Origin of the sequence: Isoptericola sp. BMS4, assembly GCF_011634835.1 — a bacterium.
In the GTDB taxonomy this organism is placed as follows: domain Bacteria; phylum Actinomycetota; class Actinomycetes; order Actinomycetales; family Cellulomonadaceae; genus Isoptericola.
Genome location: NZ_SIRP01000001.1, coordinates 3,381,360 through 3,429,765, shown reverse-complemented (window position 1 = coordinate 3,429,765; position 48,406 = coordinate 3,381,360). Strand labels below are relative to the sequence as shown.

39 protein-coding genes (1 of these 39 running past the window's edge) are annotated in these 48,406 nt (G+C 72.5%); 23 read left to right on the top strand and 16 right to left on the bottom strand.

Annotation, left to right across the window (positions count from 1 at the left end; genetic code table 11):
* Positions 1 to 63: 63 nt before the first annotated feature.
* Both nucS and EYB28_RS15465 read left to right on the top strand, forming a co-directional pair.
* Complete coding sequence (gene nucS, locus EYB28_RS15470) at positions 64 to 759, top strand: endonuclease NucS (RefSeq protein WP_166849648.1); 696 nt, start codon at positions 64 to 66, stop codon at positions 757 to 759.
* A 62-nt stretch (positions 760 to 821) separates the two neighbouring features.
* A complete protein-coding gene (locus tag EYB28_RS15465) occupies positions 822 to 2,114 on the top strand; it encodes an amidohydrolase family protein (protein ID WP_166849646.1) in 1,293 nt (430 codons plus the stop codon).
* Positions 2,115 to 2,205: 91 nt separating this feature from the next.
* On the opposite strand, the gene EYB28_RS15460 is transcribed toward EYB28_RS15465, so the two are convergent.
* The 7 genes from EYB28_RS15460 to EYB28_RS15430 all read right to left on the bottom strand — a co-directional run bounded on the left by EYB28_RS15460 (position 2,206) and on the right by EYB28_RS15430 (position 11,127).
* Positions 2,206 to 3,654: a sulfatase gene (locus EYB28_RS15460; protein ID WP_166849644.1), complete on the bottom strand. Its 1,449-nt coding sequence runs from the start codon at positions 3,652 to 3,654 to the stop codon at positions 2,206 to 2,208.
* Positions 3,651 to 5,702 (bottom strand): beta-galactosidase, encoded by a 2,052-nt coding sequence (locus EYB28_RS15455; RefSeq protein WP_166849643.1) that lies wholly within the window; start codon positions 5,700 to 5,702, stop codon positions 3,651 to 3,653. Before EYB28_RS15455 ends, EYB28_RS15460 begins: the two co-directional genes overlap by 4 nt.
* Positions 5,703 to 5,745: 43 nt before the next feature.
* Positions 5,746 to 6,666, bottom strand: a complete 921-nt coding sequence (locus EYB28_RS15450; protein ID WP_166849641.1) for an aldo/keto reductase — start codon at positions 6,664 to 6,666, stop codon at positions 5,746 to 5,748.
* Positions 6,663 to 7,562, bottom strand: a complete 900-nt coding sequence (locus EYB28_RS15445) for a carbohydrate ABC transporter permease (protein ID WP_166849639.1) — start codon at positions 7,560 to 7,562, stop codon at positions 6,663 to 6,665. The genes EYB28_RS15450 and EYB28_RS15445 overlap by 4 nt, the downstream gene beginning before the upstream one ends.
* Positions 7,559 to 8,491 (bottom strand): carbohydrate ABC transporter permease, encoded by a 933-nt coding sequence (locus tag EYB28_RS15440; protein ID WP_166849637.1) that lies wholly within the window; start codon positions 8,489 to 8,491, stop codon positions 7,559 to 7,561. Before EYB28_RS15440 ends, EYB28_RS15445 begins: the two co-directional genes overlap by 4 nt.
* A 58-nt stretch (positions 8,492 to 8,549) precedes the next feature.
* A complete protein-coding gene (locus EYB28_RS15435) occupies positions 8,550 to 9,854 on the bottom strand; it encodes an ABC transporter substrate-binding protein (RefSeq protein ID WP_166849635.1) in 1,305 nt (434 codons plus the stop codon).
* A 232-nt stretch (positions 9,855 to 10,086) separates the two neighbouring features.
* Entirely contained in the window at positions 10,087 to 11,127 is a 1,041-nt protein-coding gene (locus EYB28_RS15430; protein WP_166849633.1) for a LacI family DNA-binding transcriptional regulator, read from the bottom strand.
* 261 nt (positions 11,128 to 11,388) lie between these two features.
* On the opposite strand from EYB28_RS15430, the gene EYB28_RS15425 reads away from it, so the two are divergent.
* The 11 genes from EYB28_RS15425 (at position 11,389) to nrdF (ending at position 25,751) form a co-directional block, all read left to right on the top strand.
* Complete coding sequence (locus EYB28_RS15425; protein WP_166849631.1) at positions 11,389 to 12,441, top strand: LacI family DNA-binding transcriptional regulator; 1,053 nt, start codon at positions 11,389 to 11,391, stop codon at positions 12,439 to 12,441.
* A 119-nt stretch (positions 12,442 to 12,560) separates the two neighbouring features.
* Entirely contained in the window at positions 12,561 to 13,892 is a 1,332-nt protein-coding gene (locus EYB28_RS15420) for an ABC transporter substrate-binding protein (RefSeq protein ID WP_166849629.1), read from the top strand.
* Between the two features lie 76 nt (positions 13,893 to 13,968).
* Positions 13,969 to 14,916, top strand: a complete 948-nt coding sequence (locus EYB28_RS15415; RefSeq protein ID WP_205710940.1) for a carbohydrate ABC transporter permease — start codon at positions 13,969 to 13,971, stop codon at positions 14,914 to 14,916.
* Positions 14,916 to 15,824 (top strand): carbohydrate ABC transporter permease, encoded by a 909-nt coding sequence (locus EYB28_RS15410; protein ID WP_166849626.1) that lies wholly within the window; start codon positions 14,916 to 14,918, stop codon positions 15,822 to 15,824. The genes EYB28_RS15415 and EYB28_RS15410 overlap by 1 nt, the downstream gene beginning before the upstream one ends.
* Positions 15,825 to 15,885: 61 nt before the next feature.
* Positions 15,886 to 18,177 carry an alpha-xylosidase gene (gene yicI / locus EYB28_RS15405; protein ID WP_166849623.1) on the top strand — a complete coding sequence of 764 codons (2,292 nt, stop codon included), beginning with the start codon at positions 15,886 to 15,888 and terminating at the stop codon, positions 18,175 to 18,177.
* Between the two features lie 65 nt (positions 18,178 to 18,242).
* Positions 18,243 to 19,706: a GH1 family beta-glucosidase gene (locus tag EYB28_RS15400; RefSeq protein ID WP_166849620.1), complete on the top strand. Its 1,464-nt coding sequence runs from the start codon at positions 18,243 to 18,245 to the stop codon at positions 19,704 to 19,706.
* 19 nt (positions 19,707 to 19,725) lie between these two features.
* Positions 19,726 to 21,165 carry a serine hydrolase gene (locus EYB28_RS15395; RefSeq protein WP_166849617.1) on the top strand — a complete coding sequence of 480 codons (1,440 nt, stop codon included), beginning with the start codon at positions 19,726 to 19,728 and terminating at the stop codon, positions 21,163 to 21,165.
* Positions 21,166 to 21,758: 593 nt separating this feature from the next.
* Positions 21,759 to 22,001, top strand: coding sequence for a glutaredoxin-like protein NrdH (gene nrdH, locus EYB28_RS15390; RefSeq protein ID WP_166849614.1), 243 nt, complete (start codon positions 21,759 to 21,761; stop codon positions 21,999 to 22,001).
* A gap of 140 nt (positions 22,002 to 22,141) precedes the next feature.
* Positions 22,142 to 22,573: a class Ib ribonucleoside-diphosphate reductase assembly flavoprotein NrdI gene (gene nrdI, locus EYB28_RS15385; protein ID WP_166849611.1), complete on the top strand. Its 432-nt coding sequence runs from the start codon at positions 22,142 to 22,144 to the stop codon at positions 22,571 to 22,573.
* The gene (gene nrdE, locus EYB28_RS15380; RefSeq protein ID WP_370459489.1) at positions 22,570 to 24,738 is read left to right on the top strand and encodes a class 1b ribonucleoside-diphosphate reductase subunit alpha; all 2,169 of its coding nucleotides are present in this window, start codon (positions 22,570 to 22,572) and stop codon (positions 24,736 to 24,738) included. The genes nrdI and nrdE overlap by 4 nt, the downstream gene beginning before the upstream one ends.
* A gap of 32 nt (positions 24,739 to 24,770) precedes the next feature.
* Positions 24,771 to 25,751 carry a class 1b ribonucleoside-diphosphate reductase subunit beta gene (gene nrdF / locus EYB28_RS15375; RefSeq protein WP_166849607.1) on the top strand — a complete coding sequence of 327 codons (981 nt, stop codon included), beginning with the start codon at positions 24,771 to 24,773 and terminating at the stop codon, positions 25,749 to 25,751.
* An 88-nt stretch (positions 25,752 to 25,839) separates the two neighbouring features.
* Here the strand turns inward: nrdF and EYB28_RS15370 are convergent, their stop codons facing one another.
* The 5 genes from EYB28_RS15370 to EYB28_RS15350 all read right to left on the bottom strand — a co-directional run bounded on the left by EYB28_RS15370 (position 25,840) and on the right by EYB28_RS15350 (position 31,240).
* Positions 25,840 to 26,298, bottom strand: a complete 459-nt coding sequence (locus EYB28_RS15370) for a methylglyoxal synthase (protein ID WP_166849604.1) — start codon at positions 26,296 to 26,298, stop codon at positions 25,840 to 25,842.
* Between the two features lie 118 nt (positions 26,299 to 26,416).
* The gene (locus EYB28_RS15365; RefSeq protein WP_166849601.1) at positions 26,417 to 27,928 is read right to left on the bottom strand and encodes an alpha-N-arabinofuranosidase; all 1,512 of its coding nucleotides are present in this window, start codon (positions 27,926 to 27,928) and stop codon (positions 26,417 to 26,419) included.
* Between the two features lie 110 nt (positions 27,929 to 28,038).
* Entirely contained in the window at positions 28,039 to 29,400 is a 1,362-nt protein-coding gene (locus EYB28_RS15360; RefSeq protein ID WP_166849598.1) for an ABC transporter substrate-binding protein, read from the bottom strand.
* 50 nt (positions 29,401 to 29,450) lie between these two features.
* Positions 29,451 to 30,344 carry a carbohydrate ABC transporter permease gene (locus tag EYB28_RS15355; protein ID WP_166849595.1) on the bottom strand — a complete coding sequence of 298 codons (894 nt, stop codon included), beginning with the start codon at positions 30,342 to 30,344 and terminating at the stop codon, positions 29,451 to 29,453.
* Complete coding sequence (locus EYB28_RS15350) at positions 30,341 to 31,240, bottom strand: carbohydrate ABC transporter permease (RefSeq protein ID WP_166849592.1); 900 nt, start codon at positions 31,238 to 31,240, stop codon at positions 30,341 to 30,343. Before EYB28_RS15350 ends, EYB28_RS15355 begins: the two co-directional genes overlap by 4 nt.
* Before the next feature lie 283 nt (positions 31,241 to 31,523).
* Here EYB28_RS15350 and EYB28_RS15345 point away from each other — a divergent pair, with 283 nt between their 5' ends.
* The 4 genes from EYB28_RS15345 to EYB28_RS15330 all read left to right on the top strand — a co-directional run bounded on the left by EYB28_RS15345 (position 31,524) and on the right by EYB28_RS15330 (position 37,373).
* On the top strand, positions 31,524 to 32,951 hold the full coding sequence (locus EYB28_RS15345; protein WP_205710939.1) for an alpha/beta hydrolase-fold protein: 1,428 nt from the start codon (positions 31,524 to 31,526) through the stop codon (positions 32,949 to 32,951).
* 59 nt (positions 32,952 to 33,010) lie between these two features.
* Positions 33,011 to 35,248 carry an esterase family protein gene (locus tag EYB28_RS15340; protein ID WP_166849586.1) on the top strand — a complete coding sequence of 746 codons (2,238 nt, stop codon included), beginning with the start codon at positions 33,011 to 33,013 and terminating at the stop codon, positions 35,246 to 35,248.
* Between the two features lie 73 nt (positions 35,249 to 35,321).
* Positions 35,322 to 36,362 carry a LacI family DNA-binding transcriptional regulator gene (locus EYB28_RS15335; RefSeq protein ID WP_240930584.1) on the top strand — a complete coding sequence of 347 codons (1,041 nt, stop codon included), beginning with the start codon at positions 35,322 to 35,324 and terminating at the stop codon, positions 36,360 to 36,362.
* Between the two features lie 66 nt (positions 36,363 to 36,428).
* Positions 36,429 to 37,373, top strand: coding sequence for an alpha/beta fold hydrolase (locus tag EYB28_RS15330; protein ID WP_205710938.1), 945 nt, complete (start codon positions 36,429 to 36,431; stop codon positions 37,371 to 37,373).
* Positions 37,374 to 37,391: 18 nt separating this feature from the next.
* Here the strand turns inward: EYB28_RS15330 and EYB28_RS15325 are convergent, their stop codons facing one another.
* Together EYB28_RS15325 and EYB28_RS15320 are read right to left on the bottom strand one after the other, a co-directional pair.
* Entirely contained in the window at positions 37,392 to 37,910 is a 519-nt protein-coding gene (locus tag EYB28_RS15325) for a phosphoribosyltransferase (protein WP_166849584.1), read from the bottom strand.
* 111 nt (positions 37,911 to 38,021) lie between these two features.
* On the bottom strand, positions 38,022 to 38,993 hold the full coding sequence (locus EYB28_RS15320; protein WP_166849581.1) for an FKBP-type peptidyl-prolyl cis-trans isomerase: 972 nt from the start codon (positions 38,991 to 38,993) through the stop codon (positions 38,022 to 38,024).
* Positions 38,994 to 39,146: 153 nt separating this feature from the next.
* Between EYB28_RS15320 and EYB28_RS15315 the strand changes: the two genes are divergently transcribed.
* The 3 genes from EYB28_RS15315 to EYB28_RS15305 all read left to right on the top strand — a co-directional run bounded on the left by EYB28_RS15315 (position 39,147) and on the right by EYB28_RS15305 (position 41,179).
* A complete protein-coding gene (locus EYB28_RS15315) occupies positions 39,147 to 39,446 on the top strand; it encodes a hypothetical protein (RefSeq protein WP_166849578.1) in 300 nt (99 codons plus the stop codon).
* Between the two features lie 65 nt (positions 39,447 to 39,511).
* A complete protein-coding gene (locus EYB28_RS15310) occupies positions 39,512 to 40,282 on the top strand; it encodes an alpha/beta hydrolase (RefSeq protein WP_166849575.1) in 771 nt (256 codons plus the stop codon).
* Positions 40,283 to 40,327: 45 nt separating this feature from the next.
* Positions 40,328 to 41,179 (top strand): alpha/beta fold hydrolase, encoded by an 852-nt coding sequence (locus EYB28_RS15305; protein ID WP_166849573.1) that lies wholly within the window; start codon positions 40,328 to 40,330, stop codon positions 41,177 to 41,179.
* 37 nt (positions 41,180 to 41,216) lie between these two features.
* Here EYB28_RS15305 and EYB28_RS15300 read toward each other — a convergent pair whose 3' ends face one another.
* Complete coding sequence (locus tag EYB28_RS15300; RefSeq protein WP_240930583.1) at positions 41,217 to 42,686, bottom strand: hypothetical protein; 1,470 nt, start codon at positions 42,684 to 42,686, stop codon at positions 41,217 to 41,219.
* 297 nt (positions 42,687 to 42,983) lie between these two features.
* Between EYB28_RS15300 and EYB28_RS15295 the strand changes: the two genes are divergently transcribed.
* Genes EYB28_RS15295 through EYB28_RS15285 form a run of 3 tightly spaced genes read left to right on the top strand, consistent with a single transcriptional unit; the run spans position 42,984 to position 46,370 of the window.
* A complete protein-coding gene (locus EYB28_RS15295) occupies positions 42,984 to 44,369 on the top strand; it encodes a hypothetical protein (protein WP_166849571.1) in 1,386 nt (461 codons plus the stop codon).
* A complete protein-coding gene (locus EYB28_RS15290) occupies positions 44,366 to 45,394 on the top strand; it encodes a hypothetical protein (RefSeq protein WP_166849569.1) in 1,029 nt (342 codons plus the stop codon). Before EYB28_RS15295 ends, EYB28_RS15290 begins: the two co-directional genes overlap by 4 nt.
* Positions 45,395 to 45,419: 25 nt before the next feature.
* Positions 45,420 to 46,370 carry a tetratricopeptide repeat protein gene (locus EYB28_RS15285; protein ID WP_166849567.1) on the top strand — a complete coding sequence of 317 codons (951 nt, stop codon included), beginning with the start codon at positions 45,420 to 45,422 and terminating at the stop codon, positions 46,368 to 46,370.
* A gap of 20 nt (positions 46,371 to 46,390) precedes the next feature.
* Here the strand turns inward: EYB28_RS15285 and glgB are convergent, their stop codons facing one another.
* A protein-coding gene (glgB, locus tag EYB28_RS15280) for a 1,4-alpha-glucan branching protein GlgB (RefSeq protein ID WP_166849565.1) crosses the window boundary here: on the bottom strand, positions 46,391 to 48,406 show its 3' portion. It continues 246 nt past the right edge of the window; the window shows 2,016 of its 2,262 coding nt (coding positions 247-2,262); its start codon lies off the right edge, out of view; it ends in the stop codon at positions 46,391 to 46,393.

Genomic DNA, 48,406 nt, shown 5'->3' with positions numbered 1-48,406 from the left:
GGACGACAGAAAGTACTGTGTGACGCGCTCGTCGTCCTGTCATCACGATCTCGAAGGGGGACCGTGCGTCTCGTCGTCGCCCGTTGCTCGGCCCGGTACACCGGCCGGCTCACCGCCCACCTGCCCCTGGCCACGCGGCTGGTCGTCGTCAAGGCTGACGGGAGCGTGCTCCTCCATTCCGACGGGGGCTCGTACAAGCCGCTGAACTGGATGAGCCCGCCGTGCGCGACGGCGGTGCGCGAGCCGGAGCCGGAGGCCGTCGAACGCGGCGTGACCGAGGTCTGGACGGTGCAGCACCAGAAGTCCGACGACCGGTTGGAGATCGAGCTGCACGAGGTGCACCACGACTCCGAGCACGACCTGGGTGTCGACCCGGGCCTGGTCAAGGACGGCGTGGAGGCGCACCTGCAGGAGCTGCTGGCGGCTCAGATCGAGCTGCTGGGTGCGGGGCACTCGCTGGTGCGCCGCGAGTACATGACGGCGATCGGGCCGGTGGACATCCTGGCCCGGGACGCCGACGGCGGCTCGGTGGCGGTGGAGATCAAGCGCCGTGGCGACATCGACGGCGTCGAGCAGCTCACCCGGTACCTCGACCTGCTGAACCGGGACCCGCTGCTGGCCCCGGTGCGGGGGGTGTTCGCAGCACAGGAGATCAAGCCGCAGGCGCGGGTGCTGGCGACCGACAGGGGGATCGGCTGCCTGCTCCTGGACTACGACGCGATGCGCGGCGTCGACGACGTGGACTCGCGGCTCTTCTGACGCCTGGCCCCGGCGACATATTTGGCAGCACTTCTTCCTTATCCGTCCTGAGGTGCGGCATCATGGCCTCCATGAGCTCTCCCACCCAGGCCGTGGCCGACCACACCGCCGAGCACGTGGCCCTGCGCGGGCGCGTCGTCACCCCGCAGGCCGTCGAGGAGGACGGCGTGGTGGTCGTCGCCGAGGGGCGGATCGTGTGGGTCGGCCCCGCCGAGGCGGCCACGGCCGCGTCGCGGCCCGAGGTGGCCAAGGCCGCGCGCCGCGCCGTGGTGCCCGAGCCGGGGACCACCGTGCTCCCGGGCCTGGTCGACGTGCACAACCACGGTGGCGGCGGTGCCGGCTTCCCCGACGCGCGGCACGCGGACGAGGCGATGGTCGCGGTGCGCGAGCACCGTCGCCACGGCACGACCTCGCTGCTGGCCTCGCTCGTGACCGCGGACCGGGACACGCTGCTCGCGCGCGCCGAGCTGCTCGCCGGGCTGGCCGACGCGGGCGAGATCGTCGGCATCCACGCCGAGGGCCCGTTCCTCTCCCACGCCCGTCGCGGCGCGCAGAGCCCGGACGACCTCGTGGCGGGCGACGCCGGCCTGGTGCGCGACCTGGCGGCCGCGGCCCGTGGGCACCTGCGGACCATGACCGTCGCTCCCGAGGTGGACGGGGTCACCGGGCCCGGCGGGGCGGCGGAGGCGCTCGTCGAGGCCGGGGTCGTCCCGTCGCTCGGGCACACCGAGGCCACCACGGACCAGGCGGAGCTCCTGCTGGCGCAGGTCGCGGCGCAGCTGCGCGGCGTGGCGGAGGACGGGGGACCGGACCGCCGCGCGACGGTGACGCACCTGTTCAACGGCATGAGCCCGCTGCACCACCGGGCCCCGGGCCCGGTCGCGGCGTGCCTGGCCGCCGCCGCGCGGGGCGACGCCGTGGTCGAGCTGATCGCCGACGACGTCCACCTCGACCCCGCGACGGTGCGCACGGTCATGCAGGCCGTGGGCGCGGAGAACGTCGCGCTGGTCACCGACGCGATGGCGGCGGCGGGCATGGCCGACGGCTCGTACGACCTCGGCCCGATGGCGGTCACGGTACGCGACGGCGTCGCGCGGCTCACCGACCCCGAGGACCCGGACGGCGGGTCGATCGCCGGGGGGACCGCGCACCTGATCGACGTGGTGCGGACGGCCGTCGCGGCCGGCGTGCCGCTCGTGGACGCGGTGCGCTCCGCGTCGTGGGTGCCGGCCCGCGCGCTCGGCCTCGAGGACGTCGGGGCCCTGGCCGCCGGTCGCCGGGCCGACGTGCTCGTGACCGACGGCGACCTGCGGGTCCGCCGCGTGCTGCGCGCCGGGACCGACGTGCGGCTCTGACCCTCGCCGAGCAGGCGGTTGATGGCGGTCTCACGGGCCGCACCGGCCGCATATCGTGATCAACCGCCTGCTCGGCCGGTCGAGGACCTGGTCAGGACGTCCCGGGGGCGACGACCTCCGCCACCCGGCGCCCGTGCCGCTCCGCGAGGTCCGCACGGCCCACCTCGTGCAGCCATGCCTCGTGCCTCGCCCACAGGCGCCGGACGTCGTCGGGGCGCTCGGCGGCGAGGTCCACGTGCTCGCCGACGTCGGAGCGCAGGTCGTGCAGCTCCACCCCGTCGCCGGGGTCGACGTGCTCGACCGTGCGCACGCCCACCGCGTCGGGGTGGTCGCCGTGGGTGACTCGCAGCTTGAGGTCGCCCTCGCGGACCGCCGTGGAGTACCCGCACTCCCAGTGCAGCGCCTCGTGGCCGGCCGCCGTCTCGCCCCGCCAGAGCGCGGACTGGTCGACGCCGTCGATGTCGGTGAGCGCGGACACGTCGTACCCGGCGGCCGCCAGGAGCGTGGGGTAGAGGTCCATCGAGCTCACGAGCCCGTCCCGCGTCGTGCCGCCGGACCAGCCCCCTCCCGGCCAGCGCACGAGGAACGGGACCCGGACGCCGCCCTCGGCGAGCGTGTACTTGGTGCCGCTCAGCGGCGCGTTGCTGCCGTAGTTGCAGGTGGAACCGCCGTTGTCCGTGAGGTACACGACGATCGTTTCCTCGGCCCTCCCGGTGGCGTCCAGCAGGTCGAGGAGCCGCCCGACCTCGGCGTCCATGAGCTCGAGCTGGGCCAGGTAGTACTCGCGGCCGTGCTCCAGGTGCGGCGAGATCGCGCCGTCGTACCAGTCGGCGTACGCCTGGCCGCCCGGCTCGTCCCAGTCGGCGTGGGTCGGCAGCCCGCGCCGCTCGAGCTCGTCCGCGGGGAGCTGCCAGCAGAAGTTGTGTACGGCGTTGAAGGCCACCATGGCGAAGAACGGGCGGTCGGCGCCGTCGACGAACTCGCGGGCGCGCCGTCCCAGCTCGGCCGTGAGGAAGCCCTCGAGCTCGACCTCCTCGCCGTTGTGGAACATGGGCTGCACCGCCATGCGCCAGCTGCCCTCGGGCCCGTACTCGTCCACGGCCCGGCGGGTGTGCGTCGTGTAGTGCAGGCGGCCCTGCTGGCGGCCGGCCAGCCCGTAGTAGGACTCGTCGAAGCCGTGCTCCGGTGGACAGGCACGGTCCCCGGGCTCCTCGGGGCCGTAGTGCACCTTGCCGAAGTACCCGGTGGTGTACCCGAGGTCGCGGAAGCGCTCGGCGAGCGTCGTGCGGTCCTCGTCGAAGCGGGTGTCGCCGAACCAGGTCGAGCCCCAGCGGGCCGGGTACGCGCCGGAGATGAGGGCGTTGCGCGAGGGGTTGCAGATCGGGGCGGCCACGTACGCATCGGTGCACGAGACGCCCTCCGCCGCGAGCCGGTCGAGCGCCGGCGTCCGGACGGCGGGGTCGTGGCCGAGCGCGCCGCGGTCGGCGTACCCGTGGTCGTCGGACAGCACGAGCAGGACGTTCGGGCGGGGCGTGGTCACGAGACCTCCGGGGTCGAGGAGTGGTCGGGCGTCACGGACCAGGTGGCGCCGGGCCCCTCTCGGACGACGGCGACACCGCCCGTCGGCAGCACGATACCGGCGTCGGTCGGGGTGTCGGTGACGAGGTCGTGGCCGGGCCCGGTCACGCGCACGGGACGATCGCCGTGGTGCAGCAGGAACAGGTAGTCCCCTCCCGCCGCGCGGCGACGGACCGCCTCGACGCCGGTACCGACGGCCTCGGGGACGACGGCCCTCACGCCGTGCGCGTCGAGGAGGCCGGCGACGAACCGGTCGAGCGAGTGCTGCGCCAGCCGCGTCGACACGTAGGTGGCCGACCCGTCTCCCGACCGGTGGCGCGTCACGGCGGGCATGCCCGCGAGGTCGCCGTCTGTGTACGTGGCGAGCGGCTCCGCGCCGCGCAGCCGCACCCGCTCGGACCACTGGTCGGCGTCGGAGCCGTCGCTGAGGGCGAGCGACTCGTCCTGGGCCAGGGGCAGGATCTCCGTCACCCGGATGCCGAGCAGGTCGCGCAGGCGGCCCGGGTACCCGCCCGTGACCACGCGCTGGTGCTCGTCGGCGACCCCGGTGAACCGGCCCACCACGAGGTGGCCGCCGGCGCGGACGTAGGCGGTGAGCCACGACACCGTGGCGTCGTCGACCGCCATGAGGCTGGGGACGAAGAGCAGGCGGTAACGGCCGGCGTCGGCGCCGGGGCGGACGAAGTCCACCGGGACGCCCGCCCGCCACAGCGCGCGGTGCGTCGCCCGGACCTCGGTCGCGTAGTCGAGCCCGTCGTGGGGCAGGTGGGGAGTCTGCAGCACCCACCAGCCGTTCGCGTCCCACAGGACGGCGACCTCGGCCTCGACGACCGGTCCGGCGGCCGGAGGCCGGGCCACCTCGTCGATCCTGTCGAGCAGCTCGCCCAGCGCGACGATGCCGTCGAACTGCTCGGTGTCGGGCCCGGCGTGCGGCACCATGCCGCTGTGCCAGGTCTCCGACCCTCCGGCGGACGCCCGCCACTGGAAGAACAGCGCCCCCTGCGAGCCGCGGGCCACGTAGCCGAGCGAGTGGCGGATCATCCGGTCCGAGGCCTTGGCGAAGTGCCGCTGTCCCACGCGGATGCCGCTCGCGCTCTGCTCCATGAGCAGCCACGGCCCTCCGGCCCACGACCGGGTGAGGTCCGAGGCGTAGGCCACGTGCGCCTCGCCGTCGGGCCCGGTGGTGTCGAGGTAGTGGTCCACGGAGACGACGTCGAGCCGGTCGCTCCAGGACCACTGCTCGAGGTGGTTCCAGGTGGGCAGCATGAAGTTGGTCGTGACCGGCGCCGTGGACCCCGCGGCGCGGATCTCGGCCTTCTGCTCGGCGAACGCCGCGAGCATCTCGTCGGAGCAGAAGCGGGCGAAGTCGACGCCGTGGGCGGGGTTCGTGAGGTACTGGGTGGTCCGCGGCGGGACGACCTCGTCCCAGTCGGCGTAGTGCTGCGACCAGAACGATGTGGTCCACGCGTCGTTGAGCGTGGCGAGGGTCTCGTAGCGGGCGCGCAGCCACCGACGGAACGCGGCCTCGGCGTGCGGGCCGTGGTCGATCGTCCCGTACTCGTTGTGCACGTGCCATCCCCGCAGCCGCGGATGGGCGCCGTAGCGGTCGGCGAGGTAGCGCGCGACCCGGCGCGCGGCCTCCCGGTAGGCGGGTGCGCTGATCGCGTAGGTGTCGCGCGAGCCGTGCGTCAACCGGGTCCCGTCGGCGCGGACCGGCATGGCGTCGGGGTGGGCGCGGGTGAACCACGGTGGGGGAGACGCGGTCGGGGTGGCCAGGAAGAAGCCGATGCCCGCGTCGTCGAGCATCGCGACCACGTCGTCGAGCCAGCCGGGATCGAACTCGCCCTCGCGCGGTTCGAGCAGGGCCCACGAGAAGACACCGATGGTGACCGTGTCGACGTGGGCACGTCGCATCAGCTCCACGTCCTCGGCCCACACCTCGCGCGGCCACTGCTCAGGGTTGTAGTCGCCGCCGAACAGCAGGCGGGCGGGGGCGTACGGGGCAGGCATGGGATGTCCTCGGGTCGGTGGGGCAGCGGGGGCGGTGGAGGGGTCAGCGGCCGTGCGGGCCGACCCAGTGGGAGGGGCCGGGCCGTGCGGCGTCGAGCGCGGCCCAGACGTCGGGGACGTCGTCGGCGGCCCAGCCCAGGACCTGCCGCAGCTGTGTGGTGGACGACGCGCCGACCACGGTGGCGGAGACACGCGGGTCCCGGGTGCTCGACCGGAGCGCGAGGGCGCCGACCGGGACGCCGGCCTCGCGGGCGATCGCGCGGATGCGCAGGACGGCGTCGTGCTGGACGGCGTCGACCTCCCGGTAGTGGTACCGGCGCACCGGGCCGTCGTCGGTGGCGAGCGCGGCACCCCCGAAGGGCGCGGCGTTGAGCACGCCGACGCCGCGCTCCGCGCAGTCGTCGAGCAGGGGTTCCGCGGACCGGTCCAGCAGCGTGAACCGGTTGTGGGTGACCACGGCCTCGACCTCCCCGGTGCGGACGAACCGCCGCAGGAGGGCGACGGGCCCGCCGGCCACTCCCACGTGCCCGATCACGCCCTGCTCACGCAGGTCGAGAAGAGCCCGCCACGGGCCGTCGGGCGTGGTGGCCTCGTCGAACGTGATCCGCTCGGGGTCGTGCAGGTGCACGAGCGGCAGCCGGTCCACGCCGAGCCGATCCAGCGACTCGGCGACCGACGCCCGGACGCGCGCGCCGGTGAAGCCGCCGCCCGGTGCCGGGTCCGCCTTGGTGAAGACCTGGACGGGTGCGTCGAGGCCGGGCAGCACGGTCCCGATGCGGGCCTCGGCCTGCCCGTACTCGTTGCTCGTGTCCCAGGTGTGCCACCCGGCGGCGGCCGCGGCACGCAGCACCTCGTGCGCGTCCTCGGCGCCGACGCGACGGCCGAGCGCTGACGTCCCCAGGACGACCGGGGGCACGCGCAGGCCGGTCGTGCCGAGCCTCGTCCTCGCGTCCGGCACGGTCATCCCTTCAGACCCCCGCTGATGAGGTCGAGGCGCCAGTAGCGCTGCAGCACGAGCATCATCGCGACCAGCGGCACGATCGCGACGGCGGCGCCGATGATCGCCAGGCTGTAGAGCGACGGGGTGCCCGAGCCCTTGGACAGCAGCGTGTACAGGCCGACGGTCAGCGGGTACATCCGCTCGTCCGACAGCATGATGAAGGGCAGCAGGAAGTTGTTCCAGATGCTGACGAACTGCAGCAGGAACACCGTGACCATTCCGGGGACCATCATGGGCAGGGCGACCGAGGTGAAGACGCGCGCGTCGTTCGCGCCGTCGATCCGCGCGGCCTCCATCGTGTCGGTCGGGACGGCGGAGCCCGCGTAGACGCGCGCCAGGAAGATGCCGAACGGCGAGATGAGGCACGGCAGCAGCACGGACCAGTAGGTGCCCGCCAGACCGATCGTGGACATCAGCAGGTACTGCGGCACGGCCAGGGTGATGCCCGGCAGCAGCACGCCGCCGAGGATGGCGTAGAACGCGGCCTTGCGCCCGGGGAAGTCGTACTTGGCCAGGGCGTAGCCCGCCATCGTGGACACCAGGGTGCACGCCACGGCGCCGACGCCCGCGAAGATCACGCTGTTCCACACCCAGCGCAGGTACTGCCCGTCGCCGTAGGCGAACAGGTCGCCGAGGTTCTCCAGCAGGCCCGTGCCCGGCACGAACGTGAAGGTGGAGAACAGCTCCGAGCTCGACTTGGTCGAGGCCACGAGGACCCAGGCGACGGGCACCAGGCAGTACAGCGCACCGAGCAGGAGCGCGACCGTCGGCAGCATCGCGGTGCGCCGGGACGCGGGGCGTGGCCGGCCGGTGGCCAGCCTGCGCTGCCGGACGGGACGGGGGGCGGTGGCGGTGCTCATGAGACCTCTCCGAACGAGCGCTTCTGGGTCACGCGCAGCAGCACGACCGAGACGACCAGGGTGCCCAGCGCGAGGGCGACCGACGCGGCGGCGGCGAGCGACAGGTCGTCCCGGGTGAACGCGTCGCGGTAGATGGTCATGAGGGGGACCCACGTCTGCGAGATCGCGCTGGTCATCGGCCGCAGGGTGGTGGGCTCGCCGTAGACCTGCAGGGTGCCGATGAGGGCGAACAGCCCGGTCAGCACGAGAGCCGGCCCGACCAGCGGGATCTTGACCCGGTACGCGATGTCCCACTCGTTCGCGCCGTCGAGCCGCGCCGCCTCGTACACCTCGGCGGGGATCCCGCGCAGCGACGTGTACAGGATGATCATGTTGAAGCCGACGCCGCTCCAGATCGCGATGTTCGCGACGGACGGGTAGAGCATCGCGCCGTGGAGCACGTCGGGCGCACCGATCCCGAGCCGGGCGGCGACCCAGCTCCCGGGACTGGTGGACGGCAGGTAGAGGAAGCCCCACAGCAGGGTGGCCACGACCCCCGGCACCGCGTAGGGCACGAAGATCGCCGTGCGTGAGAAGCGTGCCCCGGCCACGCGGGGCAGATCGAGCAGCAGGGCGAACGTGAGGGCGAGACCGAGCGTGAGCGGGACGGCGATGATCCCGTAGATCGCGAGCCGGCCGAAGCCGGCGAGGAACTCGGGGTCGGTGAACGCCGTGGCGTAGTTGTCCAGCCCGACCCAGGTCTCCGAGCGCACGCCGAACGGGCCGCCGCCCGAGACGCGCATGCCCCGGAAGCTCAGGTAGAGGGCGTAGCAGACGGGGATCGCGAGGAACGTGACGAACAGCAGCGCCGCCGGCAGCAGGAAGAGCCAGGGCGCCACCCAGCGCCGGCGCGTGCGGCGGGCGGGTCGGGTGTCGAGAGCGGTGGCCATGCGGGGACTCCTTCGGGAGCCGGGTGCCGGCGGAGCTGGTCCGCCGGCACCCGGGCGGTCACTTCTGCGTGACGTCGAAGCCGGACTTCTCCATGTCGGCCACGACCTCGTCCTCGGTCCGGGTGAGGGCGTCACGGAACGGGGTCCCGTTCGTCACGGCCTTGGACATCGCGTCCTGGAAGGCGCTCGAGGCGACGTTGACGTCGGGCCCCCAGCTGATCTCCGGGATGGTGTCCTGCGTGATCCGGGCCGCGATCTCCCAGTAGTCCTCCTGCTCCGGCATGAGGAGCGGAGGATCGCTCTCGAGGGTGAGCTCCTGCCCGGACAGGGACGCGGGGTACTGGCCCTGCTCGATCTGCGCCGCGGCGGCCTCGTCGCTCGTGCCCATCCAGCGGGCGAACTCCGCGGCAGCCTCGGGGTGCTCGGCGGACGTGGTGACCACCACGGCCGACCCGCCCTGGAAGCCGACCGACGAGTCTCCTTCGGTCCACTGCGGCAGAGGGGCCATCGCCCAGTCCCCGGCGCTCTCCTCGGCGACGCCGTAGAGCACGCCCGCGGCCCACAGCCCGGCCGGCCAGGACAGGATGTCACCCTTGTTGAGCTGGGCGTTCCACTCGGGGGTGAGCAGCGGCTCGGCGAGGACCAGGTCGCGGTCGACGAGGTCCTCCCAGTAGTCGGCGACGGCGACCGAGGCCTCGTCGTCGAAGTCGACGGTCCAGGCGTCTCCGTCGACGGACCACCACTCCGAGCCCGCCTGCTGGGCGTATCCGGCGAAGCCGCCGAACTCGGCGGGGGCGTACGTCGTGAGGTAGGCGTCGGGGTCGGCCTCGTGGACCTTCTCGGCGGCGTCGGCGAACTCCTCCCACGTGGTGGGTACCTCGATGCCGAGCTCGTCGAACCGCTTCTTGTTGTAGGTGAGGGCCTGGGGGCCCGCGTCCTGGGGGACGCCGTAGGTGGCCCCGTCGAACGTCACCTGGTTCCAGACGCCGGGGGCGAACTCGCTGTCGAGCCCGTCCACGTGCTCGCTGATGTCCGTCGCGACGCCGGCGACGATCATGGCCGGCAGGGTGTTGTACTCGACGATCGCCACGTCCGGTGCGTTCTCGGCACGCGTCGCGGTGACGAGCTTCGCCGACGAGTCGGTGCCGCCGCCGGCGTCGGTCCGCTTGACCTGGACGTCCGGGTGGGCGGCGTTCCACGCGTCCACCATCGGCTGCTGGGCGGTGCCCCACGCCCAGTAGTCGAGCGTGATCGGGCCCTCGTCGGTGGCCCCGGCCCCGGCGTCGTCGCCGCCGGAGGAGCAGGCTGCCAGGGTGAGCGCGACGGCGGCCACGCTCGCCGCGGTTCGGACTGGATGACGCATGGTCACATCTCCCTCGACGTGTCACGGGAAGCGCCGACACCGACATTGGCGAAGCGCTTCGATATTGGTGTGATCATTGCCGCACGAGTATGGCCGTGTCAAACACCGAGCTCTCGGGGGATACGGCGGAGGCTGCGCCGGTGCGGCCGCGACGGTGGCGCCGTTGTCAGCTTCGGACGTCGAAGCGTTTCCGCGCGGGGTGGCCCACCCGCGCTCGCCGGGCCGATGGCGCCTAGGAGGTCGCGCGGGCCGGGGGCGCGGAGGAGCTGCCTCGGTCCGTCAGCGCGGCGCGCACGAGGCGGGTCTCGGGCTCGAGCTCGCCGCGCAGCGTCGCGACCGCCATCTCCGCGGCCGTGGCCCCGATCTGCTGTGCGGGGATGTCGATCGAGGTGAGCACGACCGACTGCTGCTCGGCGATGTGCGGCGGGCACACCGCGAGCACGGAGAGGTCCTCGGGCACGCGCAGCGACCGCTCGCGCAGCAGGTCCATGACGGTGGGCAGGGCCGCCTCGTTGTGCACCACGAGGGCGGTGGCGGGCGTGTCGCCGTCGAGCGCCCGGGACACCGCCGCGGCGACGGCGTCGCGGCGGGCGCTGGTGTGCGTGAGGACCAGGTCGACGCCGGAGGCGTCGGACTGCGCCCGCAGCCCGTGCAGCATGCGGTCGGCGTACGAGGTGTGCCGCTCGAGGACCACCTGGGGCGGGCCGATCAGGGCGACTCGGCGGTGCCCGAGGCCGGCGAGGTGACGGACCGCGAGGCGCCCGGCGCCGTCGAAGTCGAAGTCGACGCAGCTGAAGCCCTGCGGGTCCACCGGCATGCCGATGAGGATGGCGGGGGTGCGGGAGCGGGCGATGGCGGGCAGCCGCGCGTCCTCGGTCTCGACGTCCATGACGACGAGGGCGTCCGCGGACGAGCCGCCCGCCACGCGCGCCAGGGCCGTGGGGTCGTCGTCGGTGAGCAGGAGGACGTCGTAGCCGAGCGAACGGGCCCGTGGCACCACCCCGGCGACGAACTGCATGATCACGTTGACGTCGACGTCGCCGCGCAGGGACGTGTCCGCGTCGAGGCGCAGCGGGACGACGAGCGCGAGGACGTCGGTGCGCGACGACGCGAGCGCCCGGGCGCCGGCGTGCGGATGGTAGTCGAGCTCGGCGATGGCCTGCTCCACGCGGGCGCGGGTGGCCGCCGAGATGGCTCGCTTGCCCGAGATCACGTAGGAGACGGTCGACGTCGCGACGCCCGCCCGCCTGGCGACGTCCTCGATCGTGGCCACGGCGGAACCTCCGGTCGCTGGGGTGGTGGCGGGCGCCCGTGCGGGATCGCCGTGCGACGGCATCCTACTGCCACGATCAGGCGCCCCACGGCCGGGCCCGGCGCGGGCGTCCGTGACGTCGAGGTGACGGTGGACGAGTTGTGCCCGCGCCCTTGACACGGGTGGCGGGCCGCCTGCATGGTCATTGTCGAAGCGCTTCGTCGAAGCGCTTCGGTGACGACGGGGCGACCCCGACGACGCACGGCACAGGGAGGTGGCGGCATGGCGACGATGCAGGACGTGGCGAGGCTCGCCGGGGTGTCCCTCAGCACGGTCTCGTACGCGCTGTCCGGGCACCGGACCGTCTCCGCCGCCACGCGCGAGCGCATCGTGTCGGCGATGGAGGAGCTCGGGTACCAGCCGAACGCCATGGCCCGCGGGCTCGCGTCGCGCCGCAGCCGGGTGCTGGCGCTCGTGTACCCGGCGGCCGAGCGCGGTCTCGGGGGGACGGTGGCGGAGTTCGTCTCCGCCGCGGCCGAGGCGGCGCGCGAGAAGGGCCACCACCTGGTGCTGTGGCCGTTCCGCACCGACCAGGCGGACGAGGTCCGCGACCTGGTGCTCCAGGGCATGGCCGACGGCGTGCTCGTCATGGAGGTCACGCTCGACGACCCGCGCGTGACCACGCTGCGCGACGCGGGGGTGCCGTTCACGATGATCGGCCGCACCCGCGACGTCGCCGGGCTGCCGAGCGTGGACGTCGACTTCGAGCGCACCACCCGGGAGGCGGTCGACCACCTCGTCGGGCTCGGCCACCGGCACCTCGCGTTCGTCAACCACTCCGAGGCGACGGCGGCGGAGGGGTACGCCCCGACGTTCCGGGCCGAGGAGGGGTTCGCCGCGGCCGTGCGCGCGCACGGACTGGAGCCGGTCGTGCGCCGGGTCGACGAGTCCCCGCAGGCCGGCCGGGAAGCGGCGGCGGAGCTGCTCGACCGCTCCCCGCGGCCCACGGCCGTGGTCACGATGAACGAGATCGCGACCTTCGGCGTCGTCGCCGAGCTGCAGCAGCGCGGCATCGGCGTCCCGGACGAGATGTCCGTCCTCGCGATCGTCACGTCCCCCGGCGTCGCGGACATGAGCAACCCGCCGCTCACGACGATGCACTCCCCGGGGGCCGACCTCGGCCGGCTCGCCGTGGCGACGCTGCTGTCGCAGGTCGCGGGCGACCCGCCGCCGGCCGCCGCGACCCTCATCCCCTGCACCCTCGAGCCCGGCCGGAGCGTCGGGCCCGCACCCGGGGCCCCGCCGGCGCCTGCCGGCGCCGAGCCCCACCCCTGAACCGACGTCCGGGCGAGCACGAACCCGCTCGCCGGCAACCGCACACCAGAACCGTCCGGGCGCGAGCGCCCGGGTGCTCCGGCGCGTCCGAGCGCCGGGCCGACGAAGGAGGAACCGCGATGACGCGAACCCGCAAGGCATCGATGATCGCCGCGCTGGCGGCCCTGCCGCTGGCGCTGACCGCCTGCGTCGGCGGAGGCGGTACCGGCGGTGGCGGCGGCGCGGCCGCCGAGGGTGGTGACACCGACGACCAGACCCTGACGATCTGGCACTACGAGAACGACGACTCCGCCATGGGGCAGGCCTGGGCGAAGGCGATCGAGGTCTTCGAGGCCGAGCACCCCGACGTCACGGTCGAGGTGGAGAAGCAGACGTTCGAGCAGATCCAGAAGAACGCCAAGATCGTGCTCACCGGCGACGACGTGCCCGACGTCATGGAGTACAACAAGGGCAACGCGACGGCCGGTCAGCTGGCGGCACAGGGCCTGATCGCCCCGCTGACCGACGCGGCGGAGCGCAACGGCTGGGCCGACGAGCTCCCCGGGTCGCTCGCGACGACGGCGACCTACGACGAGAACGGCCTCATGGGGTCCGGCGAGTGGTACGGCGTCCCCAACTACGGCGAGTTCGTCGGCGTCTACTACAACCAGGCGATGTTCGACGACCTCGGCCTCGAGGTCCCGACGACGCTCGACGAGCTCGAGACCGTCATGCAGGCCTTCGCCGACGAGGGGATCACGCCGCTCGCGGAGGCGGGCGCCGAGTACCCGATGGGGCAGCTCTGGTACGAGCTGGTCCTCGCGAACGCGGACCGTGACTTCGTGGACCGGTACCAGCTCTTCGACGGCGACGTCGACTTCCACGGGCCGGAGATGACCGCGGCGACGGAGCAGCTCGACGCGTGGATCAAGGAGGGCTACGTCGCGTCCGACTCGGCCGGCCTCACCGCCGAGGACATGGGCGTGGGGTTCATCAAGGGCGACTACCCGATGATGGTCTCGGGCTCGTGGTGGTTCGGGCGCGTCGTCGCCGAGATGAAGGACGACTGGGGCCAGTTCAACTTCCCCGGCAACGACCTGCACGTCGGGTCGTCCGGGAACCTGTGGGTCGTCCCGACCAACGCCGACTCGCCGTCGCTCGCGGAGGAGTTCATCGACACGACGCTGCGCCCCGAGGTGCAGGACGTCCTGGCGCAGTCCGGCGGCCTGCCGGTCGCGGGCGACGCCTCGACGATCGAGGACGCCAAGACCAAGGAGCTCACCGAGAACTTCCAGGAGATCCTCGACGCCGACGGGCTGGCCTTCTACCCGGACTGGCCCGTGCCCGGCTACTACGACGTGGTCGTGAGCGAGCTGCAGTCCCTGATCAACCAGTCGAAGTCGCCCGACGAGGTGCTCGACGGGCTCGAGTCCGCCTACGTCGACGGCAAGTCCGACCTGCTCGGCGAATGAACCTGCCGTCCCCGAGGCGGGGCCGCCCCGCGGGGCGGCCCCGCCCGGGCCGCAGCCCCCACCAAGGAGCCGCACGATGAGCGCACCCCCGACACCCCGCGTCCGACGCCGTCGGGCCACGTCCCGCGCCGCATGGCCGGCCTACCTGCCGTACCTGGTCCCCGGCGCCGCCCTGTTCGTCGTCGTCATCGGGTACCCGTTGGTGACGAACGTGTACATCAGCCTGTTCTCGTGGCGGGGTGGCCTCGCCCCGCTCGAGTGGGTCGGGCTCGCCAACTACGCCGAGCTGTGGCACGACACCGACTTCTGGACGTCGTTCCAGAACTCCGTCGCGATGATCGTCGCGATGGTGGTGGTGCCGACCGTGATCGGCCTGCTGCTCGCGGCGGTGCTGTTCGACTACCTCGGACGCCGGTTCGGCGGACGGGTCGCCTCGGTCCTGCGCGCCACGTTCTACCTGCCGCAGATCCTGCCGGTCGCCGTCGCCGGCGTCCTGTGGAACTGGATCCTCAACGCCCGGACGGGCGCACTGAACGAGATCCTGCGCGGCCTCGGCGTCAGCGACCCGCCCAACTGGCTCGGCGACCCGGCGTTCGCGCTGCCGAGCGTCATGCTCGTCCTCATCTGGGTGCAGATCGGCTACCCGGTCGTGATCTTCATGGCCGCGCTGCAGCGGGTGGACCCCGAGCTGTACGAGGCCGCGGAGCTCGACGGCGCCGGGTGGTGGCGGCGGTTCCGCGCGATCACGATCCCGCAGATCCGGCCCGAGACGTTCGTCGTCACGCTGACCTGCACGGTCGCGGCGCTCAAGGTGTTCGGGCCGATCTACGTGCTGACCCGCGGCGGGCCCGAGAGCTCCACCCTGGTGCCGAGCTACTACTCGTACCTCAACTTCTTCGACAAGTCCCGGGTCGGGTACGGCGCCGCCGTCGCGACCGTGCTGACCGTCGTCATCATCGCCGTCGCCGTGGTGATGCTCGCACTGCAGCGGCGCGCGGAGCGCCGCGAGGAGGTGGGCCGCTGATGTCCACGACGCTCGAGAACCTGCCCACCACCGCGCCCCGGGCGCCCGGGCCGACTGCCCGGCGCCCGCGACCCGGCGGCCGCCACCGTCGCGGCGCCGCGCGTTGGGTCGTGCTCGGCGGCGCCGTGCTGGCCGCGCTCGTGGTGCTCGCGCCGATGATCATCATGGCGCTCAACGCGGTGAAGTCTCCCGCCGACTACGCGCAGCACGGCCCGCTGAGCATCCCCACGTCGCTCTACGTCGACGGCGTGGTGAACTTCTGGACCCGCGTCGACTTCCCGACGAAGCTCTGGAACTCGTTCTTCATCTCCGCCGTCGTCGCGGTCGCCGGGTGCCTGCTGTCCCTGCTCAACGCGTACGCGATCGGGGTGGGCCGCATCCGGGGCCGGATGTGGATCGTGCTGCTCTTCCTGCTGGCGAACATGCTTCCCCAGGAGGCCCTGATCTACCCCCTGTTCGACATGGCGCGCCAGGTCGGGCTGACCAACTCCCAGTGGTCGGTCATCATCATCTTCACCGTGATCCAGTCGGCGTTCGGCACCTACCTGCTCGCCTCGGTGCTGGGGACGTTCCCGCCGGCGCTGCTCGAGGCGGCGGCGCTCGACGGCGCCGGGCGCTGGCGCATCCTGTGGCAGGTCGTCTTCCCCATCGTGCGGCCCACGCTGATGGTGCTCGTGATCTTCTTCTTCATCTGGACCTGGAACGAGTTCTTCATTCCCCTGGTGATGCTCACGACGAACGACACGCAGACCATCCCGATCGCGCTGGCGTCCCTGCAGGGCGACCGGATGATGGACGCGCCGACGACGAACGCCGGAGCGCTGGTCTCCCTGATCCCCGCGCTGCTGTTCTTCCTGCTCTTCCAGCGCACCCTGACCCGCGGCGTGACCGCCGGCGCCGTGAAGTGACCCCGCCCGGCGCGCGCCTGGCCCACGCCCCGACCCCGCCCCCGACCCACGAGGTAACCCCATGAAGTTCACCGACGGCTACTGGCTGTCCCGCCCGGGCCTCCACCCGCTGTACGCGACGGAGGTCGACGACGTCCGCGTCGACGAGGCCGCCGGCACGATGACGGTCTACGCGCCCACTGCGCGCATCCGTCGCCGCGGCGACACGCTCAACCGGCCGATGCTCACCGTCACGTACTCCTCGCCGGCGCCCGGCGTCGTCCGGGTGCGGGTCGAGCACCTGGCGGGCGCGGCCGCCCGGGGGCCGGAGTTCCGCGTGACGGGCGAGGACGGGTTCCGGCCCGTCGTGAAGGTCGACGAGTCGGCCGGCGTCCTGGAGACGGGCGGGCTGACGGTCCGTGTGCACCGCGGCGACGGGTGGCGCGTCGACGTCGAGCAGGGCGGGGAGATCCTGACGTCGAGCCTGCCGAAGTCGGTCGCGGCCGTCTCGTCGGACGACGGCGGGCACTGGGTGCACGAGCAGCTCGCCCTGGAGCCCGGCGAGCGCGTGTACGGGCTGGGGGAGCGGTTCGGGCCCTTCGCCAAGAACGGGCAGTCGGTCGACATCTGGAACGCCGACGGCGGCACGTCCAGCGAGCAGGCGTACAAGAACGTGCCCTTCTACCTCACGAGCAAGGGGTACGGCGTGTTCGTCGCCCACCCCGACCGGGTGTCCCTCGAGGTGGCGTCGGAGGTCAACACCCGGGTCCAGCTCTCCGTCGAGGGGCAGGCGCTCGAGTACTACCTGATCGCGGGGCCCACGGGCAAGGACGTGCTGCGCCGCTACACGGCGCTCACCGGGCGCCCGCCGCGCGTCCCGGACTGGTCGTACGGCCTGTGGCTGTCGACGTCGTTCACCACGGACTACGACGAGGCCACGGTCACGAGCTTCGTCGACGGGATGGCCGAGCGAGACCTGCCGCTCAGCGTCTTCCACTTCGACTGCTTCTGGATGCGCGAGTACCAGTGGTGCGACTTCGAGTGGGACCCGCGCGTCTTCCCGGACCCCGAGGGCATGCTCGCCCGGCTGCACGAGCGCGGCCTCAAGGTCAGCGCGTGGATCAACCCGTACATCGCCCAACGCTCGCCGCTGTTCGCCGAGGGTGCCGCGCAGGGCTACCTGCTGCGCACCACCGACGGCGGCGTGTGGCAGTGGGACCTGTGGCAGGCCGGCATGGGCCTGGTCGACTTCACGAACCCCGAGGCCACCGCGTGGTACCTCGGACACCTGGAGCGCCTGCTGGACCAGGGAGTGGACTGCTTCAAGACCGACTTCGGCGAGCGCGTGCCCACCGAGGGCGTCGTCTGGCACGACGGGTCGGACCCGGCGAAGATGCACAACTACTACGCCCAGCTCTACAACGAGGCCGTCTTCGGGCTGCTGGAGCGCCGTCGCGGCGAGGGCGAGGCGGTCGTGTTCGCCCGGGCGGCCACCACGGGCGGACAGCGGATGCCCGTGCACTGGGGCGGCGACTGCGACTCGACGTACGCCGCGATGGCCGAGTCGCTGCGCGGCGGGCTCTCGCTGGGCATGTCGGGCTTCGGGTACTGGAGCCACGACATCGGCGGCTTCGAGGGCACCCCCGACGCGGGGCTGTTCAAGCGGTGGCTCGCGTTCGGCCTCCTGTCGAGCCACTCGCGCCTGCACGGGTCCGGCTCGTACCGGGTGCCGTGGGCGTTCGACGACGAGGCCGTCGACGTCGCCCGCCGGTTCACCCACCTCAAGCTGTCGCTGATGCCGTACCTCGGCGCCGCCGCCGAGCAGGCGACCGGCGCGGGCACGCCGATCATGCGCCCGATGGTTCTCGAGTTCCCCCACGACCGGGGCACGTTCGACGTCGACACGCAGTACATGCTCGGCGACGCGCTGCTGGTCGCACCGGTGTTCCGCGCCGACGGCCGGGTGAGCTACTACGTGCCCGAGGGCACCTGGACCCGCCTCGTCACGGCCGGCGACGGCCGCGACCTGCCCACGACCGTCACCGGTCCGCGCTGGGTCACCGAGACCCACGGCTTCGACAGCCTGCCGGTCCTCGTGCGCCCGGGGACCGTGCTCCCCGTCGGCGCGCGGACGGACCGGCCCGACCACGCCTGGGCCGACGGCGTCGAGCTGCGGCTGGTCGAGCTCCCCGACGGCTACGACGCGGTCACCACCGTGCCCGGCGGCACCGGCGCCCCCGCCACGTTCCGGGTGCGGCGCGACGGCGACACCGTCACCGTGGTCTCGGACGACGCGCCGGGCGGCTGGTCGGTGCGTGCGGGCGGGCGGGTCGGCCACGGCGACGGGGCCGCCGCCGTCACCCTCACGCTCTGACCGCGGCGCGACGACCCGCACCACCCTCCGCACATACCACGACACCGACGACGAGGACGAGAACCGTGACCACTGCCGAGACCGCCGGATCCCCGGCGACGGGCCGCACCTTCCCGGACGACTTCCTGTGGGGCACCGCGACCGCCGCCTACCAGATCGAGGGCGCCGCGACCGAGGGCGGCCGCGGCCCGTCGATCTGGGACACCTACTCCCACACGCCCGGCCGCACCCGCGACGGCGACACCGGCGACGTCGCCTGCGACCACTACCACCGGTGGCGCGAGGACGTGGACCACCTGGAGCGCCTGGGTGTCGACGCCTACCGCCTGTCGATCTCCTGGCCGCGCGTCCAGCCCGGCGGCCGGGGGCCGCTCAACGCCGAGGGCGTCGCCTTCTACCGCGACCTGATCGACACCCTGCGCGAGCGCGGCATCCGCCCGGTCGTCACGCTCTACCACTGGGACCTGCCGCAGGAGCTGGAGGACGCCGGCGGCTGGGCCAACCGGGCCACCGCGGAGGCGTTCGGCGAGTACGCGCGGGCCATGGCCACCGAGCTGGGAGAGCGCGTCGAGGTCTGGACGACGCTCAACGAGCCGTGGTGCTCCGCCTACCTCGGCTACGCCTCGGGCGTGCACGCGCCCGGCCGCACCGAGCCCGCGGCGGCGCTCGCGGCCGTGCACCACCTCAACCTCGCGCACGGGCTCGCCGCCGCGGCGATCCGCGACGTGCTGCCCGGGGCGCAGGTGTCCATCACGTTGAACCTGCACGTCATCCGCCCCGACGACGCGAGCTCGGAGGCGGACGCCGACGCCGTGCGCCGGATCGACGCCCTCGCCAACCGGGCGTTCCTCGGCCCGCTGCTCGACGGCGCCTACCCGGCCGACCTGCTCGCCGACACCGCGTCCGTCACCGACTGGTCGTTCGTGCGCGACGGCGACACCGCGCTGATCGCCCAGCCGCTCGACCTGCTCGGCATCAACTACTACTCGACCGTGCGGGTGCGCCGGTACGCGGGGACCGGGGAGCGGTCGGAGAACGACGGCCACGGGAGCTCCGCGCACAGCGCGTGGGTCGCCGCGGGCGACGTCGAGTTCGTCACCCAGCCCGGCCCGTACACGGCCATGGGGTGGAACATCGAGCCCGCGGGCCTGACCGAGCTCCTGCTGCGGATCCACACCGAGCACCCGGGCCTGCCCATGGCGGTCACGGAGAACGGCGCCGCGTTCGACGACGAGGTGGTGACCGACGCCGACGGGCGCCGGCGGGTCCACGACGAGCGGCGCGTGGCCTACCTGCACGACCACGTCGCCGCCGTCGGCGACGCCCTCGACGCCGGTGCGGACGTGCGGGGCTACTTCGCCTGGTCGCTCATGGACAACTTCGAGTGGGGGTACGGCTACTCCAAGCGGTTCGGCATCCTGCACGTCGACTACCCGACCGGCGAGCGCACCTGGAAGGACTCCGCGTACTGGTTCGCCAGGCTCGCCTCCTCGCGCACTTTGCCGCCGGTCACAGCTTCCACTCCCTGACCCTCGGTAGCGTTCCGGCATGAGTGCCGTCCCGCCGTCCGATGCCCGGCCCTTCGACCTGTCGCACGCCGGCGTGCCGCCCGCCGACCGGCTCGGCGCGGCGCTCTCCGCGCGCCGGCGGGAGTGTCGGGTACCGGCTCTGTCGGCGGCGGTGGCGCACGGTGGGCGCGTGGTGTGGGCCGACGCGGCGGGTGCGGCGCGGCTCGGAGCCGGCGGGGAGCCGGCCGTACCTGCCACGACGGACACCGCGTTCCGGATCGGGTCGATCACCAAGCCCCTGACCGCCGTGGCCGTGCTGCGCCTCGTCGTCGCGGGGCGCCTCGGGCTGGGCGATGCCGTCGGCCGGCACCTGCCCGACGCGCCGGCACCGGACGCCACCGTCGCGCAGCTCCTCACGCACACCGCGGGCCTGCCCGCCGAGCCACCGGGCCCGTGGTGGGAGCGCGGCGGCGCCGGCACGTGGGACGAGCTGGTGGCGTCGGGCGTGGCTCCCGTCGCGGAGCCCGGCGAGCGGTTCCACTACTCGAACGTCGGCTACGCCGTCCTGGGCCGGCTCGTGGCCACGGTGCACGGGCGGGACTGGGACGCCGTCGTGCGCGACGAGGTGACCGGCCCGCTCGGCATGGACCGCACCGGGCGCACGCCCGCCGGCCCGGCCGCGACCGGGTACGCCGTGCACCCGCACGCGGACGCCGTCCTGCCCGAGCCGGTCGCGCGATACGGGGCTATGGGGCCGGCGGGGGAGGCGTGGTCGACGCCCGGCGACCTGGCCGTCCTCGGGTCGTGGCTCGTCGGGGCGGGTGCCTGGGCGGCCGACGACGCGGTGCTGCCGCTCGCGTGGCGGCGCCGGATGACGGCGCCACGTGTCGTCGTCGACGAGCCGGGGTCGCCGTTCACCGCCGCCTGGGGCCTGGGCGTGTCCGTGCACCATCCCGCGGCGGGGCGGCGCACCGCCGGGCACGGCGGCTCGGTGCCGGGGTTCACCGCGACCCTCCGGGCGGACCCGGCGTCGACCCACGTCGTCGCCGTCTGCGGCAGCTCGACGGCCGGGTTCGGCGACGCGGGCTTCCTCACGGAGCTGCTGCCGCCGTCCCCGCCCGCCGGCCCGGCATCGCCCGACGCGGCGGCGGGCGACGCCGACCTCACCGGGGCCTGGTACTGGGGACCGGTGCCCTTCGTCGTGTCCCTGGTCCCCGGCGGTCGGCTGGAGCTGCGTGCGGCCGACGGCGACGGGCGGCGCACCGTCTTCGCCCCCGCGCCGGGGGAGCCCGGCGCGTGGGTCGGGGTCGAGGGCGGCTACTGGTGGGCGGAGCGGCTGCGCCCCGTGCGGTCGGACGGCGGCTCCCCGGTGGCGCTCGACGTCGGCACCTTCCACCTGACCCGGACGCCGTACGACCCGGGCACGGAGGTCCCCGGCGGGCTGGACGCGGCCGGCTGGCGGCCGTGGGCGCCGGCCTGACGCGACCGGCCCCGGCGTCACCGGCTCGGCGTGCCCGGCCGGTGTGGGACACGCCCGCGGGCGCGACACGCCGACCGATCGAGAAATGTTCGGACGAGGACTCGCCAGGTATGTCCGGAATGCTGGGTGCCGGACGGCGGGCGATGCGCGAGCCGGGGGCGGACCGCCGTCGGCGTGTCGCGCCGGCCCCGTCCGCGCACACCCTGTGGACGCGCCTCGTGCACCGCCTGTGGACATCGGCGGCCAGCCGCGGAACGGTGCGGCAGCGGCATCCGGGGCGCCTGCACAGGGGTGTGGACCGAGGGCGTGTCAGGGGGTCGTGGGACGCTTGAGGAAGCGGTCGGAAGCATCGGCCGGAACGAAACGACACGCGTGTCAACCACAACATGTCGGTGCCGCGCGAGCCGCGACCACTAGGTGTAGTGTTTGGAGCACGCGGAGCCCACAGGCCTCCGCACAAAGCACATCGGCGTAGTTCCACGAGTGTCGTCCCAGGTCTCGGCCTCGCAGGCCCACCGCCCGGACCGCCTCACGAGAGCACGCGCAGACGCCAGGACGCCCCCGCGGGGGGAGCGGAGAAGGGGAGTAACGACATGAGCATCACGGTCTACAGCAAGCCGGCCTGCGTGCAGTGCGACGCGACCTACCGCGCTCTCGACCGCAAGGGCGTCGAGTACACGGTGGTCGACATCACGCAGGACGCCGAGGCGCTCGAGATGGTCCGTGGGCTCGGGTACCTGCAGGCGCCCGTCGTCGTCGCCGGCGACACGCACTGGTCGGGCTTCCGGCCGGACCAGATCAGCGCGGTCGCGGCGCAGCAGGCCGTCTCCGCCTGACGTCACGGGCCGCGCGGTGCGCGGCCCGCGCCACCCCGCACGGCCGGCGCCCCGGGAACCGACACCCGACCCGGGGCGCCGCGCACCTCCGGCGACGCAGTGCGCGGCCGGCCAGCCAGCAGTACCCGGGGGAGGGGAACATGGGCTCTCTCGTCTACTTCTCCAGCGTGTCGGAGAACACCCACCGCTTCGTCCAGCGCCTCGGCCTCGACGAGCTGGGCATCCCCACGCACCGGATCCCGCTGCGCAAGTCCGACGGGTTCCTGACCGTGACCGAGCCGTACGTGCTCATGGTCCCCACCTACGGCGGGGGCAACGAGGGCGGCGCGGTCCCACGCCGGGTGCGCGAGTTCCTCAACGACCCGCACAACCGGTCGCTCGTCCGCGGCGTCATCGCCGCGGGCAACACCAACTTCGGCGCTGCCTACTGCATCGCCGGCGACATCATCTCCGCGAAGTGCCAGGTGCCGTACCTGTACGCCTTCGAACTCCTGGGGACGGCTGAGGACGCCCGCCGCGTCCGTGACGGATTGGGACGATTTTGGCAACGACAGTCACTGATCTCGGCGTGAGCGCGACGGAGCAGGCCGCGGCCGCGGGGGCGACCGAGGTCCCCCTGGCCACGGCACAGCTCGACTACCACGCGCTCAACGCGATGCTGAACCTCTACGGCCCGGACGGGAAGATCCAGTTCGGCAAGGACCGTGAGGCCACCCGCGAGTACTTCCGCCAGCACGTCGAGCCGAACACGATCCACTTCGACACGCTGGACGAGAAGCTCGACCACCTCGTCGAGAACGAGTACTACGACCCCGAGGTCCTCGGAAAGTACTCGCGCGCCTTCGTCAAGGAGCTCTTCCAGCGGGCGTACGCCGCGGACTTCGAGTTCAGCTCGTTCCTGGGCGCGTTCAAGTACTACACCTCGTACACGCTCAAGACGTTCGACGGCAAGAAGTACCTCGAGCGCTTCGAGGACCGCGTGTCGATGGTCGCCCTCGGCCTGGCCGACGGCGACGAGCAGACGGCGCGCGACATCGTCGACGAGGTGATCTCGGGCCGGTTCCAGCCCGCCACCCCGACCTTCCTCAACGTCGGCAAGGCGCAGCGCGGCGAGCCCGTGTCCTGCTTCCTGCTGAGAATTGAAGACAACATGGAGTCGATCGCGCGCAGCATCAACTCCGCGCTGCAGCTCTCCAAGCGTGGCGGCGGCGTCGCGCTGCTCCTGAGCAACATTCGCGAGCACGGCGCGCCCATCAAGCACATCCAGAACCAGTCGTCCGGCGTCATCCCCGTGATGAAGCTGCTCGAGGACTCGTTCTCGTACGCCAACCAGCTCGGGGCGCGCCAGGGCGCCGGCGCGGTGTACCTGCACGCGCACCACCCCGACATCATGCGGTTCCTCGACACCAAGCGGGAGAACGCGGACGAGAAGATCCGCATCAAGACCCTCTCGCTGGGCGTGGTCATCCCGGACGTCACGTTCGAGCTGGCCAAGAAGAACGAGGACATGCACCTGTTCAGCCCGTACGACGTCGAGCGCGTCTACGGCAAGCCGTTCGCGGACGTCTCCATCTCGGAGAAGTACGACGAGCTCGTCGCGGACGACCGCATCACGAAGACGACGATCAAGGCGCGCGACTTCTTCCAGACGATCGCGGAGCTGCAGTTCGAGTCCGGCTACCCGTACGTGATGTTCGAGGACACGGTGAACCGGGCGAACCCGATCGCCGGCCGGATCACGCACTCCAACCTGTGCTCCGAGATCCTGCAGGTCTCCACGCCGTCGACGTTCCACGAGGACCTGTCCTACGACCACGTCGGCCGCGACATCTCCTGCAACCTCGGCTCGCTGAACATCGCGCACACCATGGACTCGCCGCACTTCGGCAAGACCATCGAGACCGCGATCCGCGCGCTGACCGCCGTGTCGGACCAGACGAGCATCGAGTCCGTCCCGTCCGTCAAGCGCGCCAACGAGGCCGGGCACGCCATCGGCCTCGGCCAGATGAACCTGCACGGCTACCTCGCCCGGGAGCGCATCTACTACGGCTCCGACGAGGGTGTCGACTTCACGAACATGTACTTCTACACGGTCGCCTACCACGCGATCGCGGCCTCCAACCGGCTCGCGATCGAGCGCGGCCGGGCGTTCGGCGGCTTCGAGGACTCGAAGTACGCCAGCGGCGAGTACTTCGACAAGTACACCGACGGTGTGTGGGAGCCCGCGACCGAGCGTGTCGCGCGGCTGTTCGCCGACGCCGGGGTGCGCATCCCGACCCAGGACGACTGGCGTGCGCTCAAGGCCTCCGTCATGGAGCACGGCATCTACAACCAGAACCTGCAGGCCGTGCCGCCGACCGGTTCGATCAGCTACATCAACCACTCGACGTCGTCGATCCACCCCGTGGCGGCCAAGATCGAGATCCGCAAGGAGGGCAAGATCGGCCGGGTCTACTACCCGGCGCCCTTCATGACGAACGACAACCTGGACTACTACCAGGACGCGTACGAGATCGGCTACGAGAAGATCATCGACACCTACGCCGCCGCCACGCAGCACGTGGACCAGGGCCTGTCGCTGACGCTGTTCTTCCCCGACACCGTGACCACGCGCGACGTCAACAAGGCGCAGATCTACGCCTGGCGCAAGGGGATCAAGACGCTGTACTACATCCGCCTCCGCCAGATGGCCCTCGAGGGCACTGAGGTGGAGAACTGCGTCAGCTGCATGCTTTGAGCAACTATCTGGATCTTGGGGAAGAGAACACCATGGCACCGACGGGAACGCTGAAGCTCATCGATCGCGTCACGGCGATCAACTGGAACCGCCTGGAGGACGAGAAGGACCTCGAGGTCTGGGACCGCCTGGTCGGCAACTTCTGGCTGCCGGAGAAGGTGCCGGTGTCGAACGACATCCAGTCGTGGCACACCCTGAGCGAGGACGAGCGGCTCATGACGACCCGCGTGTTCACCGGGCTGACGCTGCTGGACACCATCCAGGGCACCGTGGGCGCCGTCTCGCTCATCCCGGACGCGCTGACGCCGCACGAGGAGGCGGTGTACACGAACATCGCGTTCATGGAGTCGGTCCACGCCAAGAGCTACTCGTCGATCTTCTCCACGCTCATCTCCACCAAGGAGATCGACGACGCCTTCGCCTGGTCCGAGCAGAACGCGAACCTGCAGCGCAAGGCCGAGATCGTGCTCGAGTACTACCGGGGCGACGACCCGCTCAAGCGCAAGGTCGCCTCGACCATGCTGGAGTCGTTCCTGTTCTACTCGGGCTTCTACGCGCCGATGTACTGGGCGAGCCGCGCCAAGCTCACCAACACGGCCGACCTCATCCGCCTCATCATCCGCGACGAGGCCGTGCACGGGTACTACATCGGCTACAAGTACCAGAAGGGGCTGGCCAAGCTCACCCAGGCCGAGCAGGACGAGCTCAAGGCGTACACGTTCGACCTGCTCTTCGAGCTGTACGAGAACGAGGTCGAGTACACCGAGTCGCTCTACGGCGCGCTCGGGCTCACCGAGGACGTCAAGAAGTTCCTGCGGTACAACGCCAACAAGGCCCTGATGAACCTGGGCTACGAGGGCCTGTTCCCGAAGGACGAGACCGACGTGAACCCGGCGATCCTCGCCGCCCTGTCGCCGAACGCCGACGAGAACCACGACTTCTTCTCCGGCTCCGGCTCCTCGTACGTCATCGGCAAGGCCGTGGCGACCGAGGACGACGACTGGGACTTCTGAGCACCGTCCCGGCCCTGCGCTCCCGCGGCTGACGAGAGGCCCGGACCCGCAGCAGGCGGGTCCGGGCCTCGTCGTGTGCGGACGGGGGTCAAGCCAAGAGCTCGGCCGTCCGGCCCCAGTCGCGGGGCGCGAGGTCGGGCCGGCGGTGCTCGTAGTCGCCCGCCAGCAGCGGGGACGAGATGATCATGTCGGCGGTGGAGACGTTGCAGGCCATCGGGAGGTTCCAGACGGCGCCGATCCGCAGCAGGGCCTTGACGTCCGGGTCGTGCGGCTGCGCCTCGAGCGGATCCCAGAGGAAGATCAGCAGATCGAGGCCGCCCTCGGCGATGCGCGCGCCGATCTGCTGGTCCCCGCCGACCGGGCCGGAGAGGAACCGGTGCACCGGGAGCCCGAGCTCGTACTCGAGCATCGTGCCGGTGGTGCCGGTCGCGTAGAGGTGGTGCTGGGCGAGGGTGCCACGGTTGTAGTCGGCCCAGCGCAGCAGCTCGACCTTCATGTTGTCGTGGGCTACCAGGGCGATATGACGTTGCTTGGCTGCCGGGTGCATGCGCGACCTCCGTCGACGTGGGCAGGAACCGTCACCCGCCTCGTCGCAAGCGTCGTGTCGTCCAGTATCGGTGTGGACCTCTCCGCCGGGCAAGGGCGTCGGCTCGTGCGGTAGGTCGTCACGCGCGCGTGAGACGCATGACCGACCATGACACGGGCGGCAGGTCCGCATGCGCCCGGTCGTCGGCCACCTTGGCCGAGGCGTTGGTGCGCGGGACCACCGAGGTGTCGTCGTCGACCGTCGCCGACCACGTGTGGTCGGGGTTGGCCAGGGTGAGCGCCTCGACGAGCCGCATGCCGGGGAACCCGCGCAGGTCGACGTCGAGGGCCACCTCGTCCGTCACCGAGCGGTTGGTCGCGAAGACCACGACGTCTCCGGTCTCGGCGTCGTGGGTGGCGACCGCATCGAGAGCCGCGACGTCGCCGAACTTCGCCGTGTCGTGCACGGGTGAGTCGACCGCGACGCGCAGCACCTCGCCCCGAGCGAACCGGGAGGTGAGGGCGAAGGGGTGAAAGATCGTCTGCTTCCAGATGCGTCCGCCGGGCTCGGTCATGATCGGCGCGATGACGTTGACGAGCTGGGCCAGCGAGGCGGCGTGCACCCGGTCGGTGTGCCGCAGCAGCGAGACGAGCAGGTTGCCGACGACGACGGCGTCGGCCACGTTGTACCGGTCCTCGAGCAGGACCGGGGCGACGGGCCAGTCGTCCCCCGACGGGGGCCGGGACTCGGCGCGCTGCTGGTACCAGACGTTCCACTCGTCGAACGAGACGTGGATCCGCTTGGTGTGCTTCCCGGCGGCGCGCACGGCGTCCGCCGTCGCGGCGACGGACTCGATGAAGCGGTCCATGTCGACCGCCGACGCGAGGAACGACGAGAGATCGCCGTCCTCCTCGTAGTAGTAGGCGTGCGCGGAGACGTGGTCGACGTGCTCGTACGCCTCCGTGAGGACGGTGTGCTCCCACGCGCCGAACGTCGGCATCCGGGAGTTCGAGGAGCCGCACACGACGAGCTCGACGTCCGGGTCGACCATCCGCATGGCGCGGGCCGTCTCGGCGGCGAGGCGGCCGTACTCGTGCGCGGTCTTGTGCCCGATCTGCCACGGCCCGTCCATCTCGTTGCCGAGGCACCACATCGTCACGCGGTACGGCTCCGGCGCACCGTTGGCCCGTCGCCGCTCGCTCATCTCGGTACCGCCGGGCACGTTGCAGTACTCGAGCAGGTCCAGAGCCTCCGCCACGCCGCGGGTGCCGAGGTTGACGGCCATCATCGGCTCCACGCCGGCCCGCGCGGCCCAGCGCATGAACTCGTCCACCCCCACCTGGTTCGGCTCGGTGGAGTGCCAGGCCAGGTCGAGGCGACGCGGGCGCTGCTCGGCCGGCCCGATCCCGTCCTCCCAGCGGTAGCCGGACACGAAGTTCCCGCCCGGGTAGCGCACGGTCGACACGCCCAGCTCGCGGGTCAGCTCGAGCACGTCGCCGCGGAACCCGTCGGAGTCGGCCGTGGGATGCCCGGGGTCGTGGATCCCCGTGTAGACGCACCGGCCGAGGTGCTCGACGAACGACCCGAAGGTGCGGCGGCGGACGGGGCCGACGACGAACGCCGGGTCGACGGTGACGGTGGCGGACAGCATGGGTGATCGTGCTCCTTGGTGCTCGGGGCGGAGGTGCGGTCGCGTCCGGGCGGGGCGGTCGCTCTCGCGACCGGTCTCGCCCCGCCCGGACGCCAGGTGGAGCCGGTGGGCTACTGGCCCAGCTCGTTCTGCAGGTCGTCCTGGGCCTGGTCGAGCGCGTCCTGCGCGGGCGTGCCGTTCTCGTAGACCTCGTTCAGGGTCACGGTCCGGAACCAGTTGTCGACCGTGGGCAGGTTCTCGTTGGAGAACGACTCGAAGTGCCCGATCCCGCCCTGCACCGAGTTCAGCACGTCGAACAGGTTCGTCTGGAAGTACTCGTTGAACTTGTTGTCGGGGTTGTGCGTGACCGACTCGTCCTCCCACACCGACATGTTCACCGGGTCGAAGCCGAGCACCTCCCACACCGCGACGTTGGCGTCGAGGGAGAGCTTGGCGTAGGCGAGGAAGTCGGTGGCCAGCTCCTCGTGCTCCGAGCCCACCGGGACGGCGGTACCCGTGCCGCCGCCGCCGATCGTGAGGGTGTCCGAGCCCTCGATCTGGGGAGCGGGGGCGATGGCGACCTTGCCGGCCAGGTCGGGCATGTAGTCGACGAAGCGCGAGGTGTACCAGGCCGGGTACACGATCGCGGCGTAGTCGCCGTTGTTGATGGCGCCGTAGCCCTCCTCGCTGTCCGGGCTGCCGCCGGGGATGGTGGCGAGTGCGCCGGTCTCCTGCATGTCCTGGAACATCTGCATCGCCTCGACGACCTCGGGGCTGTTCACGGCGACGTCGCCGAGGCCGTCGTCGTCGAAGAGCTGCCCGCCCAGCTGGGCGATCGCCAGCGGCTCGGTGAAGAACACACCGGTGCTCGAGACGCTGAAGGCCTTGCCGGTCGCCTCGTGGTAGGCGGTGCCGGCCTCGGCGAAGTCGTCCCACGTCGTGATCGTCGTGTAGTCGATCCCGGCGTCCTCGAGGAGCTCGGTGTTGTAGAAGGCGGTGAAGGCGCCGACGTGCGTGGGGTAGCCGTAGATCTTGCCGTTGCGGCTGTAGAGGTCGAGCCGGGCCTGCACGATGTCGTCGACGTAGGGCTGCGCGGCCTCGGTGAGGTCGACGAGCGGCGGGTTGTCGCCCTTGACGAAGTTGGAGAACTTGTTGACCTCGATGTCGGCCAGGTCCGGCAGGCCCTGACCGGAGTTCACGGCGAGCAGGAGCTTGTCGTGCATGTCCTGGTACGGGTAGACGGTCACGTTGAGGTCGATCGCCCTGTCGGGATTCTCCTCGTTCCACTTGACCGCCATGTCGTCGTACACGTCGGCGTGGAGCTCGGCGAACACCCACATGTCGAGTGGCGTGGCGCCCTCGGGGGCCTCGGCCCCCTCGATGACCTCGCCGTCCGACTCGCCGTCGCCACCGCTGCTGCTGCCGCACGCGGCCAGGGCGCTGACGGCGAGTCCCGTCGCCAGCGCGGTCGCCAGGGTCCTTCGGAAGTGCATCGTCGTACTCCTATCTGGGTCACCGGATGGTTGATCGTGCGGGGTGCGGGTCAGCCCTTCACCGCGCCGGCGGTCATGCCGTCGATGAAGAACCTCTGGAAGGCCAGGAACAGGAGGAGGATCGGGATCAGGGAGAAGAACGACCCGACGATCAGCAGCTCGTAGTTGTTGCCGTAGGGCGTGAGCAGCGTGTTCAGGCCGATGGGGAGCACGAACTTCTCGGGGGAGCGCAGCACGAGCAGCGGCCACAGGAAGTTGTTCCAGATGAGCATCGAGTTGAGGATCGCCATCGCCGCGAAGGCGGGCTTGGCGATCGGGACCACGAGCTTGAAGAAGATCCCGAACTCGGTCACCCCGTCGACGCGGCCGGCCTCGAGGATCTCCTTCGGTACGCCCAGGAAGTACTGGCGGAAGAAGAAGATCGTCACGGCCTGTGCCAGGAACGGCACCACCACGGCCCAATACTGGTCCGCCGCCCCGACGTTGTTCACCTGGACGTAGAGCGGGAGCATGAGCATCTCGAACGGGACGGTCATCAGGATGAGCACGAGGATGAACCCGAGGTTCTTGCCCCGGAACTCGTACATCGCGAACCCGTAGGCGACGAACGAGCTGATCAGGAGGGTGCCGGCCACCTGGACGACGGTGATGACCAGGCTGTTGGCGAACCACTGGAAGTACAGCCCGGAGTCCGTGAAGAGCATGACGTAGTTGTCCAGGCTCAGCTCGGAGACGTCGACCGAGAGGGAGATCCCGTTGCGGATGATCTCGTTCCCGTCCTGGAACGTCCCGACGAAGATCGCGGCGAGCGGCACCAGGGCGATCATCGCGATCACGAGGAGAAGGACGCCCTGGGCGCGGGCGGCGGCGCGGCGCGTCGTGCGGGGGCGTGCGTCGAGGGTCGGCTCGGAGACCGGCGGCGGCGTCGTTCTCTGCAGTGTCATCGCGCCGACTCCTTCTTGAAGGTTCCCGTGGCGGTGAGCTGGGTGAGGTTGATGGCCAGGACCAGCACGAGGAGCACGACCCCGACGGCGGAGGCGAACCCGAGGTCGTTCTCCTGGATGCCCTTGCGGTAGAGGTAGCCGACGATCGTGAGGCCCTGGTTGTTCGGCGAGTTGTTGCCGGCGTAGAGCATGAAGCTCTCGAGGAACATGGCCAGCCCGCCGTACACGCTGATGGTGGTGACGTAGACGATGGTCGGCTTGAGGCCGGGCAGCGTGACGTGCAGGAACTGCTGCACCTTGCCCGCCCCGTCGAGCGACGCCGCCTCGTAGTAGTCGTTCGGGATGGCCTGGATGCCGGCGAGGAAGTACATCGTGTTGACGCCGGCCCACCGCCACAGGGCGAGCAGGAGCAGCGCGAACAGACCCGTGAGGTCCTCGCGCAGCCAGCGCACCGGGCCGAACCCGAAGAAGGCGACCACCTGGTTCATCAGGCCCGACTCGGTCTCGGAGAACATCAGCCGGAACACGATGCCGGCGACGACGACCGACGTCAGCGCCGGGACGAACAGTGACGCCTTGAAGAAGCCTTTGATCCGGCTGCTTCCGATCCTCGAGTTGATGATCGCGGCGAGCACCATCGGGATCGGGACGAGCAGGAGAAGCGTCAGCACCATGTAGCGGATGCTGTTGGCCAGGGCCGTCCAGAAGACCTGATCGCGCCACAGCCGCTCGTAGTTGTCGAGCCCGATGAACGTCGACTGGCCGTACAGGACCTCCTGGAAGCTCATGACCACCGAGCGGCCGACCGGCACCAGCCAGAAGACCAGCAGGGTGAGCAGGAACGGCAGGATGAAGAAGTACGGCGCGAGGCGCTGGGAGTAGAGAACACTCTTCATGTGACGGCGATCCTCCTCGATCGTCGACGGCTCCGCCGTGGAGCTCTTTCTCGCGGTACTCCACAACGTCGGTGTGTACCGGTAAAGTACGGGGCGCCGGTCAGGGTGTCAACGGCCGGCTCACGGGCAGCCGACCGGGTTGCTCGCCGCCGTTCGAGGAGGAACAGCGCAGATGATCCGACAAAGGAGTCGATGGGCAGGAACACGCGGAACGGGGGCACGAGGCCGCCCCCGGGGCGCCCGGCCGCAGGCACTGGTCGCGGCCTGGGCGCTGGCGTCGTCGGTGGCGTTCGGCGCCACGGTCCCGGCGGCGCACGCCGACGAGGTGGACCTCACCCCCGGGCCCACGATCGTCGAGGACCCCGCGTCACCGACCGGCTACACGGGGCACTTCGTCTACCACGACCCCGAGGCGACCAGCGTGCGTTTCGTCGCCGACATCATGCTGCGGGACTGGGAGGACCCCGCCGACCCGACGGTCTACGCCCCGGACGAGTACCGGCCCGGCCTGATGCGTGGGGGCGGCGCCTACGACGCCCAGATGACCGAGGTCGGGGACGGCTACTGGACCATCGACGTGCCGCTCGCCGCCGGGACCAACCAGTACTGGTTCTACGTCGACGACGACACGAGCCACTGGGTGACCGACCCCGCGAACCCGCCCCTGTACGCCCCGGACGGGCTCACGGGCACCGCACGTCGTGCCTTCAACAAGGTCAACGTGCCGTACGACCCGGTCAAGCAGGACTACGCGCCCCTCGCGGCGCGCGAGATCGAGAACCCGAGGCCCGACGTGCCCCACGGCACGTGGAGCTACGTCCCGTTCCAGGTGGACGACACCACGCGCACCATGGGCGTGTATCTGCCCCCGGGCTACGACCCGGACCGCGCCGAGCCGTACAAGTCGATCTACATGCAGCACGGCGGCGGTCAGGACCAGTCGGACTGGATGAACATCGGCAGCGTGCCGGTGATCATGGACAACCTGATCGCCGACGGTCTCACCGAGCCCGCGGTCGTGGTGACCGCCAACGTCGACTACCTCGGCGGCATCGGCTCGGGCTCGCCCAACCTGCGCGACGTCGTCCTGCCGTTCGTGGAGAGCACCTACAACGTCTCGACGAGGGCGTCCGACCGGGCGTTCGCCGGCCTGTCCATGGGCAGCATCGTCACGCAGGACATCATCGACCACGATCCCACCCTGTTCGGCTACTACGGGCCGTGGAGCGGAGGCGTGCGGGTCGACGACACGACGCCGGACCTCGCAGCGCCGTACATCCTCTACGGCGGCGGCGCCTGGGACTTCGGGCTGCCCGACCCGGACGCGGTGGACGCGCTCGACCGAGCGGTCGTCGAGAACGTCGTCGTCGCCGGTGCGCACGACTTCAACGCCTGGAACCAGCTGTTCACCGTCTTCGCCCGCGACTACCTGTGGAAGCCGCAGGCGTTCCTCGCCGACGAGCTCGACGACCTCACCCGGGGCGTCGCCGGGTCCGGCCTCAACCAGGGCAACAGCAAGGCCCTCACGCTCAAGCTCGATCGGGCGTTCGACCTCCTCGACGAGGACCCGGCCGGCGCGCTCGAGACGCTCGAGGCGTTCACGGCACAGGTGGACGGGCTGGCACGCGCCGGGAAGCTGACCGACGAGCAGGCCGCGGGACTGGCCGCGACCGCCGAGAAGGTCGTCGCGAACCTGAGGTTCGCGCCATGACCGGCGAGCGGAGCCGCCGGAGTACGGACGACGAACGCACGAGAGGAAGGTCGATGACGATGACATCTCGGATGGACCCGACCGGGCGGCAGGCCCGGGGAAGGCGAGCGCTCGCGGGCTTCGCGGCGACCGCGCTCGGAGCCGGAGCACTGGTCGCTGCCGCACAGCCGGCGGCGGGTGCGGTGAGCGCGGACCCGTGGGTGGGTGAGCTGCCCGGCAACCCGATCTCGGACGTGTACCGCTTCACGGTTCCGGTGGACGCCGTCACCGACGCGACCGGCATCGAGGACGGCGTCGTCGCCGTCCAGGGCAACTTCGGGCCCGGCGGAGCATGGACCGATCTCACCATGGGGACCGACGGGCCGAACCTGACCGCCACGTACGGGCCGCTCGAGCCCGGGCTGTACTACTACCAGTACGCCGCGCGCCCCGGCTGGGACGAGGACGCGGTCGCGTTCCGCAACCCCGACGCCCCGCAGGAGGTGACGTCGAAGCCGACGTACAGCACGCTGTTCGTGCCCGGACCGGGAGCCGAGTGGCTCGCGGACGTGGACGGCGGCGGTGCCCTCGAGACGCTCGAGTACGGCGCCGGCCCGGCGCGCGGCGGCGAGGCGCTCGTCTGGACACCACCCGGGTACGACGAGGACCGTGCGGAGCCGTACCCCGTGCTCTACCTGCTGCAGGACGAGGAGCAGGGCTACCGCGAGTGGGCCGAGCTGGGCCGGGTCGCGCAGATCATGGACAACCTCACCCTCGACGAGGACGCCGAGCCGATGGTCGTCGTCATGGCCGACGGGGAGGACCCCGGACCCGCGGGAATCACCAAGGGGCTGCTTCCCGCCGTCGAGCGCGCGCTCCACGTGTCGCGCGACGGTGCGGGTCGGGCGATCGCCGGCATCGGCCGGGGCGCGGAGCAGGCGATCGCGGCGCTGGTCGACCGGCCCCGCGAGTTCGCCGGCCTCGGCTCGTTCTCGGGCGGCTCCGACGCCCGGTTCACGCCCGGCAAGGTCAGGCAGATCAACGCCACGACCGACGTCGTCCGCCTGTACGCCGGCAACGTCACCGACCCGGGCTACGACGACACCGTCGCGCTGGCCGGCGCGCTGACGGACGCGGGCGTGGACTTCCAGTCCGACGGGTCCGACCCCGAGACCGGCGGCACGTGGGACACGTGGCAGAAGAACCTGCACGACTTCGCGCAGCGCCTCTTCCGTGACGTCGACGACGACGGCCCGAGCGAGGGTCACCTGCCGTTCGAGGAGCGCGAGCTGCCCGCCCCCGGCACGACGCCCACCCCGTGGATCGACCCCCACGGTGTGGTCACGTTCGAGCTCGGCCCCGAGTTCGCCGACGCGAGCACCGTGCGGGTGTGGGGGAACTTCGGACCGTCCGGAAGCTGGCCTCGGACGCCGATGGTCCAGCAGGACGACGGGTCGTGGCGCCTCTCGCTGGCCCTGGACGGCGGCTCCTACTACTACAAGTTCGTCGTCGACGGGGTCGACCACAAGGACGCCGGCAACCCCACGACCGTGTTCTCCGAACCGACGTGGAGCACGTTCGCGGTCGGGGGCGACACCCTCCGCGGCCGGTACACGGCGCCGGTGCCGGAGAACGCCCGGGGCGAGGTCGCCGTCATGGACTACCCGAGCACCGCGGGCGGCGGCGAGGAGCGCTCGGCCTACGTGTGGACGCCGCCGGACTACGACCCCGAGCGCGCCGAGGCCTACCCGGTGCTCTACCTGCAGCACGGAGGCGGGCAGACCTGGACCGACTGGGTCGAGGTCGGCTACATCGACCGCATCCTCGACAACCACTACCGGCGCGGCACCATCGCGCCGATGGTCGTCGTCATGGCGAACGGGAACGGCGTGGACTTCCCCACGGAGATCACGACGCGTATCGCACCGGCCGCCGAGGACCAGTACCACGTCAGCTCCGAGGCCGACCGGCGGGCGCTCGCCGGTCTCTCGATGGGCTCGGGCCACACCCTGAGCACGCTGTGGGCCCACCCGGGCGAGTTCGGCTACATCGCCGCCATGTCGACGTTCGGCACCGTCCCGGACGACGCGGACGTCGAGGCGATCAACGCGGGCACGAGGCTGCTGCGCATCTACACGGGCGACGTGCAGGACTTCACCTACGCCCCGACGATGCAGCTCGTCGCGTCCATGGAGGAGCGGGGCGTGGACCACGAGTTCGCCCCGGTCATCCCCGGCCCGCACAGCTGGGACGTCTGGCAGAAGTCGGTGATCGACCTCCTGCCCCGACTGTTCACGGACGGCGCCGACGCGTCGTGACGTCGAGCGACCGTGCCGTGCGGCCGGCGGGTCCGACCCGCCGACCGCACGGCCGGGCCCCGGGGGAGGCATCATGGGCGTCGTGGTGACGATGAGCGACGTGGCCCGTGAGGCCGGCGTGTCGAAGATGACGGTGTCGAACGTCGTCAACGGGAGGGCAGGAGCGAGCAGGGAGACGCGTGCCCGCGTGCTCGCCGCCGTGCAGCGCCTCGGCTACGTGGTCAACACGACGGCCCGCCACTTCCGGGCCGGGCGCAGCGGGGCGATCGGGCTGCTCGTCCCGCACCTCGACGGCCCGTACTACGCGCACCTGACCGCGCGGCTCGACACCCTCGCGAGATCGCGCGGGTACCACGTGATCGTCGAGCGCACGGGCGCCAGCCGGGAGGGTGAGCTCGCCGCCCTGGAGCCCGAACGGGTCCGGCCCTACGACGGGCTGGTCTTCAGCCCCGTGCAGCTCGAACCCGCCGACGTGACGGCGGCCGGCGTCGGTGTCCCGACCGTCCTGCTGGGGGAGCGGCGCCTCGCGGGCGCGTTCGACCACGTCATGATGGACAACATCGGCGGCGCGGAGCTCGCGACCGCCCACCTGATCGAGGGCGGCGCCCGCCGGATCGCGCTGGTCGGCGGGCGCCAGGACCGGGGCGTCGACGACATGGCCACGCTGCGGACCCGCGGCTACCGGCAGGCGCACGCGCGGGCCGGCGTCGCCGTCGACGAGCGGCTGGTGGTCGACGCCGACTCGTTCACCACGCGCGACGGGTACGAGGTGCTCATGCGGCTGCACGGCCAGGGCGTCCCGTTCGACGGGGTGTTCGTCCTGACCGACGCCGCCGCCATGGGGGTCCTGCGTGCGCTCGCGGACCTCGGCCGGCGGGTCCCGGAGGACGTGCAGGTCGTCGGCTTCGACAACGACCTCGAGGGCGAGTACCTGGTGCCCCGGCTGACCACGATCGACCCCGACAACGACTCCATGGCGGTGCACATCATGGAGCTGCTGCTGGAGCGGGTCGAGAAGCAGGCGTCGGGACGAGGCGAGGCGGTCGAGCTGGTGATGACGGCACGTCTCGTCGCCCGGGAGTCGACGCGCTCCCCGGCTGCCCCTCCGTCGTGAGGACGGCGCCGGGTGAAGGTCTGCGCACCCACGGCGGGACCGCCGGGGCGGGCGATACGCTGAGCCATGGCCGCGGCCGGCGCAGGGCGTGCGGACCCGTTCCCTGACGGCGCGGGGCTGCCGGACCTGCCCGGGGTACGGCACGAGCTCGTGCGGATCGAGGGCGGCCCGGCCGGCGAGCTCGGCCTCCACGTGGTCAGGGCCGAGGACGGCCCGGGGGCCCGAGCGGTCGTGCTCCTGCACGGCTTCCCGCAGCACTGGTGGCAGTGGCGGCACGTCATCCCCCCGTTCGCGCTCGAACGCCCCGTGGTGGTCCTCGATCTGCGGGGTTTCGGCTGGTCCGGCACGCCGGGCGGGCCGCAGAGGACCGACGACCACGCCCGCGACGTGCTGAGGGTGCTCGACACGCTCGGCCTCGGGCGCGTGCACCTGGTTGCGCACGACTGGGGCGCGATCGTCGGTTTCCGTCTCGCGCTGGAGCACCCCGGGCGGGTCGCGAGCCTGCTGAGCCTCACCGTCCCGCACCCCTGGCTGCGGTTCCACCCGCGGCTGCTCCTGCTGCTGCGCCACGCCTGGTTCCAGCCGCTGGTCGCGACGCCCGGTCTGGGGCCGCGCCTCCTGGGCGGCGGCCGCCAGCGAGTGGTCCGGCACCTGTTCGAGGGGTTCACGGCGCACGAGGGCGCGATCGGCCCGGACGACGTCGAGACCTACCTCGAGCGCCTGCGTGAGCCGGCCCGTGCCCGGGCCGGCTCGGCGCTCTACCGGCAGCTGATCCTGCCGGAGCTCGTGGGCATGCTCCGGGGGCGCTACGCGGACGCACGCCTCGCCGTCCCCACCGTCTCGCTCCTGGGGGAGCGGGACCTCGTCGCTGACGAGCGGTTCTTCGACGACGGCGGCCGGGCGCGCGACCTCACCGTCGAGGTCGTCCCCGGCGCCGGGCACTTCCTGCCGGAGGAGTGCCCCGATGTCGTGCTGGACCGTGCCCGGGCGCTGCACGCCAGGACGGCCTGACGAGTCCGGCCCGCGGGCTCACGCGTCGGCGGAGGGCGCTCCCGTCACGGGCGGCTCCGCCGACCAGGGGAACGTGATCCACAGGTCGGTGTCGCACCACGAGTAGTCGGGGCGGACGATCGAGCGCGGCTTCGTGTACAGCACGGCGGAGCGGGCGTCGGCGCCCTGCTCGGCGAGCATCCGCATCACGAGGTCGAGCGTGCGGCCCGAGTCGGCGACGTCGTCGACGACCAGCACCTTCGAGCCCGGCAGCTCCGAGGTGTCCATGAGCGGCGGCAGCACGCGCGGGTCGTCGAGCGTCCTGCCGATGTCCGTGTAGAACTCCACGTTGAGCGTGCCCACGCCCTTGGTGCCCAGCGCGTACGCCATGGCGCCGCCCGGGACCAGGCCGCCGCGCGCGACGGCGACGACGACGTCGGGCACGAACCCGCTCGAGACGACCCGCTCGGCCAGCGCGCGGATCGCGACCGGGAACCGGGCCCAGGTGAGGACCTCGCGCTCGGGCGGCACGGACGACGGGGCAGGCTCTGCGCTCATGGCACCCGACCCTACGCGCGACGGCGGGCCCCCGGAGACCGGGGGCCCGCCGTCGACGGTGTCCGACCTGGGCGGACGGCGTGCGGCGTGCCGCACGTCACCCGCACGTCGTCACTCGGCGTCGAGGATGTCCACGACGAAGACGAGGGGCGAGTCGGGCTCGATGCTGCTGCCCTGGGGCGGGTTGGACCCGTAGGCCTGCTCGGCCGGGATCACGAGCAGCACCTGGCTGCCGACCGTCTGGCCGGACAGCCCGTTCGTCCAGCCCTTGATGACCTGCTGCAGCGAGAACGAGGCCGGCGTCCCGCGCTCCCACGAAGAGTCGAACACGGTGCCGTCGAGCGTCCACCCGGTGTACTGCGCAGTGACAGTCTGGTCCTTCGTGACCTTCGGCCCGTCGCCCTTGATGAGGGTCTGCGCCACGAGCTTCTTCGGGGCCTCGTAGCCCTCGGGGATCTCGACCGACGGCTCGCCGGAGTCGTCGAGGGTCACCGCGGGCAGGCCTTCGGCCGGCTCGACGGCCTCGCCCTCGGCGCGCGTCGGGACGTCCTCGACCCCCGTCACCTCGACGAGGTTCACGACCGTCTGCGTGGAGCCGTCCTGCGCGGGGCCCGAGTTGGCGACGAGCACGCGCGACCCGACCTTCTGCCCGGTGAGAGGCTCGGTGAGCAGCGAGTACTGGGCGTCGCCCATGATGAACGACTCGGGGGCGGCGCTGTCCCAGGTGGAGCCGAGCTTCGTGGCGTCCCCGTCGTAGGCGACGTAGTCGATGGTGACCTTGGCGCCCTCGGTGACCGGGTCCCCGTCGCCCTCGTCCACGACGCGCGACGTCGGGGCGGACAGCTGCAGGCCCTTGTCGAACGACAGCTTCGGCTCCTTGCCGGCCTTGCCCTTCACCGTCACGGCATCGACGGCGGCGATGTCCTCCTCGGTCGGCTGCGGCATCTCGGTGGCGGCCGCCGAGGGGGACGCGGACGGGGAGGCCGAGGGCGCGTCGCCGGGCTCGTCCTGGCCGCAGGCGGTGAGTGTCAGGGCGGCGGTCAGCGCGAGCGCGGCGGCGCCGGCGGACGTGCGGAGCTTCACGAGGGGTCCTTCTGTCGGCGGGGCGAACCGGGCCACTGTAGCGGCCTCACCTGACCGCTCCCTGACCGGTCCATCCGTGGTCCGGCGCGGGCCGGCCGGCGCGCCGTCGAACGGGCCACGGGGCGGCCGGTCCCAGAGGTGACAATGGGACGTATGCCCTCGCGTCGCCCGTCCCGCAAGCGCCCTTGGGGTGCGCAGCACCAGCCGCTCGACATGGACCGCGCTCTCGGCGGCGTGCGGCACGAGAGCGCGGCCGACGGCGAGTGGACGGTGCGCCGGCTGCGCGGCGGCGACAAGGTGTACGTGTGCCCCGCCTGCCGGCAGGACATCCTCCCGGGCACGCCCCACGTCGTCGCCTGGCAGCGCGACGCCGTCGGGGGAGAGGCCGCGGGCCTCGAGGACCGGCGGCACTGGCACTCCTCCTGCTGGGAGCGCCGCGGCCGGCTGCGCTGAGGCGTGCGCCGACCGGCCGGACGGTGCCGGGCGCCCCATGCACGGTGGTCCTAGGCTGGGTGGTGATGAACGACAGCTCCGCCGGCACCGCCACCGGCCACCAGATCCGCTCGCTGACCGTGCTCCCCGCCCGGCGCGAGGACGTCGAGCTGCACACCGCGGACGGGCTCACGCTCGTCGGGGAGCTCGCCCTGCCCGCCGACCGTGAGCCGGCCGCGACGCTGCTGACCTTCCACCCCCTGCCGACCCACGGCGGGTACATGGACTCGCACGTCTACCGGAAGGCCGCCTGGCGGCTCCCCGCGCTGGCCGACCTGGCCGTGCTCCGCTTCAACACGCGCGGCACGTCGTCCCCGCGCGGCACGTCCGAGGGCGAGTTCGACGGCGGCGAGGCGGAGCGCTTCGACGTCGCCGCGGCGATCGAGCTGGCGGAGTTCCGCGAGCTGCCCCGGCCGTGGCTCGTCGGCTGGTCGTTCGGCACGGAGCTGATCCTCAAGCACGGCACCGACCCGGGCGTCGAGGGCGCGATCCTGCTCTCCCCGCCGCTGCACCGCGCGACCGACGCGGACCTGGACCGCTGGGCCGAGTTCGGCAAGCCGCTCGTCGTGCTCGTCCCGGAGCTGGACGACTACCTGCGCCCCGACGAGGCGCGCGAGCGGTTCGCCCGCGTGCCGCAGGCGGAGGTGATCGGCGTCGACGGCGCCAAGCACCTGTGGGTGGGCGAGCCGTCGGTGCGGCGGGTGCTCGACGAGATCGCCGGGCACGTGCTGCCGGGCCACCCGCCGCTGCCCACCCGCTACGACGGCGACGTGCTCCAGGCGCCCGTCGCCACCTGACGGACCCGACCGGGCCCTGCCACGGCGAACAGTGAGGAGTCGACGATGACCACGACCCCAGCAGCGCTGGCGACCTACCCGCTGCACGACGGCGGCGGCACCCCGCTCGTCCTGCTGCACGCGTTCCCGCTGGACCATCGCATGTGGGCGGCCGCCGCCCGGGCGCTGCCGCCCGGCGTGCGGGCCATCGGCGTGGACCTGCCCGGCCAGGGCCACTCCGAGCTCTCCGGGATGCGGGCACGGCTCGAGGACGTGGCCGACGCCGTGTACGGCACGCTGCGCGACCAGGGCGAGGGCAACGGCGTCGTGGTGGGGCTGTCCATGGGCGGCTACGTCGCCCTGGCGCTGGCCGAGCGGCACCCGGGGTTCGTCGTGGGGCTGGGGCTGGTCGACACCAAGTCGACCGCGGACACCGACCAGGCGCGCGCGAACCGGCTGCGCGTCGCCGACGCGGTCACCGGCTCGCAGACCATCGACCCCGTCCTGTCGATGCCGTCCACGCTGCTCGGGCCGACGAGCGCCGCGGAGCGCCGCGAGCTCTTCCCGCAGCTCGAGGCGTGGATCCGTGCCCAGTCCCCGACGGGGGTGGCCTGGGCCCAGCGCGCGATGGCGGCCCGCCCGGACCGCACGGAGGTGCTGCGGTCGTTCCGGGGCCCGGTGGCGGTCGTCGTCGGCGCGGAGGACACGGTCACCACCCCGGACGACGCCCGGCACATGGCGGAGGCGGCCAAGGACGCGGCGCTGACGGTCGTCCCCCGCGTGGGGCACCTGAGTGCGGTCGAGGACCCGTCGTCCGTGGCCGCCGCGCTCGGGCTGCTGCACCGGAGGGTCGCCGAGCAGGCGGCGCCGCCGCGCTGGCCGTGGCAGGAGGGATACACGAGCACCGCCCGTCCGTGACGGGCGGTGCTCGGTCGGTCCCTGTGCCGGTGCGTCGTCAGGCGTTCGACGGCGCGGGGGCCTCGTCCTTCGCGGCCTGCTCGGCCCGGTCGGCGCCGTCGGCCTGCTCGGCCCGGTCGGCGTCGTCGGCCTGCTCGTCCGCGTCGGCGGAGTCGGCCGAGTCGTCCACGGCGGGCGCGGGCTTCTTCGCGGCCGACTTCTTCGCGGTCGGCTTGGCCGGCTCGGGTGCGGCGACCTGCTGGACCGGGATCGGCGTCTCCTCCGCGGGCTGACCCTGCGGCCGGTTGACGCTCTCGGTGTTGAGGAGCCCGCGCAGCTCGTCCAGGTAGGAGTTCACCGAGTCGTGCCGCCGCGTCAGGTCCTCGAGCTGGCGCTGCGCGGAGGTGCGCTGGTGCTCCGCCTCCACCTGGGCGTCGGACACGGTCTGGTCGGCGAACTCGCGGGCCTCGGCGATGATGCCGTCCGCCGCGCGGCGGGCGTCCGCCACGAGCTGCTTGACGTACGCGTCGGACTCGCTGCGGACCTTCTCGGCCTGCTCGAGCGCGTGGGCGACGCGCTTCTCGGCCTCCGCCGCGTGCTCCTCGGCGGAGCGCACGAGCTGGTCCGTCTCCTGGCGCGCCTTCTCGTGCCGCTCGGCGGCCTCGTGCTCGACCTGCTCGCGCCGCTGCGAGATCTCGAGCTCGGCGTCGGCCAGCGCGGAGCGGGCCTGCTCGCGGAGCTGCTCGAGCTCCACGGTGACGGCGTCCGCCGACTCGGCCGCCTGGTGCTTCGCCTCGGCGACGATGCGGGCGGCCTCCCGGCGCGTGCGCTCGAGCAGCTCGGTGGACTCGGTCTCGGCCTCCTCGCGCATCGCGGCCGACTCGGCCGACGCCTGCGCGCGCATCTGGGCCGTGTCGCGCTCGGTGCTGACGCGCAGCTCGGTCGTCTCGCGCTCCGCGGTGGAGCGCAGCACGCCGATCTCACGCTCCAGCGTGGCGCGTCGCTCGCTCTCCTCCGTGGCGAGGGTGCTCGTGATGAGGGCGGCCTCGCGCTCGGCGGAGCCGACCATCTCCTCGGCGCGGCGCTGGGCGGCCAGCAGGGTGCCCTCGGCCTCGGCGGAGCTGGTGGTGCGGATCTCCTCCGCCTCGCGCCGGGCGTTGCCGAGCAGCTCGGACGCCTCGGACTCGGCGCGCGAGCGCACCTGGCCGGCGGAGAGCTTGGCCCGCGCCATGATGTCCGCGGCCTGCTGGTTCGCCTGGGTGAGGACCTCGGCGGACTGCTCCTCGGCGGACCGCAGCAGGTGCTCGACGCGGGCGCCGAGGCCGGCGTAGGACGGCTTCTCGTTCTCGCGGAGCTGGTGCTGCAGCTCGACGACCTCGGACGACAGCTGCATGGCGCGCGCGTCGGTCGCCTCGACGTTGCGGCGGGCCTCCTCCAGCGCCTGCTCGAGTCGGGAGACGTGGCTCTCGACCTGGGCGCGGTCGTAGCCGCGCATGGTGATCGGGAAGAGCGTGCGCTCGTCGGACACGTGCAGACCTCCGTGAGTGGTGGGTGCCAGGGTGGGACCGGCCCCCGTCAGGATAGTGTCGTGCCCCCCGGAACCGATACCCGGAGCATTCTTCCCTATATCGGACGAATAGTGCAGCCCTCTGCGGGGGCCGATTCGCTCTGACCTGGGCGATGTGGCCGGACGTCGTCCTCCCGGCGTGGCGGTCGTACGCGACTCGTGAAGGGTTCGTGAACCGGGGCGCTCGCCCGGGCTCTCGTGGACGGGCCGCCCCGGCGCGTCCCTATGCTGGACTGTCCTCGTCGAAAGGGAAGCTCGGTGCTGCAACGCATTCTGGGCGGCGTCCTGGTCCTCCTCGGACTGGTCTCCGTCGCGCTCGGAGTCGCCTCCGCCACGGTCTGGCGCGACTCCGACACGGTGGTCGCCACGGCTCGGCCCGCCGGTGACGGCACGATGGTCGTCACCGACCCCGGAGTCCTGGGTCTGGTGAGCGACGACGTGACCGTGACGGCCTCGGTGCCCGACGGGCAGAAGGTCACGCTCGTCGTCGGACGCGACGTCGACGTCGACGGTTGGGTGGGCCAGGAGCCCTCCTCGCGCGTGACGGGGCTGAGCGACTGGGAGACCCTCGCGGTGGAGCAGGGCGCGCCGGAGCCCGAGGGCGAGGGCGACGAGCCCGCGGAGCCCGTGAAGCCCAGCGGCGCCGACCCGGCGGGCTCGGACATGTGGGTCGCCGAGGCGTCGGACTCCGGCGGCGTCACGCTGCGCTGGAGCGACCGCCCCGGCCGCTGGACGCTGCTCGCGGCCGGCGTCGGCGACGAGGCGCAGGCCCCCTCGCTGACGTTCACCTGGCCGCGCGCCGTCACCACGCCGTACCTGTGGCCCGCCGTCGGCGCGGGTGCTGCGCTCGTGCTCGTCGGCCTCGTGCTGCTCGTGCTCGGGTTCCGCAAGCCGCGCCGCCGTCGCCGCGCCGCCGCGCGCGCCGCGGGCGGGGACGAGACGACCACCACGGCCGCCGAGCCCGAGGGCACGGCCGACTCCTCCGAGACCGGCACCGCGACGCTCTTCGGCCCCGTGCGCGGCCGAGGCACCGCCGACGCCGGTCCCGCCGCGCCGCCCTGGACGCCGCCCGAGGCTCCGGGCGGCGACCGGGACGCCGGGCCGGCCGACGCGCAGGGCCCCGGGCCGGCCTCGGGGCAGGACGCGCCCGAGGACGGCGCCGAGCTCCCGGTCGCGGGGCCCGCCGTGGTCCCGGGCGACGAGAGCCGGACCGCGGAGGTCCCCGTGGCGGGCCGCCTGCTGCGCCGCTCGCGTCGCCGTGCGGCTCCGGTCGCGCCTCCCGCCGGCACCGACGCCGTGGCCGTCCCCACTCCCGCCCCTCCGACACCCGAGGACCGGCCCGCCACCGGCTCCGTGCCGAGGATGACGCGGCGCGAGCTGCGCGCCCAGGAGGAGGCCCGCCGTGCCGCCGAGCAGGGTGGCGTCTCGCGCATGCTGCGCGCCATGACCGGGTCCATCCCGGTCGTGCGCCAGCACGGTGCGCCCGAGGGCAGCAAGGACGACGCCGCAGGGCCCGACCTGTCCACGCCCGCGGGCCGGGCCGCCGCCTGGCGCGCCACCTGGGGCTTCGGCCAGACGGCCGACCGGACCGGGAGCTCCGGCGACCGGCCGGGGCACGACTCGACCGACGGGGAGAACCGATGAACCGCCGCACCGCCCGCCGCGGGCTGGCCGCCGCGACCGCCGTCGTCGTCTCGTCCACGCTCCTCACCGCCTGCGCCGAGGACGTCCCGCCGCAGCCGCAGGCCGGGCAGGCGTTCGACGGCCCGGTGCTGAGCGAGGAGCAGGACACCGACGTGCTCACCGCCGTCGGCGAGACGCTCGGCAAGGCGGACAAGAAGCTCGAGTCGAAGGCGTTGAAGTCCCGGGTGACCGGGCCGGCGCTGGAGGTCCGCACGAGCCAGTTCGAGATCGCGAAGTCCAACGACGACGACGCGTCTTTCGTCACCGCCATCCCGAGCGAGTCGCAGCAGCTCATCATCCCCACCACGAACACCTGGCGGCGGACCAGCTTCTCGATCACCGCGCCCACCGAGGACATGGAGACCCCGCGGCTCGTCGCGCTCGACCAGTCCGAGGCCCGCGACGACTACAAGATGTGGGCCTGGGTGCAGCTGATCCCCGGCGTGCAGATGCCCGCCTTCGCGGACGCGGGGATCGGCAGCGAGGCGGTGCCGGCCGACGACGAGTCGCTCGTCGCGACGCCGGCCGACGCGCTGGCGCAGTACGCGGACCTCGTGGGGCTCGGCGCGAAGAAGTCCTCGTTCTCCGACGCCTTCGACCTGCCGGACGGCGACCTCGTGTCGCGGGTGCAGTCCGACGCGAAGAACGTGCGTGAGAACACCCCGGGGTTCGAGGACGCGGGCAGCGAGCTCACGGTGAAGTACGAGGCCCGCAAGGACGCCGTCCGGGCCGTGCGGACCGCCGACGGCGGCGCGCTCGTCATGGGCGTCCTGGAGGGCACCACGAAGCTCACCGCGGAGGAGGAGGCCGAGGTGCCGCCGCTGACCGCCACCCAGGAGGCGCTGTTCGGCGACCAGGACCCGAGCAACGTCCTCACGGTGGAGTACACGGACATGGTGGCCCTCTACGTCCCGCCGAAGGACGCGGACGGCAAGATCCGCCCGCTCGGCTACCAGCACGACGCGACCGCGGCGTCGAACGAGTGACGCCTCGACTCTTAGGATGTCGACCATGAGTCAGCCCACCCCCGAGCCGAGCATCAGCACGCGCGGCGCCGTCGACCTGTCGTCGCTCAACCGTCCGCAGTCGCCGCCCCCGGGGGAGCCCGGTGGCGCGCCGACCGCCGGCGGCTTCGTGGTCGACCTCACCGAGCAGAACTTCCAGCAGGTCGTGCAGGACTCGACCCAGTACCCGGTCGTGGTGCTCCTGTGGGTCCCGACGGACCAGGCGAACGCCGAGCTCGGCACCCTGCTGGGCCGGCTGGCGGAGGAGTACGCCGGGCGGTTCCTGCTCGGGCGGGTGGACGCCCAGGCGCAGCCGCAGATCGCGGCCGCGTTCCAGGCGCAGGGCGTGCCGATGGTCGTCGCCGTCATCCAGGGCCAGCCCCTGCCCCTCTTCCAGGGCGCGGCCGAGGAGGAGCAGGTGCGCGGCGTGCTCGACCAGGTGCTCGCCGCGGCCGAGCAGAACGGCATCACCGGCCGCGCACCCGCGCAGGGCGGCGACGGCGCCGGCGAGGAGGCCGCGGAGCCCGAGCCCGTCGAGGAGCCCCTGCCGCCGCTGCACCAGGAGGCGTACGACGCCATCGAGCGCGACGACCTGGACGCCGCGGAGGCCGCGTACGCCAAGGCGATCAAGCAGGACCCGAAGGACGCCCTCGCGGTGGCCGGGATCGCCCAGGTGCGGCTGCTGCAGCGCACCCGCGGCGCCGACCTGCAGGCCGTCCGCGCGGCCGCGGCCGACGCCCCCGCCGACGTGGACGCCCAGCTCGCCGTGGCCGACACGGACATGCTCGGCGGCAAGGTCGACGACGCGTTCGCGCGGCTCCTGGAGCTGCTTCCCGGCGCGGACGCCGAGGCCAAGGAGAAGCTGCGCGTGCGGCTCCTGGACTACTTCGAGGTCGTCGGGCCGTCCGACCCCCGCGTCGGCAAGGCGCGCCGGCGGCTGGCGATCAGCCTGTACTGAGGGGGTCCGGGCCGGGGGTGTCAGCCGGCGGGACGGAGGACGAGCGCGCCGAGCGGCGGGACCCGCAGCGTGGCGGAGTGCCGGCGCCCCTTGTGCGGCACGGGGGTGGTGCGGACGCGGCCGAGGTTCCCGACGCCCGACCCGCCGTAGACCTCCGCGTCGGTGTTCAGCACCTCGTCCCAGTCGCCGCCGTCCGGCATCGCCAGCCGGTAGTGCTCGTGCGGCACGCCCGCGAAGTTGACCACGACGACCACGGGTCGCCCGTCGCCGTCGCGGCGCACCCACGACAGCGTGTCGTGGTCGGCGTCGTCCGCGTCGAGCCACTCGAAGCCGGCCGGGTCGAAGTCCCGCTCCCACAGCGCCGGCGTCGCGCGGTACAGGGCGTTGAGGTCGCGGACCAGCCGCTGCACGCCGGCGTGGCCCGGGTCGTCGAGCAGCCACCAGTCCAGCCCGGAGGCCTCGTCCCACTCGGCGTCCTGCGCCAGCTCGCAGCCCATGAACAGCAGCTGCTTGCCCGGGTGGGTCCACTGGTAGGCGAGGAAGGCGCGCACCCCGGCGAGCTGCTTCCAGCGGTCGCCCGGCATCTTGCGCAGCAGCGACCCCTTGCCGTGGACCACCTCGTCGTGACTGACCGGGAGCAGGTACTGCTCGGAGAACGCGTACACGAGCGAGAAGGTCAGCTCGTGGTGGTGGTAGCGCCGGTACATCGGGTCCTCGGCGACGTACCGCAGCGAGTCGTTCATCCAGCCCATGTTCCACTTGAGCCCGAAGCCGAGGCCGCCCGCGTCGACGGGCCGGGTCACCCCGGGGAAGGCGGTGGACTCCTCGGCGATCATCAGGACGCCCGGGTGGCGCCCGTAGGCGACGGTGTTCGCCTCGCGCAGGAATGCGATCGCCTCGAGGTTCTCCCGCCCGCCGTGGACGTTCGGCACCCAGTCGCCCGGCTCGCGCGAGTAGTCCAGGTAGAGCATCGACGCGACGGCGTCGACCCGCAGGCCGTCGGCGTGGAACTCGTCCAGCCAGTAGCTCGCGTTGGCCACGAGGAAGTTGCGGACCTCGGGGCGGCCGAAGTCGAAGACGTACGTGCCCCAGTCGCGCTGCTCGCCGCGCCGCGGGTCGGGGTGCTCGTACGTCGGGGTGCCGTCGAACCGGGCGAGCGCGAACTCGTCGCGCGGGAAGTGCGCCGGCACCCAGTCGAGGAGCACGCCGACACCCGCCCGGTGCAGGGTGTCCACGAGGTGGCGGAAGTCGTCCGGGTGCCCGAACCGCGCGGTGGGCGCGTAGTAGCCCGTGACCTGGTAGCCCCAGGAGCCCCCGAACGGGTGCTCGGCGACCGGCAGGAGCTCGATGTGCGTGAACCCCTGCTCCGTGACGTAGGCGGCGAGCTCGTCGGCCAGCTCGCGGTAGCCGAGGCCGGGCCGCCACGACCCGAGGTGCACCTCGTAGACACTGAGCGGCCCCGAGTGCGGGTCGTGGGCGGCGCGCGCCTGGATCCAGTCGTCGTCACCCCACACGTACGTGGAGTCGACGACGACGGACGCGGTGGCGGGCGGCACCTCCGTGCCCTTGGCGAGCGGGTCGGCCTTGGCCCGCCAGACGCGGTCGGCGCCCAGCACCTCGAACTTGTAGCGGGTGCCCGGCCCCACACCGGGGACGAACAGCTCCCACACCCCGCTGGCGCCCAGCGAGCGCATGGGGTGCACGCCCGTCCACCGGTTGTGGTCGCCGACGAGGCGGACGCCGCGGGCGTTCGGGGCCCACACCGCGAACGCCGTCCCGGTGACGCCGTCCTCCTCGGCGGGGTGCGTGGACGGGTAGCGGCGCGGGTTCGCCCCGAGCACCCGCCACAGCTCCTCGTGACGCCCCTCGCCGATCAGGTGCAGGTCCGTCTCGCCGAGCGTCGGCCAGAACCGGTACGGGTCGTCGGCGGTCCGCACGTCGTCGCCGTACCGGGTCCGGACGCGGTAGTCGGGGGCGTGCCAGGTGTCGTCGGCACCGGTCGACGCCGGGACGACGGCGGTCCACACGCCCGCCGC

Excerpts from the sequence above, each read along its gene's own strand:
- EYB28_RS15465 (WP_166849646.1), top strand. The coding sequence starts at position 822 with ATGGCCTCCATGAGCTCTCCCACCCAGGCCGTGGCCGACCACACCGCC.
- EYB28_RS15455 (WP_166849643.1), bottom strand. The coding sequence starts at position 5,702 with ATGCCTGCCCCGTACGCCCCCGCCCGCCTGCTGTTCGGCGGCGACTAC.
- EYB28_RS15450 (WP_166849641.1), bottom strand. The coding sequence starts at position 6,666 with ATGACCGTGCCGGACGCGAGGACGAGGCTCGGCACGACCGGCCTGCGC.
- EYB28_RS15445 (WP_166849639.1), bottom strand. The coding sequence starts at position 7,562 with ATGAGCACCGCCACCGCCCCCCGTCCCGTCCGGCAGCGCAGGCTGGCC.
- EYB28_RS15440 (WP_166849637.1), bottom strand. The coding sequence starts at position 8,491 with ATGGCCACCGCTCTCGACACCCGACCCGCCCGCCGCACGCGCCGGCGC.
- EYB28_RS15435 (WP_166849635.1), bottom strand. The coding sequence starts at position 9,854 with ATGCGTCATCCAGTCCGAACCGCGGCGAGCGTGGCCGCCGTCGCGCTC.
- EYB28_RS15425 (WP_166849631.1), top strand. The coding sequence starts at position 11,389 with ATGGCGACGATGCAGGACGTGGCGAGGCTCGCCGGGGTGTCCCTCAGC.
- EYB28_RS15420 (WP_166849629.1), top strand. The coding sequence starts at position 12,561 with ATGACGCGAACCCGCAAGGCATCGATGATCGCCGCGCTGGCGGCCCTG.
- EYB28_RS15415 (WP_205710940.1), top strand. The coding sequence starts at position 13,969 with ATGAGCGCACCCCCGACACCCCGCGTCCGACGCCGTCGGGCCACGTCC.
- EYB28_RS15410 (WP_166849626.1), top strand. The coding sequence starts at position 14,916 with ATGTCCACGACGCTCGAGAACCTGCCCACCACCGCGCCCCGGGCGCCC.
- yicI (WP_166849623.1), top strand. The coding sequence starts at position 15,886 with ATGAAGTTCACCGACGGCTACTGGCTGTCCCGCCCGGGCCTCCACCCG.
- EYB28_RS15395 (WP_166849617.1), top strand. The coding sequence starts at position 19,726 with ATGAGTGCCGTCCCGCCGTCCGATGCCCGGCCCTTCGACCTGTCGCAC.
- nrdH (WP_166849614.1), top strand. The coding sequence starts at position 21,759 with ATGAGCATCACGGTCTACAGCAAGCCGGCCTGCGTGCAGTGCGACGCG.
- nrdI (WP_166849611.1), top strand. The coding sequence starts at position 22,142 with ATGGGCTCTCTCGTCTACTTCTCCAGCGTGTCGGAGAACACCCACCGC.
- nrdF (WP_166849607.1), top strand. The coding sequence starts at position 24,771 with ATGGCACCGACGGGAACGCTGAAGCTCATCGATCGCGTCACGGCGATC.
- EYB28_RS15370 (WP_166849604.1), bottom strand. The coding sequence starts at position 26,298 with ATGCACCCGGCAGCCAAGCAACGTCATATCGCCCTGGTAGCCCACGAC.
- EYB28_RS15365 (WP_166849601.1), bottom strand. The coding sequence starts at position 27,928 with ATGCTGTCCGCCACCGTCACCGTCGACCCGGCGTTCGTCGTCGGCCCC.
- EYB28_RS15360 (WP_166849598.1), bottom strand. The coding sequence starts at position 29,400 with ATGCACTTCCGAAGGACCCTGGCGACCGCGCTGGCGACGGGACTCGCC.
- EYB28_RS15355 (WP_166849595.1), bottom strand. The coding sequence starts at position 30,344 with ATGACACTGCAGAGAACGACGCCGCCGCCGGTCTCCGAGCCGACCCTC.
- EYB28_RS15350 (WP_166849592.1), bottom strand. The coding sequence starts at position 31,240 with ATGAAGAGTGTTCTCTACTCCCAGCGCCTCGCGCCGTACTTCTTCATC.
- EYB28_RS15340 (WP_166849586.1), top strand. The coding sequence starts at position 33,011 with ATGACATCTCGGATGGACCCGACCGGGCGGCAGGCCCGGGGAAGGCGA.
- EYB28_RS15335 (WP_240930584.1), top strand. The coding sequence starts at position 35,322 with ATGGGCGTCGTGGTGACGATGAGCGACGTGGCCCGTGAGGCCGGCGTG.
- EYB28_RS15330 (WP_205710938.1), top strand. The coding sequence starts at position 36,429 with ATGGCCGCGGCCGGCGCAGGGCGTGCGGACCCGTTCCCTGACGGCGCG.
- EYB28_RS15325 (WP_166849584.1), bottom strand. The coding sequence starts at position 37,910 with ATGAGCGCAGAGCCTGCCCCGTCGTCCGTGCCGCCCGAGCGCGAGGTC.
- EYB28_RS15315 (WP_166849578.1), top strand. The coding sequence starts at position 39,147 with ATGCCCTCGCGTCGCCCGTCCCGCAAGCGCCCTTGGGGTGCGCAGCAC.
- EYB28_RS15310 (WP_166849575.1), top strand. The coding sequence starts at position 39,512 with ATGAACGACAGCTCCGCCGGCACCGCCACCGGCCACCAGATCCGCTCG.
- EYB28_RS15305 (WP_166849573.1), top strand. The coding sequence starts at position 40,328 with ATGACCACGACCCCAGCAGCGCTGGCGACCTACCCGCTGCACGACGGC.
- EYB28_RS15290 (WP_166849569.1), top strand. The coding sequence starts at position 44,366 with ATGAACCGCCGCACCGCCCGCCGCGGGCTGGCCGCCGCGACCGCCGTC.
- EYB28_RS15285 (WP_166849567.1), top strand. The coding sequence starts at position 45,420 with ATGAGTCAGCCCACCCCCGAGCCGAGCATCAGCACGCGCGGCGCCGTC.